Here is a 57,671-nt window from a genome sequence, read left to right on the forward strand (position 1 = left end):
GGAGGCCCTCTTCCTCTTCCCTCACCGTGCCTACGTAAAAAGCACCCGGGTCATGACCTTGGCGTCGCCGATGGTTTTGGCGATGCTCGAGCGTTCGTTGGGCTGGTGGGCGTTATGCTCCAGGGTGGCCCAGACCACGGCCGGGTAGCCGTGGCGGCGCAGGTAGGCGGCGACGGTGCCGCCGCCGATGCCCATGGGCTTGGGCGAGGCGTTGTAGACGGCCCGGATGCCGTCCATGACCCGGCGCACGATGGGGGCCTCGACGTCGGTGGCCGGCGCGGCCTGTTCTTTTTGGACGATTTCGTAGCTGATGGTCACGCCGCAGGCGGCTTCGACCTCATTGCCAAACGAGCGGATGGCGGCCAGCACGTCGTCGAGATCATAGTGGGGCAACACCCGGCAATCGACGTAGAACACGTCGCGGCCGGGGATGGTGTTGACGTTTTCGACGTTGGCTTCCTTCTTGGTCGGCTCGAAAGTGGAATTGGACGGATGGAACAGCGGATTTTTGTCGCTGAACTTGTCGTAGAGCTTGGGAATCTTGATGATAAAAAGGGCGGCGGCAGACAGGGTGTTGATGCCTTCCTCCGGGGTGGAGGCGTGGCACTGGCGGCCTTCGATGATGATCTTGAGCCACAACATGCTTTTTTCGGCCACTTCCACCATTTCGCTGGTAGGCAGGCCGAAATCCGGCACCAGGAACAGATCATCCCTGGTGAAAAGGCCGTCGGCGTGGGAGGCCACGTAATCCAGGCCGTATTTGCTGCCGGTTTCCTCGTCAGCCACGAACAACATGCCGTAATTGATGGGGGGAAGGAGCTTTTTGGCGGCGATGGCCCGGGCCACCAGGATGGAGCTGACCACAGCCTGCTGGTTGTCTTCCACGCCGCGTCCGTAGACGAGATCGTCCTCGACGGCCAGCGTGTAGGGGTCGGTGCGCCACAGGGTCCGGTCGCCCGGGGGCACGACGTCGAGGTGGGAGATGACCCAGAAGGTGCGCGAGGTGTCGGCTCCGGGCATGACCACGACCAGATTGGGCCGGTGGCCGCAGGGGACACGGGGGTCCGGGGCATTTATTTCGCGGGCCTCGGGCAGGCCCATGGCGGCGAGCAGCACTTTCAGGCGGTCGGCTTTTTCGCGTTCGCCGGGGCCGCCATTGTCCGGGCCAAGGGCCGGGATGGCGGTCAGTTCGCGTTGCAGGTCGATGACGGCATCGCGTTCAGTGTCGAGGAAGGCCAGCAGATCGTCAAGCATACAGGCTCCAGACGGTTTTGTTGATAGATCGCCAATCGCCGGAATATAGCTGTTCGTCCGGGGCTTGGCAAACCGTTGGTCGCAACGCAAAAAGCCGGGAGGCAGAAACCTCCCGGCATGGATGCGACGAAAAAAACGACCTGCGATCTAGCGGCCGCGGGCAGCGCGCTTGGAGGCCTTGAGCGGGTTGATGTTGACCTTGCCGCCCTTGTCGACTTCGAGCTTCATGTGGGTGGCAAAGTTGCAAACCTTCTGGGACCATTTGCGCTCGGGCAGGGGATAGCTTTTGCAGTACTTGACCCCATCCTGCTCCATGGTGCGGTCGCAGCCCTCGCATTTTTCCACAATGGGATGGCACTCGACGCCATTGACGGTGATGACCTGGGACATGGGATAACCTCCGGACCGCGCGGGATGGGGCGCGGGAATGTTTTCAGCGGAAAGCCAGCCTTTATTATGGAGAGTGCCCGACTTGTCAAGGGGGTGGTGCGGCTGAAATTTGCCTCACCGCCCACTCAGCCTGACCGCCGCTTTTCGAAATGCCTGGCGCAATACCTCGTAATCCATGGTTAAAAAGACTCCATCGCGGAAATGGACGCGCCCGGCCACCATGGTCAGCACGACTTCGCCGCCGTTTGCCGCATAGACCGCGTCGGACACCGGGTCGATGTTCGGCTGCAGGTGCGGCCGGGTCAGGTCCAGGGCGCACAGATCGGCCGGGCAGCCGGGCTCCAGCCGGCCAAGCTCGGGCCAGCCCAAAGCGCGTGCGCCGTCGCGGGTGGCCATATCCAGGGCCGCACCGGCGTGCAGGGCTGTCGGGTCGCCGGTGGCCACTTTCTGAAGCAGGGCGGCGGTCGTCATCTCGGAAAAGAGGTTTAAGGCATTGTTGCTGGCCGCGCCGTCGGTGCCAAGCCCGACGGCCACCCCGGCATCGCGCAGGGCATGGACCGGGGCAATGCCGCTGGCCAGCTTCATGTTGCTTTTGGGGCAGTGGGCCACCGTGGTGCCGGTTTCGGCCAGAAGCGCCAGATCGGCCGCGTCCAGGGCCACGCCGTGGGCAAGCAGCGTGTGCGGCCCGAGCATGCCAAGCCGGTGCAGGTAGGGGATGACCCGCGCAGCGTTGGCCTTTTGGCAGTCGTCGTTTTCCCGGGCCGTTTCAGCGGCGTGGGTGGAGAGCAGGACGCCGCGTTCCCGGGCAAAGGCAGCGCAACGCTCCAGGGTTTTCTCCCGGCAGGTGTAGACGGCGTGGGGAAAAATGGCCGGCCGCAGGAGCGGCTCTCCAGCCAGCCGGTCGGCCAGGGCCGCAGCCGAAGCCAGGGCGGCGTCGGACGTCTTGAAGCCCGCGTTTTCAATATCAAAAACCCCCTGGCAAAGGATGGCCCGCATCCCGGCCGCCTGGACGGCGTCGGCAACGGCATCAACGAACAGGTAGGCGTCAAGAAAGCAGGTCGTGCCCGAAGCCAGCATTTCGGCGCAGGCGAGTTGCGTGCCCAGACGCACGGCCTCGGGGGTCAGTCTGGCTTCGGCCGGCCAGATATGGTCCGACAGCCACACGGAAAGCGGTGCGTCGTCGCAAAGGCCCCGAAAGAGCGTCATGGCCGCATGGGTGTGGGTGTTGACCAGCCCGGGCAGGACCATGGCGTCCGGCAGGGCGAGGGTCTCGGCCGGAGCGTAGCGGCCGGCCAGCTCCGTTCGCGGCCCGACGGCGACAATATGGCCGTCGGTGATGGCCAGGGCGGCGTCCCTGAGCACGTCGCGGGCGTCATTTTGGCAGATCACCACGGCGGCGGTGACGAGCATGTCACAGGCAATGGGGGCGGCGTCGGCGTTTGTCATGCCCGACCTCTAGCCCAGAGCCGGGAAACCGCCAAGCCCGGCTTGACCGGCTGGCCTAAAATCCCTATCCGACTTCGGTTACCAGACCGATTTTTCAAGGAGATGGCCATGGATCTGCGCACACTCATTCGCGACATCCCGGATTATCCCAAGGAAGGCATCCTCTTTTTCGACATAACACCCCTTCTGGGCGATCCTGCCGGGTTCCGCCGGGCCATTGATCTCCTGGCCGAGCGCTTTGCCAGCGCCGGGGCCACCAAGATCGTGGCGGCCGAGGCCCGGGGCTTTATTTTCGGCGCGGCCCTGGCCTACAAAATGGGCCTGGGATTTGTGCCGGTGCGAAAACCGGGCAAGCTGCCGTATAAGACCGTGTCTGTCTCCTACGATCTGGAATACGGGTCCGACACGCTGTGCATGCACGAGGACGCCCTGCTCAAGGGCGAAAAAGTGCTGGTCATCGACGACCTGCTGGCCACCGGCGGCACGCTGTCCGGCGTCATCGATCTGGTCGAACATTTCGGGGCCGAAATCGTCGGCGTCGGCGTGGTCATTGAACTGGAGTTTTTAAACGGCAAGGAACAACTGCGTTCCTACGGTTGCGAGAGCATCCTGCAGATCGCCTAATCCTTTCGCAAGTACAGGCCGCAGCTGCGGCAGCGGCAGCAACGGTTGGAGACGGACAGCATGAAAATCGGCATCATCGGCGGCAGCGGCCTGGACGATCCCAATATTCTGGAAAACCCCAGCGACCTCGAGGTGGACACGCCCTACGGCGCGCCCAATTCCACCTTGCGCCAGGGGAAGATCGGCGGCAAGGACGTGGTCTTGCTCGCCCGCCATGGCCGGTCGCATACGGCCACGCCCACCCATGTCAACTACCGGGCCAACATCCATGCCCTGCGCACGGTCGGCTGCGCCGCCATCCTGTCCACCACGGCGGTCGGGTCGCTTCGGGCCGAAATCGGCCGCGGCGATCTGGTCATTCTCGACCAGTTCATTGACTTCACGCGGCGTCGGGCGCTGACCTTCCATGACCGCTTCGAGCCGCATAATCCGGCCCACACGCCCATGGCCGACCCGTTTTCCGAGCCGCTACGCGAACTGCTTGTCGCCGCCTGCCGCAAGTTCGGCTACCGCCATCACGACAAGGGCACGGTGGTGACCATCGAAGGCCCGCGTTTTTCCACCCGGGCCGAGTCGAACATGTTCCGGGCCTGGGGAGCGGATGTGATCAACATGAGCGTGGCCACCGAATGCGCCCTGGCTGTCGAGGCCGGCGTTCCGTACGCGGCCGTGGCCATGAGCACGGACTACGACTGCTGGAAGACCGACGAGCCGCCGGTTTCCTGGGATGAGATCGTGACGATTTTCAAGGAAAACGCCGAGAAGGTGACGAGTGTGCTGATCGAGGTGGTGGGGAAGATGTAACTGAGGCGGCCGGCTGACCGGCGAAGTGAAAGATTCTGAAAGGGCGTTGGCTGGCGGACGCCCTTTTTGCGTACCTGTACCGTTCCCAATCCCTCAAACTCATGGCATAACACTCCGACAATCCCCGTCCCCGCGACGCCCGGCGTCGCGCCAGGAGCCTGCCATGAGCCACACCGACCACGCCGATACCCTGCCCGCTGCCCATAAAGCCTTTTACGACCGCATCCGCACATTTCTGCCGGCCGAGCGCGTCATCCTCGGCCCGTTTCGCAATCTGGCGCTCGGCGACGACGCCAGCTTTTATCGGCTGGTGCCCAAGATCGTGCTCAAGGCCGTGACCCAGGACGAGGTGGCAAAGCTTTTGCGCGCTGCCTCGGCCGAGGGCGTGGCCGTCACCTTTCGCACCGCCGGCACAAGCCTGTCCGGGCAGGCGCTGACCGATTCCGTGCTCATCTATCTGGCCGGGCACTGGAAGGGGTTTCGCGTCCATCCCGGGGCCGGGCACATCAGCCTGGAACCCGGGGTCATCGGGGCCGAGGCCAATTTCCAGCTCGCTCCCTACGGCCGCAAGATCGGCCCGGACCCGGCCTCAATTGGCGCCTGCATGATCGGCGGCATCGCCGCCAACAACTCTTCGGGCATGTGCTGCGGCACAGCGGAAAACAGCTACAAGACCGTTGAGTCCATGCGCCTCGTCTTCGCCGACGGCGAGACCCTCGACACGGCCGATCCGGTCTCCAAGGCCCGGTTTGCCGCCGTGCGCCAGCCCCTTTTGGACGAACTGGCCGCCATGCGGGCCGAAATCCTGGCCGATGCCGAGCTGGCCGAACGCATCCGGCGCAAATTCAAGATCAAAAACACCACCGGCTACGGCATAAATGCCTTTGTCGATTTCGAGGACCCCTTCGACATCCTGCTCCATCTGGTCATCGGCTCCGAAGGGACGCTGGCCTTTATAAGCGAAGTCACCTACCGCACGGTGGTCGAGCATCCGTTCAAGGCCTCTTCGCTCATGATCTACCCGGATATCGACGCCGCCTGCCGGGCGACCATTGCGCTCAAAAACGGTCTCGTGGCTGCGGTCGAACTCATGGACCGGGCTTCGCTTCGCTCGGTCGAGGACAAGCCCGGAATGCCGGCGTATCTCAAAGAACTGGGCGAAGCCGCCGCCGCCATCCTGGTCGAGGTGCGGGCTGCCGGTAAACCGGGCTTGCTCGCCGCCATCGACGGGGCGCTTTCCCGGGTGGCCGGCATCGAACCGGTTTTTCCGCTCATCTTCATGGACGCCAAGGAGGACTACGAAAAGCTCTGGAACATCCGGCGCGGGCTTTTCACCTCGGTTGGCGGGGCGCGCAAGCCCGGCAGCGCGGTCATTATCGAAGACGTGGTTTTCCCCATCGAGAATCTGGCCGAAGGCACGGTCGAACTCCAACGCCTGATGCATGTCCACGGGTTCCCGGAAGGCATCATTTTCGGCCATGCCCTGGAAGGCAATCTGCACTTCGTTTTTTGCCCGGACTTTGGCGATCCCACGGCGGTTGCCAATTACCAGAAGCTCATGGACGAGGTGGCGGCCATGGTGGTCGGCCGCTACGAAGGGTCGCTTAAGGGCGAGCACGGCACCGGCCGCAACATGGCCCCGTTTGTGGAAATGGAGTGGGGCAAGACGGCCTACGGGTTCATGCACCGCCTAAAGCGCGCCTTTGACCCGGACGGCATCCTCAACCCCGGCGTCATTTTAAACGACGACCCCAACGTCTACCTCAAGAATTTGAAACCCCTGCCCGAGGTTAATCCGCTCATTGACCGCTGCATCGAGTGTGGCTACTGCGAATCGGTCTGCCCCTCGCGCAACGTCACCACCACCCCGCGCCAGCGCATCACCCTGCAGCGCCACATGGCCCTGGCCAAAAAAGCCGGGGATCTGGGCGAATTCACCGAGTTTCACGACGCCTACGACTATTTCGGCAGCGCCACCTGTGCCGCCGACGGCCTGTGCGCCACAGTCTGCCCGGTGTCGGTCGATACGGGCGTGTTCACCAAGGACTACCGCCGCCAGGAGGCCGGCCCGCGCGGCAAAAAGATCGGCCGCTTTGTGGCCGACCACTACGGATTGGTCACCTGGATCGCCGGCCGGGGGCTTTGGCTGTCAAACGTCGTCCACAGCCTGATCGGCACCCCGGCCATGACGGCCATGACCCACGGGTTGCGCAAGGTCTCCGGCGGCCTGGTCCCGTTCTGGACGCCGTATGCGCCCAAGGCCGGGCCAAAGCCGGATTTGCGCAACACCAGCCAAGGACAGGGCCGCAAGGTGGTCTATTTCCCGAGCTGCACCACCCGGGCCATGGGACCCTCGGCCCTTGACCCGGATCAGCGGGGCTTGTTCGAGGCCACCATGTCGGTCTTGGCCAAGGCCGGCTATGACGTGATTTTCCCTGAGGCCATGAAAGACCTGTGCTGCGGCCTCACACTCGAATCCAAGGGGATGCACGAGGATGCGGCCCGAAAGTCCGGGGAGCTTGAAGCGGTGCTGCGTCGGGTCAGCGACAACGGGGCCATCCCCATCCTGTGCGACGCCAGTCCCTGCCTCTACACCATGCGCTGCAAGATGGAACCGGGGCTCAAGCTCCATGAGCCGGTCGAATTCATTCATGATTACTGCCTGCCCCATCTCGACATTACGCCCGTGCCCGATACCGTGGCCGTCCATGTGTCGTGCTCCTCGGTGAAAATGGGCCTGTCCGCCAAGTTTGCCGCCCTGGCCGAGCGCTGCGCCGGCCGGGTCGTCGTGCCGCGCGGCATCCATTGTTGCGGCTTTGCCGGCGACCGGGGCTTTTTCTATCCCGAACTCAATGCCTCGGCCCTGGCCGATCTGCCCGGCCAACTGCCGGCCACGACGACATCGGGCTATTCCAACAGCCGCACCTGCGAAATCGGACTGTCCTACCACGGCGGCGTGCCCTACCAGTCCATTGTCTATCTGGTGGACCGGGCGGCGCGGCCCAAGACGTAGCCTTCTTCCAGCTCCCCCAGGCCTGTTTCCGGAATCGCCGGGCAGGCCCGGGGAAAGTGAAATGCAACTCATAAACGCCACGGCACGGTCACGGCCGGAGTGTAACAAGCCGCCACGCCATCTTTTTCCCATTTTCCCTTTGCAGGGGTCCGGGGGGATCATCCCCCGGCCGCCGGAGGCATCTCCTTCTCTTTTCTCACGCTTCCCACCCACCTCACAGCTTGTTCATTAAACGTTTAGAAACCCGGGAAGTCTTGCGGGCCGGACCTTGCCGGCCGGACCGGGGCAGCGGGGGGCTTGACGCGACAGTTTCGTGGGGCAAGAATGCGCGCCGCCCGGAAGTGGGCAAGGAGTATGTCCATGCGCGCACGCGTATTCTGTATAACGGTCTTTTTCCTGCTGTTCGCCTCCACCTATGCCGCTGGCGGAACGCCGCCCGGCGAACCGATTTTGCGCATCGAAACCGGCATGCACACGGCCCTTATAAAGCGCATAGCCGTGGATGGCCTGGGCCGTTATCTGGCCACGGCCTCTGACGACAAGACCTGCCGGGTCTGGGACATCAAGACCGGCGAGCAGTTGCGTGTGCTGCGTCCGCCCATTGGCCATGACTACGAGGGCAGGCTTTACAGCGTGGCCATGAGCCCGGACGGCCGTTATGTTTTTTGCGGCGGCTGGTCGGGCTATGCCTGGGACAAGGCGCACAGCGTCTACGTCTTTGAACGCGAATCCGGCCGGCTGGTGAAACGGCTGACCGGCCTGCCGAGCGTGGTCAACCATCTGGCTGTTTCGCGCGACGGCGCGTATCTGGCCGCGGCCCTGGGCGAAGACGGGGTGCGGGTCTGGCGGCTGTCCGATCTGGCCCTGGTCGGCCAGGACCGGGACTACAAGGGCGAGAGCTACGGCGCAGCCTTTGACGGCAAAGGCCATCTGGCCACCACCTGCTACGACGGCCAGATTCGGCTTTACCGTGTGGCCGATACCGGCCTGACGCTTTTGGCCAAAAATGCGGCCCAGGGCGGAAGCCGGCCGTTCTCGTTGGCCTTTTCGCCGGACAGCAGCCAGCTTGCCGTAGGGTTTACCGATACCGCCGCCGTGGCCGTCCTGGACGGCGAAACCCTCGGGCTTTTGGGCGCGCCCAATCTCGCCGGAGTGGACAATGGCAACCTGTCGAGCGTGGCATTTGCCGCCGACGGGTCGCTGTTGGCCTCGGGCCGCTGGGTCACGGACCGGGGCTGTCCCATCCGCAGCTTCAAGCCCTCGGATTTTGTAGCCTACCGCGACCTGGACACCGGCAAATCCGCTGTTGTCACCCTGTGCCCCCTGCCTGACGGCGGACTGGCCTACGGCACCGTGGCCCCGCGCTGGGGCGTGCTGCGCCCGGATGGCAGCTTCGGCATGACGCGCTCCCCGGCCATTTTGGATTTCCGTTCCTCGGTGCGCGCCTTCTACCTCGACCGCACCGGCGAAACCGTGGCCTATGCCGTGGGCGGGCGAAAGGGCGTGTTCCGGTTTGCCTTGCCGGGCCGCGACCTGCGCCAGCTCGATGTGCCGACTCCGGATCTGGCCGCCCCGCGCCTGCAGGCGTCGGGGCTGGCCGTCACCGGTTGGGAGGGAGGCCGGACCCCGGCGCTCAATGGCCAGCCGCTCAAGCTCAAGGATTTTGAAACCTCGTATTCCCTGGCCCTGTCCCCTGACAACCGCCGGCTTGTTCTCGGCACTTCCTGGAACGTGCGCGTCTTCGGGGCGGATGGCGCGCCCCTGTGGCAGACGCCGGCCCCGGATACGGTCTGGGCCGTCAATGTCAGCGGCGACGGCCGGGTGGCGGCGGCGGCCATCGGCGATGGCTCCATCCGCTGGTACCGCATGGAGGACGGCCAGGAAATCCTGTCGTTTTTCCCCCACGCCGACGGCAAACGCTGGGTGCTGTGGACCCAGACCGGCTACTACGACGCCTCTTCCGGCGGCGAAGACATGATCGGCTGGAACGTCAACAACGGCCCGGACCATGCCGCCGACTTCTTCCCGGCCTCGCGTTTCCGGGAGGCCTTCCACCGGCCGGACGTCCTGGATCTGGCCCTGCGCACCCTGGATGAAAACAAGGCCCTGGCTGCGGCCAATGTGGCCCGGGGCGGCGATGTCCGCGCGCCCTCGGTGCTGACCGCCCGCCCGCCGGTGGTGGAAATCCTGACCCCGGCGGCCGGGGCCGGGTTCACTGCGCCGGAGATGACCGTCAAATACGCCGTGCGCAGTCCCGGCGGCGAAGACATTACTGCTGTCCGGGTGCTGGTGGACGGGGCGCGCGTGGTCGAGGAGCGGCCGGCCCTGGCCGGCCGGGGCTTTGAGCCGAGCGTGCTGGCGGCCAAGGTGACGCTGCCTGAGCGCGACGTGGTGCTTTCGGTGGTGGCGGAAAACAAGAATGGCCCCTCGGCCCCGGCCACGGTGCGGCTCAAGTGGGCCGGTAAGGCGGCGGCTCCGGCAGCCCCGGCGGCCAAGCTCTACGTGCTGGCGGTGGGAGCCGGCGCGTACGCCGACAAGGCCCTGTCCCTGGCCTATCCGGCCAAGGATGCCAAGGATTTTGCCCAGGCCATGTCCCTGCAAAAGGGGCGGCTCTACGGCGAGGTGGTGACCCGGGTGCTGACCGACGAGGCCGCCACCAAGGAGGCTGTACTTGAGGGCCTGGACTGGATCGAACGGCAGACCACCCAGCACGACGTGGCCATGATTTTCCTGGCCGGCCACGGGGTGAACGACAAGAACGGCGACTACTACTTCCTGCCGACCACGGTCGATCTGGAAAAGCTGCGGGCCTCGGGGCTGCCGTTTATGGAAGTGCAAAAGACCATCCGCAACATCGCCGGCAAGACGCTCTTTTTCGTCGATACCTGCCACAGCGGCTCCATCATGGGGGCCGGCCGGCGCGGCATGGGTGACTTAAACGGCGTCATTAACGAGCTTTCCAGCGCCGGCAACGGGGCCATTGTCTTTGCCGCCTCCACCGGCCGGCAGTATTCGCTGGAAAAGCCGGAATGGCAAAACGGGGCCTTTACCAAGGCGCTGGTGGAAGGGGTGCTTGGCAAGGCAGACAACCGCCACACCGGCCGGGTGACCTTTAAAATGCTCGACCTCTACATTTCCGAACGGGTCAAGGAACTTACCGGCGGCGAGCAAACGCCGACCACAGGCGTTCCCGGCACGGTGGAGGATTTCCCCATAGCAGCCTACTGATCGATTGTCCGGTGCTTTACAAAGCGCCCCGTCGTCGCCTGAATTTGGCGGCGGCGGGGCGCTTTGGCGTTTTTATTTGGCGTTTTGCAGCCTTTAAAGTCTGTAACGCAAGGGATATGTATGAGTTTGGTTGAGTAGTTGCATGTTTTGCTGTCTCCTGTTTTGTATTAATGATGTTTTATTAAATGTGTCGTCTGTCTCCATGGTGCTCGGTTTGTTCGTCAACATGCCAGGATAAAAGACTTTACGAGAAAGTTAAACCCTGGTATCGGCCATGGCTCTACCGTTTTTTATTTTCAAGGACCCATCAACCAGGCTGACGTGCAGCTTTGTTGCAACAAGGTAAGGATTACAATGAAAAATCTTGTTTTTAGCGCTGTCCTTGCGGCTTGTATTGCAATGGGAACGGCAGTGCTGTCCTGGGCTGAAGGCTTCAACCAGTTTGTTGGTTTTGGCGACAGTACGTTTGATAGTGGATATTTTCGATACAATACGACGGGAACTGCTTCGCAGGATGCTTTAATAGCTGCTGCCATATCCCAAGGTGCAAGCGGCGCTTTTGTCGGTCCCGGAGTGATGAATTCCTTGTTGCTTGCGGCACGCTTTGGCCAGTACGGCGGTGCAGTGGGCAGCGGTGGAACCAACTTTGCCAATGGCGGCGCTTTCTCCGCACCGCTCCTTGTCCCCTCAACCGGGACCTATCTGTCAGGCGTTTCGGCGCTCACCAATGTGGCCACCAACCAGCAGATTCAGAACTACCTCACCTCAGTCGGCGGCGTGGCCAATCCCAATGCCCTTTATGTGGTCAAAACCGGCGACAACGACCTGCAGTTTGTCCGGGCCATGAGCGCCTCCTGGATGGCCGCCAACCCCACCTTTCTGGCCGAACTGGCCTACAGCCAGGCGGCCAATGTGGCCCTGTTGCAGGCGGCCGGCGCCCGCACCATCATGGTGCCCAATTCGTACAACTACGCAGTCTTCGCCGAAACCGGCGGCTACATTCCCTCGGAGAACACCGATTTGTACGTGCGTTCCCTGTCCTATGGCATGATGCGCTGGTCGAGCCTTTCCGGGGTGGGCGTGCGCTACATCCCCGCCGATATCGACAGCGTCTACCGGTATGTGGTGCAAAACCCTGCGCTCTTCGGCTTTACCCCGTCCTCCGTGCTCTCGGCCAATGCCGTGTCCTCGTCGCTGAGCCCACTCTATGTCAGCTGGGCCGACGTCACTCCGGCCGAGCTGCAAACCTCGCTTTTTATCGGGGCCAACGGCGTCCATTTCACCACGGCCGGCCAAACCATCGAGGCCGATTACGAAGCCAGCCTGCTCTCCGGGCCAAGCCAGATGTCACTTCTGGCCGAAGGAGCGGTGCAGGGCGGTCTGGCCCGGGCAGCCACCATCCAGGGACAGATCGACCTGTCCGGGAAACAGCGCGGTCCAAACCGCTTAAACGTCTGGGCCAGCGGCGGGGTCAGTTCGCTTGCCATCAACAACGCTTCGGGCTTTCCCAATGACTCCGGGACGCCGTTTGTCGGGTCGCTGGGGGCGGACTATCAGACGCCCATCGGCCTCATTCTCGGCGCAGCCTTTACCCTGGGCCGCCAGAACCAGCAGTTTTCCATGGGGGTCGGGCATTTTGACCAGACCGACGAGGCGCTCAGCCTCTATGCCGCCTACGCGGCCGGTCCGGTCTGGGGCAATGCAGTGGCCAGCTACGGCCTGTACCAGGATTCCATCGAGCGCCCGGTGAAACTCGGTCTTTTGACCGACAGCAACAGTGCCGACACCACTGGCCGGTCCCTGGCCCTGGCCCTTCGGGCCGGCGGCGACATCAGCCTGGGACCGGTCACCACCGGTCCGGTGGCGGGTTTGGTCCTGCAGCAGGTCCGCATCAAGGGGTTTACCGAAACCGGCACGACCGTCGGGCAGAGCAGCCCCAATGGCATCACGGCCCTGTCCTACGGGGAGCAGGTGCGCGATTCGGCCATAAGCCAGCTCGGCTGGCGCGTCCTGGTCAATGTGGGCAACTGGCAGCCTTTTGCCGAGGCCAAGTGGAACCATGAGCTTGTCGACCAGAACCGCATGGTCAAGGCGGCGCTGACCACGGCCACGGCCGGCAACTACAAGGTCGATGCCGCGCCGGTGGCCACGGATTGGACCACGGGAACCGTCGGGGCCTCCTATAAACTGAGCGAGCGCGTCATGCTTCGCGGCACGGGTTCGGCCATGCTGGGCAATACCCAGGTGGTCACCTACGGCGGCGAGCTCGGCATCAACGTCAATTTCTGATCCATTTTTCCGCGCCGGATGCGTGGGCTCAAGACAGTTGAAAGCGCCATGCCGACCCGGATCGGCATGGCGCTTTTTTTTAGCCGGTGCGAGCGGCGTCAGGATCGTCAGCGTGGTGCTCAGGCCCGAAGGACGATGCGCCGGGCATGCAGCGCCCACGCCCCCAGGAGCAGGGGGAGCAGGATCAACACGCCCCAGGCCAGCGAGGCCGCCGGTCTGTCGCCCCACCCGGAAAAGAGCCAGCGAAAGAGAAACGCCTGCAGGTTGCTTGTCCCGCCAACAGCGTCTGACAGCTTGATGTGGCGCAGGGTCGAGGCCAGAAACGAGGCAGCCACATAGAGGGCCAGGGGATTTTGCCCCAGGAGCAAAAGCGGCTTGCCAAGGGGCGTTTGCCGGCCGCCATCGAAGAGCCAGTGGCTGCCGGCCAGCAGCATGATTCCGGCTGCGCCGGTCACAAGCACAAACGAACTGGTGCAAAGGGATTTGTTAATGGGGAACCAGACGCTCCAGCCAAGGCCCAGCAGCAACAGGGCCAGTCCCCAGGCGAGAACCCGGCTCGTGCCCCGGGCGCCTGTGCGCAGCCACAGCCCGGCCAGCAGGCCGAGCAACCCCAGGCCAATGGCCGGGAGGGTGGAGAGGAGGCCCTCGGGGTCCCAGGTGGTTTTAAATCTCCAGATATGCCGGCCAAGCACCAGCTGGTCCAGCCAGCCCTGCAGGTTGGCGTCCATGCCAAGGCTCGGATGGCCGAGGCCGGGCACCGGGACCAAGGCCAGGACCAGCCAGTAGCCGACCAGTATGACGGCGAGAAGGGCGGTGATGCCCCGGCGCCCCAGGCGCACATGGAGCCAGACCACCGCCAGATAGACGAGGGCGATGCGCTGCAACACGCCGGGGATGCGCAGGGTCTCCAGGCTCAGGCGCAGGTAGGCATTTTCGAGCAGGCCAAGCAGGAACAGGATGGCGGTCCGTCTGAGGACCTTTGGCCAGAAGCCGGGTGCCTGGCCAGCCGCAACAGCCTCACGGTCGACCGCCAAGGCAACACAGACGCCAACGAGAAAGAGGAAGAGGGGAAACACGAAATCCGCCACGGTGCAGCCGTTCCAGGCGGCATGGCGCAGCTGCGGATAGACATGCAAGGCATCGCCGGGATTGTTGACGACAATCATGCCGGCAATGGCCAGTCCGCGCAGGATGTCCACGGATTGCACTCTGGTTGTGCGCGGTGTTGCCACGTTGTCCCTCGGGTGTTTGGTCGAAGTAGCGGGGATTGGTCGGCGGGAATTGGTTTCGGGCGGGTATGTTCCATTTCCGGTCTCGGAGCAGCGCCGCAACTGTGGACAGAGCCGTTACTCCCAGGGGCACCCGACCGCCAGCGTAAACGTGCGGGCAACGGGCCGGCGCCGCTGCAGTACCGTGGCCGAAGCTTCTTGCGGCAACTCCGTTGGCTACGACGGGGTGTTGCCCCCTTCGATGGTTCCGATTGTACGCCCATCACGCCTAACGCCACGAATATCTTTCACGAAAACGGAGGAATCACGGCTGTCTGGTGCTTTTTGACCCAAAAAGCGCGGAGCCTGTTTCCTTTCGCCTCTGCCTCTCCAAGCAGCTATGATATTTAATATAACATAACGTTGGAGCCTGTAGTCCCAGCCCATTTCACCCCGCCAACGGTCACGCCGGGTCTGATTGTTCCCCCATCCGTTTCCAATAAAAAGTAATAACTCATTGATTTTCCAGATAATGACTCGGCTGGAGCAATACTTGCTTATTTTAACCTAACACGAGACTTCTTTCCGGCGCATCTGCCGTCCCCTGCCACGCCTCCGGCTTTGACCCGGTGGGTGCCCTGAACCGGGGGGAGCGCTCCAGGCAGGGGAACGCGGGGGTGTGCGGGACGAGGCTCACATGAAGGGACAGCTCTCGGTGGATTGTAAGGTCGCTGTGGCCAGTTTGTTCAAATAATAACAGGGGATGATATGTCTAAATTTATCCGAATCGACATGGGAACCAAGGCTGTGAAAATCGAAGAGTGCCCGGAGCAGTATGCCGGTCTGGCCGGGCGGGGACTCACTTCGATCTTCGTTGCAGATGAAGTAAAACCAACGTGCCATCCGCTGGGCAAATACAACAAGCTTATTTTTGCGCCCGGCTACCTGACCGGCACCAGCGCGGCCAACTCGGGCCGACTGTCCTGCGGGGCCAAAAGCCCGCTGACCGGCGGCATCAAGGAAAGCAACACCGGCGGTACCTTTGCCCAGAAGATGTCCAAAATGGACATCAAGGCCCTGGTGTTTGAAGGCCTTCCGGAAGAAGACAAATTTTATGTCGTGAAAGTGACCATGGATGGCGTGACCATTGACGAAGCACCTGCTCATATCGTGGGCATGGGCAACTACGAAGCCATCAAGGTTCTGCAGGCCCAGTACGGCCCCAAAGTCGGCGTGGCCATCGTCGGACCGGCCGGTGAAATGCGGCTGACCGCAGCGAACATCTCCTTTGCCGACCCCCAGAGCAACATCCGCAGCGCCGGGCGCGGCGGCCTGGGAGCCGTCATGGGATCGAAGAAGATCAAGGCGGTCGTCATCGACGACACCGGCGCGACCGCAGTGCCCATCGCCAATCCCGAGGCTTTCAAGAACGCTTCCAAGCGTTTCACCACCGCGCTGACCACGCATCCGGTCACCGGCCAGGGCCTGCCCAAGTACGGCACCAACATCCTGGTCAACATCCTCAACGAAGCCGGCGGCCTGCCGACGAAGAACTTCCGCAGCGGCCGCAATGAATGGGCCAACAACGTCGGCGGCGAGACCATGGCCGCCACCATCGAGGCCCGGGGCGGCAAGACGACCCACGGCTGCCATGCCGGCTGCATCATCCGCTGCTCCCAGCATTACAACGACAAGGAAGGCAAATACCTCACCAGCGGCTTTGAGTACGAGACCATTTGGGCGCTCGGAGCCAATGCCTGCATTGATGATCTGGACGCCATTGCCTACGCCGACCGGGAATTTGACGATGTCGGCGTGGATTCCATCGAGGTTTCCGTCACCGTGGGCGTGGCCATGGAAGCCGGCATCATCCCCTGGGGCGACGCGAAGGCGATGCTGGACCTCATCTTGGAGATCCGCAAAGGAACCCCGCTTGGCCGGATCGTTGGCAGCGGCGCCGGAGCCCTGGGCCAGATGTACGGCCTGACCCGGGTGCCTGTGGTCAAGAACCAGGCGATCCCGGCTTATGACCCCCGTGCGGTCAAGGGTGTCGGCCTGACCTACGCCACGACCCCGATGGGCGCAGACCATACCGCCGGGTATGCGGTCGCCACCAACATCCTCAAGGTCGGCGGCTTTGTTGATCCGCTGGGCAAGGCCGGGCAGGTTGAACTGTCCCGCAACCTGCAAATCGCCACCGCCGCAGTGGACAGCACCGGCATGTGCCTCTTTATCGCTTTCGCCATTCTGGACATCGCCGATGGTTTCAACGCCCTGGTTGAAATGATCAACGCCCGCTACAACCTCGCCCTGACCGGCGACGACGTCGTGGCCCTTGGCAAGACCATCCTCAAGGCCGAACGGGGATTCAACCAGCGGGCGGGCTTTACCAACGCTGCCGACCGGTTGCCGGAATTCTTCGAGGAAAAGTGCGCGCCGCACGATGTGACCTGGGACTTCACGGATGCGGAAATTGACGAGGTGTTCAACTTCTAGCCAGCTCTCCGGGAGGCTTGCGGCTCTTGTGGCCGTAGCGTTCGAGCCGGTTTCCATCGCCAACCCGGCGTTTCGGCCCAGTCGAAGCGCCGGGTTCGGTTGCCGGCCGGCTGTTGCGAAATGCTCCCGGATGATTGACAATGCAGGTGGACGGCCAAGCGTCGTTCACCTGCATCCATACATAACATATGGGCCGGATCATCCCTTACGGGGAAGAACAGACCCTGTCCGCCGTCACGGTGTGCAGGGAGGAGGTCTCGCACGTGTCCTCAACGATTGAATTGCGCGCGTTTATGGGACTCTCCGACACGTTTCGGGAAAGGAATTGGAGCAACCCCAAAGAGGTCGTGGTCCCGGGCGAACTGTCCGGAACGGAACTCCTGGCATTGCTCGACCTGACAGAAAACATGGTCGAAGTCGTTTTTGTCAACGGCAAGGCCTATACCCCGCCCCTGGCGGTCGTGACCGGCGGGGACAGGGTGGCCCTGGCGCCGCCCGGAGTGCCCGGTCCGTATCGCGTCCTGCTCGGCTTCAAAGAGATGGGGTGAGCGGGCACCACGACAGCGACGAGACCAATTTGAGCCATCGCTGCCCGGTTCCGACTGCCCGATAGGACGGCCCGTGTCCATGGCAGAGGGAAGGGCCCATGGTTCTTTTGCGGCGCGCGCCCTTTCACGAATCCAGCAGCAAAGACATTCCGCAGTCAGGCATCCACAGCGCCGGCGAACGCCTTGTCGCTTGTTTTCATAGTCCCCACCAGAGTTGCCGCATACGCCACTTTACATCAGATGCCTGGGCATGTATCAAACATGCGGCATTGGCTGAAGCATGGCTTGGCCGTATCTGCAAGTGATGCAAGCCGAACTCAAGATGGACTCGCCGGAGTTTGGCAGCCAAGCCTGCGTCCCAGACACATTGTTGTGGATTAGTACGCACGCAGTTGTCGCCAGGCCGGACAACAGGTCTTTTTTGTCTGCGTCTGTGAACGATCCTGCGTCAGCGTCTAAACGCACAACAAGCGATTTCAAGAACTCTCCACTCTGAAGGAAGGATCCATGGGGCGACGTGTCTTGTTCGGTCTGATTGCCCTGTGCAGTCTGGCCATGACGGGCCTGGCCGCTGCAGCCACTGAAGTGCGCATGACCGGTGACGCTCTGGTCTACGGCAATTATTTTGCCCATCAAAACTTCACCGGCTGGAGTGGAGCCTCCTGGAACAACAACATCCCGACCTGGACCGGGGCCGGCACCCAGACCGAGGACCGCTTCCAGCTTTGGGAACGGTTCCGCCTACGCGCGGATTTCGTGGCGGATGAGGCTGTCAAGTTCCGTCTGGGGCTTAAAGTCGTGAACGACACCTGGGGGCATGGGACCTTGACCGCGGCCAATCCGACCCCGTCTATCAAGGTGTATCAGGCCTACCTGCAGTACAAGTGGCCCGGTTCTGATGTCGAAATCACCGCCGGTTTGCAGGAAGTGTCCCTGCCGGCCAACGAATTCTTCTGCGACTCGGTGGTCTATGGCGGTGACCGCGCCGCCGGCCTGGTCGTGCGAGCCCCGCTGCTTGGCGACACGCTGTCCGTGTATTCCGGCTTTGCCCGGCTTATAGACACCAACCGGACGTACGACACCACCACGACGCAGGTCGCCGACGAGCTGGACCTGTACTTCCTGACCTTGCCCATTGTCGCTCCCGGCTTCAAGACCACGCCCTGGGCCGCATTGACCGTGGCCGGCCGCGACGCGGCGTATTACACCAACTACTCCTACGCCAACACAACCTTTGCCGAGAACATGCTCTCGGCCGGGACGCTGCTGACCCCCGCCAAGTGGAAGAATAATCAGAACACCTACTTCTGGGCCGGCGACACCTTCGAAATCACGGCCCTCGATCCGGTCAAAATCTATGGCGACGTGGCCTACGGGATCGGAGCCGCAGGCGACCGCAAGAAAAGCAAGCGCGCCGGCTGGTTTGCCGACCTCGGGGCCGAATATACCGGTTTGGATCTGCTTACCCCTCAGGCCTTTGGCTGGTGGTCAACCGGCGAGGACGGCTCCATCCAAAATGGCAGTGAGCGCCTGCCGATTCTTGAATCGAGCTGGGGTCCGGGCAACAGTTTTCTTTTCGACACCACCCAGGACCTCTACATGAACAGCAACATGGGCATGAGCGCCGTTGGAAACTGGGGCCTTGGCGCTTCTTTGGACAAGATCTCGTTCGTTGGGAAGCTGACCCACCGTCTGACTTTCATGTATGTCCATGGCAACAACGCCTCCAAGGCCATCCGATCCCTCAACGTCGCCCTGGGCAGTAATCCCTACTATCAGATGGGCCATGATCTGACGGTGGATGAGCAGGTGATGTCGGTCAATTTCGACAACAAGTATATGGTTTACGACAATCTGGCCCTGCTGCTTGAGACGGGCTGGGCCCACGGCGACTTCCAGAAGAGTGTCTGGGGCCGCCGCCTGGTCAACGCCTCCCGGGACGGCGATTCCTGGAAGGTGGCATTCGGCCTGAAGTACCGGTATTAGTCGCGCCAATATGGCCCGGCTGCCAGGAAGCTGCCCGGACGGATTTTTGCTTGCGTCTCTGCTGCGCCGGCAATGACTTCAAAGGGGGGGCGTCGCCAGACGCCCCCCCTTTGTTTTTGGCAGCAAGCCGCTTTGGACCGGCCCTGGTTCCACAAGACGGATGAAACTCACGGCCGCGGTATTGCAGGTCAGTGCCGCCAGCCTCCTGGTCCATGGGGCGTGGGCCGCTGCAACACGCGGAAACCCCAAAAAGACAAGCCCCACAAGGCTTTTGGGGCCATGTGGGGCTTGATGAAAGTTCTTATTGGCGGAGAGGGTGGGATTCGAACCCACGTGCAGGCTATTAACCCGCAACCCGATTTCGAGTCGGGCCCGTTACGACCACTTCGGTACCTCTCCGCTCTGAGAACCAGAAGGAATTTGGGAAGCTATCCAGCAATCGACGGCTTGGCAAGCTTTTTTGCGCTTGTGACCGGGCAGGCGGATCAGCTCCTGGTCCGGCCGCCGCGGCGGCTGCGGAAAAACTCCCGCAAGAGCGTCCCGCATTCCTCGGCCATGACCCCGGTCACCACGTCGAAGCGATGGTTGAGAAAGGGCAGGTCCGGGCCGGGCAGCTGGGAATCCACCGCGCCGGTGCGCGGGTCCGGCGCACCGTAGACGAGCCGGCCCACCCGGGCGTGGACAATGGCCCCCAGGCACATGATGCAGGGTTCCAGGGTCACCACCATGGTCGTGTCGAGGAGCCGGTAGTTTTTCATTTTGGCCGCCGCCTGCCGGATGGCCAGCATCTCGGCGTGGGCCGTGGGGTCGATGCTGGAGATGGGGGCGTTGCCGGCCCGGGCCAGCACCTCGCCGTGGACCGACAGGATGATCGCGCCGACCGGCGCTTCGCCGATCGCCGCCGCCTGCCGCGCGTCTTCCAGGGCGAGTTCCATGATCGCTTCATAGCTCGCCCAGCCCGGCGGCGGGGCAGGGAGGTCGTCAGAGCGGGCGTCAAAACGCTTGGCCGGCTTCAAAGCCATGGGACATCCTTGGGAGGCAAAATGGGATGGGCACGCTTTTGCGATGTTCTACCGGACCGCGTCGCCAAAGCGCAACACAGGCGATAGCGCCTGTGTTGTACCCGGCAGGGTGCCTCCGGGCTGCTGGGCCCAGTCTTGCCTGTCTGGCCTGCCGGGCGACACGCGGGCCGGGGCGGGAGATAAACGGTTGCGGTCGGCAAGGCAAGGCAGCAGCGTCAGCCCTGCCTTGCCGGGACGTCGGATGGGCCGTCAGGCCCGGGCGCGCAGATAGGCCACGGCGTTTTCAAAAAGCACCGTGCCCAAGGTGGGACGTTCGCCCCGGGTGTAGCCGGGGTGGTTGGTCGGATGGTTAAATGCCTCGGGATGCGGCATGAGCCCGAGAATGCGGCCGGTCGGGTCGGTCAGGCCGGCGATGGCGTGGGGCGACCCGTTGGGGTTGGCCGGATAGTCCATGGTGACCTGGCCGGTGGCAGGGTCGGCATATTGCAGGGCAACGGCCCCGCTGGCGAGCAGTTCGTCAAGGACGCTTGGCTCCATGGGCACGAGCTTGCCCTCGCCGTGGCGCACCGGAAGGTCCAGGCGGCCGATACCCTTGGTGAAGACACAGGGGCTTTCCGGGTTGGCGGTAAGGGTCACCCAGCGGTCTTCGAAGCGGGCCGAGTCGTTGTTGGCCAGGCTCACCTGCCGGGAGAAATAGCTGCCGCCAAGGGCCGGCAGGAGGCCGAGCTTGACCAGCAGCTGAAAGCCGTTGCAGATGCCAAGCACCAGCCCGCCGGCATCAAAAAAGGTCCGCAGCTGGGTTAAAAGCGGCTCGCCGGCCGCGGTTTGGGCATGTTTCCAGCGAACGGCTGCGGCCTGGGCCGCGCCAAGATCGTCGCCGTCGAGAAAGCCGCCGGGAAAGACAAGAAAATTGTAGGCGTCAATTCTTGTCCGCCCGGCCACAATGTCGGAAAAAAACACAATATCCGTGACGTCGGAGCCGGCCATGCGGGCGGCATGGGCCGATTCCACCTCGCAGTTGGTGCCAAAGCCGGTGATCACGAGGGTGCGCACCTGGGGCATATGGGGAAATCCTCCCAAAGGGTTCCTTGAAAAATTGCGACCGAAAGCGTACCTTGCGCAGCGGAACATACGGGGCCGCCCCGGCCGCGTCAACCGGAGCTGTGCCAAGGGTGCGGTTTCCGGCCGCAAACCGCCGGGGTCGCCGGCGCGGCCCCCAGTACAACAAGGACGGCATCAGCAATGAAGACCAAGTTTATTTTCGTGACGGGAGGGGTGCTGTCCTCTCTGGGCAAAGGACTCGCCGCCGCCTCCATCGGCGCGCTGCTCCAGGCCCGGGGACTCAAGGTCACCATCCAGAAACTCGATCCCTACATCAACGTCGATCCCGGCACCATGAATCCGTTTCAGCACGGCGAGGTGTACGTGACCGACGACGGGGCCGAAACCGACCTCGACCTCGGCCACTACGAACGCTACCTCGGCGTTCCCATGAGCCAGAACAACAATTTCACCTCCGGGCGCATCTATTTCAGCGTCATCCAGAAAGAGCGCCGGGGCGACTACCTGGGCGGCACGGTCCAGGTGATCCCGCATATCACCGACGAGATCAAACGCTCCATCCTGGGCGTGGCCCGGGACGAAGACGTGGCCATCATCGAGATCGGCGGCACGGTCGGCGACATCGAGGGCCAGCCGTTTCTGGAGGCCATCCGCCAGTTGCGCATGGAGCTTGGCAAGGAAAACGCCCTCTACATTCACCTGACGTTGGTTCCCTATCTGCGCATGGCCGGCGAGGTCAAAACCAAGCCCACCCAGCACAGCGTCAAGGAACTGCGCTCCATCGGCATCCAGCCCGACATCATCATCTGCCGCAGCGAAGTGGATCTGGCCAAGGACATCAAGCAGAAGATCGCGCTTTTTTGCGACGTGGACGCCGATGCCGTGTTCACGGCTGTGGATGTGAAAAACATCTATGAATTGCCGCTTCGCCTCTATGGCGAGGGCGTGGACCAGAAAATCGCCATTTTACTGCGCCTGCCGGCCAAAAATGCCGAACTTGAGCCCTGGCACGACCTCATGGACCGGCTGGACCATCCTTCCGGATCGGTGTCCATCGCCATTGTCGGCAAGTATGTCGACCTCAAGGAAGCGTACAAGAGCCTGCACGAATCCCTGGTCCACGGCGGCATCCACGCCGGGGTGTCGGTCCGCTTTGTCTATGTCAATTCCGAAGAGCTGACCCGGGAAAACGTGGCCGCCACCCTGGGCGGCATCGACGGCATCCTGGTTCCGGGCGGCTTCGGCTCGCGCGGCGTCGAGGGCAAGATCGCGGCCATTGAATACGCCCGCACCAAGGGCGTTCCGTTCTTCGGCATCTGCCTTGGGATGCAGTGCGCGGTCATCGAATACGCCAGGAACGTGCTCGGGCTGGCCGGGGCCAACTCCGAGGAGTTCGACCTGACCACGCCGCACCCGGTCATCTACCTCATGCGCGAATGGTATGACTTCCGCACCCAAACCATCGAGCACCGCGATCCCTCCAGCGACAAGGGCGGCACCATGCGTCTGGGGGCCTATCCCTGCGTGGTCGCTCCGGACACCCGGGCTGCGGCTGCCTACGGTCTCAGCGAAATCTCCGAACGCCACCGCCACCGCTACGAATTCAACAAGGCCTACGCCGCTGCCTTCGAAGAGGGCGGACTGGTCTTAAGCGGACTGTCGCCGGACGGAGAACTGGTGGAAATGGTCGAGTTGCCGGGACATCCGTGGTTTTTGGGCTGCCAGTTCCACCCGGAATTCAAAAGCAGTCCCATGCGCCCCCATCCGCTGTTTCGGGAATTTGTCACTGCGGCCAAACGCTGCAAAAAAGCCTAGCCGGCTTTCGCAAGGCTGGTCCGAAGCCGTCCGGGGGAAGAGACCTTTCCCCGGGCGGCTTCGTTTTGACGGGGTCGCGTCTGGTCGGTTGGCCCGCGAGGGTGCGGACACCATGCCGGGGCGGGAAAGACACCCCGGCGAACACGGCCCTGGGCCTGATCCCTGACACGCTGCCGCAGGAGCGGGAAAAACACCTCTATCCGCTGGTCATCGCGGTATTTTTATGCTAAGGTCGCCCTGTCGGGCGGGAGACGTCGGCCGGGCCTGGATGTCCGTGGCTGTCTTGTCGAAGCGGCTCCCGGATCGGGGCGCGTGTGTTTTCCGGCCGCTGGAGGTCTTGTATGGCTGAGGATGCGAATCTGGCCGCCAGCCGGGCCAGGGAAGTTTCATTGCTGGTCCTTGATGTCGACGGCGTCATGACCGATGGCGGCATTTATGTCGACGCCCGGGGCGAGGTGACCAAGCGGTTCCATGTCCACGACAGCCTGGGCATCATGGCCGCCCAGGCGGCCGGGTTGGCCATTGCGGCCATAAGCGGCCTGGACAGTCCGGCCGTGGCCGCCCGCATGGCCGAACTGGGCATCACCGAGTACCACCCGGGCCATCACCGCAAAGTGGGCGTGCTGCAGGGCATCCTGGAACGCCAGGGAGTGCCCCCCGAGCAGACCGCCTATCTGGGTGATGACTGGGTGGACGCCGGCCCCATGGGGCTGGTCGGGCTGCCCATGGCCGTGGCCGATGCCCAGCCCGAGATTCTTGAACTGGCCCTGTGGGTGTCGCGCCGGGGCGGGGGCCAGGGGGCGGTGCGCGAGGCGGTGCGGTTTATCCTGGCGGCCAAGGGTCGGCTGGGTGCCGCCTACGAGTGGTTCCTGGACTAGGGCCGCTTGTGCCGATTGCCACGAGGTCGCAATTGTGGCATGGTTTTTGTTGGGCGGGGTGGCCATGGGCCGCCGCTCGAACCGGTTAGAACCCTTGGACGCAAACGACCCACGCGCACGGCGGTAAGCATGGCCCTGGAACTGCGGCAGCAGCTCAAGCTTTCCCAACAGCTGGTGATGACCCCCCAGCTGCAACAAGCCATCAAGCTTCTCCAACTCTCCCGGTTGGAGCTGCTTGAGAGCGTGCAGCAGGAGCTGTTGGAAAATCCGATGCTGGAGGAGACCGTCGAGGACGATCGGCCAACCGAGCGCGTCATGGCCGAAGACAACCTCGGGCCCACCGGCAACTCCACTGACGCGGCCATGGAAAAGGAGCTGCTCAAAAACGCCGAGTGGGACGACTACCTCGGTGATTTTGCCAGCACCGGCCGCCAATCCCAGTCCCGTGATTCCGAAATTCCCGAAGAGGGCATGGCCTATGACGCCCGCCTGGCCTCCAAGCCGTCCCTGGACGGGCACCTGGGCTGGCAGATGCATCTGTCCAATTTCACCCCCAAGGAAGTGGAAATCGGGGAAACCATCATCGGCAGCCTGGATTCCTCGGGCTACCTGCAGGCCACGGTTGAGGAGCTGGCCGGGATGGCCGATGCCGAGCCGGCCATGGTGGAAGCGGTGCTCCACCGGTTGCAGCGCCTTGATCCCGTGGGCGTGGCCGCCCGCACGCCCAGCGAATGCCTGCTGATCCAGATCGAGATCTGCGGCTACGTTGATCCCATCCTCATCGGACTGGTGCGCGAGCACCTGGAGGATCTGGAAAAAAAGCGCTATAAGCCGCTTTGCAAAAAATTTCATCTGACCATGGAAAAACTCAAGGAATACCTGGAGTTGATCCAGACCCTTGATCCCATGCCCGGGGCCAGCTACGGTTCCGGTGACCCGATCTACGTCAGTCCCGACGCCTTTGTGTATAAATACGGGGATGATTTCGTTATTGTGCTCAACGAGGAAGGGATGCCGCGCCTGGGCCTCAACACGACCTACCTCGACGGCACAAACCCGAATAAAGACAAGGATAAGGACTACCTGCAAGACAAGATGCGCTCGGCCATGTGGCTGATGAAAAGCCTGTATCAGCGCCAGCGAACGCTGTATAAGGTGCTTGAGAGCATCGTCAAATTTCAGCGCGGGTTTTTCGAGGACGGCGTGACCAGACTGCGCCCGCTGATCCTCAAGGACGTGGCCGACGACATCAGCATGCACGAATCGACCGTCAGCCGTATTACCTCCAACAAGTACGTGGCCACGCCCCACGGCATTTTCGAGCTCAAGTTCTTCTTTAACAGTTCGCTGGAACTCGATGACGGCACCACGGTCGGTTCGGAGTCGGTCAAGGCCATGATCAAGCGCATCATTTCCGGCGAAAACGCCAAGAAGCCCATCAGCGACGAGGCCATCGCCGATATGCTCAAAGACGAACTGCAAATCAACATCGCCCGGCGTACTGTGGCCAAATACCGCACGGCCATGGGCATCGAGTCATCGTCGAAACGCAAGGCGGTTTTCTGATGCTTCGGACCGGGTTTCCCCGGCCCCTCACCACGCCATCCCGGAGGATAACATGAACATCACCTTTAATTTCAAAAATTTTGAACCTTCCGACCACTTGCGCGACTATGCCCGCAAGCGTTTTGAAAAGCTTGCCAAATACACCTCGACCGTGGACGCTTCGGAATTGCAGGTCAATTTGGCCGTGGAAAAGACCCGGCAAATGGCTGACGTCATTTTCCAGGCCGACAACATGCACATCTCGGCCCACGAAGTTTCCGAGGATATGTACTCGACCATCGACCTGATCCTCGACAAGATCGAGTCCCAGGCCAAGAAGTTCCGGGAAAAGCAGAAGGACCGCCGCCGCCAGACCATCGAGCAGGTCCGCATGGACGTCATCAGCATCAGTGAGGACAGCGAGGGCGGCCGCATCCCCACCATCATCGAGACCGACAAGTACGAGCCCAAGCCCATGGCCGTGGAAGAGGCCGCCTTGCAGCTTGAGGCCCTCAAGTACGAGTTCCTGGTGTTCATCAATTCCGAGAGCGAACGGCCCAATGTCATCTACCGACTGCGCAACGGCGACTTCGGCCTTATCGATCCTGGAACGGGCGTCTAAATGCGGTTAGAGGACTATCTCCAGCCCGATTTCGTGATCGGGGAGCTTGCGTCGGAGTCCAAGTCCGAGGTGCTGGCGGAACTGGTGGCCCCGATCAAGGCACACTGGCCCGAGTTTGACGCCAAACGCGCCCATCAGGTCCTGCTTGACCGCGAAAATCTGGGCACCACGGGCATCGGCGACGGGGTGGCCATCCCCCACGGCAAGATGGAGAGCCTCGAACGCATCGTCATCGTCGTCGGAAGAAGCCTTGCCGGCGTCAGCTTCGATGCGCTGGACTTCAAGCCCTGCCGCATCTTTTTCCTGGTGCTGGCGCCTGAGCATGTTGCGGGCCTGCATTTGCGCATCCTGGCCCACATCTCCCGGCTGCTTTCCGACGAGACCTTCCGGCGCGCCTTCCTGGACGCCGAAAACGACGCCGCCTTGTGGCAGGTGCTCACCGCCGCCTAGGACTGCCTGAAACCATTTCCCCGCGCGTCTGTTGTCACACATTCGCGCGGGGAATCTGCTACTGCTTCAGGCCGGGGAGTCAATGCCATGGAAAATGCGGCCAGAGATCTCATCATCGTCATTTTGACCGGCTTGTCCGGTTCCGGCAAGTCTACGGCCCTGCGGGTCTTTGAGGACCTGGGATTTTTCTGCGTGGACGGCCTGCCGGTCAGCCTCGTGCCCAAGCTCATGAACCTGTTCGACGAGAAGGGCGGGCAGCGCTACAAGGGGCTGGCCCTTGGCATGGACGTGCGCCAGGCCGACCTCGATACGGACTGGGGCGCAACCCTGGCCCAGATCAAGGTCAAGGACGTCGCCCCCCAGATCATTTTCTTTGAAGCCGACACCGGCGAGATCATCCGCCGTTACGCCACCACCCGTCGGCCCCATCCCTTGGAAAGCCCCGAACGGGGTCTTGAACAGGCGGTGCTCGAGGAACGCGAGCGGATGCGCCCCTTGCGCGACGCAGCCGACATGGTGCTCGACACCACCCACTTCACCATCCACGATCTGCGCCGCAAATTGCAGGAAAAATGGGCCTCCATCCGGCCGACGGCCGGTACGCTCAAGGTCCACGTCATGAGCTTCGGCTTCAAGTACGGCCCGCCTTCCGAGGCGGATATGGTCTTTGATTTGCGCTTTCTGCCCAATCCCTATTTCGACAAGGACCTGCGGGAGCATACCGGCAAGGAGGCGGCCGTTCGCGACTATGTGCTGGCCGAGGATCCGGGCCGGGAGTTTTTGCGCCGTCTCACCGAATTTCTGCTCTATCTGCTGCCCCTGTACGGCAAGGAAGGGCGCTACCGCCTGACCCTGGCCTTTGGCTGCACCGGCGGGAGGCATCGCTCGGTGGCCGTGGCCGAGTCCGTCTTTGACACCTTGTCCAAGGCTGGCTACAATATTTCTTTGGAACACCGACACATCGAGCGCGGGTAACAGGGCGGCTCGGGCCGCTTTTCTCATCGCGTTCCCGGTGTCCGTCAGCCGGGTCGGGGGCGGGTTCTCGCCCCAAACGGCGTGGTTTGTTGCGGGGTACTGACCAGGAAGGCTGGTCGTGGTCCGGAGAATGGCCCGGGGGCGCAGACAGCGCCGCCGCCGTTGCCGGATGACCGGGTCCTCTAGTGGGGGCGTTATGCTCAGGGATGTTTGCTTATGAATGCCCAGTCCCGAACGGACGCGCCGGTGGGCGTGGTGGTCGTCACCCACACCGATTACGGCTCGCGGCTCATTGCCGCAGCGGAATTTATCCTGGGCCCCCAGGAGTTCTGCCAGGCCGTCAGCGTCGATCTCACCAAGGCCGTGGATGAGACGCTTACGGCGCTCAAGGCCGCCATCAAGGAAACCGACCAGGGCGGCGGGGTGCTCATCCTCACCGACATGTTCGGCGGCACGCCCACCAATATGAGCCTGTCCCTTCTGGGAACGTGCCGGCTGGAAGTGCTCACCGGCGTCAATCTGCCCATGCTGATCAAGATCCTCGGCTCCCGGACCAAGCCCCTGGAGGCCCTGGCGGTCGAGGCCAAGCAGGCCGGTTGCCAGGGTATCGTCGTGGCCGGCGAAGTGCTGCGCAAAAAGGTGGCAGAGGGTTAGCCATGGCGTTCGTGCGCGTCGACAACCGCCTCGTGCACGGCCAGATCATCGAAACCTGGCTGCCGTTCACCCATGCCCGCATGATTGTGGTGGTCAACGACGAGCTGGCCGCCGATCACCTGCGCCAGGAAATCATGTCCCTGGCCATTCCCGCCGGCGTGGAGATCGTGTTTTTGGCCGTTGCCGATCTGGCCGCCTATTTCTCCCGCACCCCGCTTGACATCAGCGACGCGCTGATCCTTTTTTCCAACTGCCGCGACGCCCAGGCCGCCTATGAGCAGGGTTTCGATTATTTGAGCCTCAACCTCGGCAATCTCCATTACGCCCCGGGCAAACGCCAGGTCTGCCCCCACGTGGCCCTGTCCAAGGAAGACGAATCCTGCCTGGATTTCTTGCGGGACAGAGGCGTGCGCCTGGATTACCGCTGCCTGCCGGGTGACCCGGCCCAGCTGCGTACGGCCTGATGGTGCAGGCTGCATGATCAGGAATTGCAGGAACGGCGGAATGGGGCTAGAGTTGCTGCTTGCGTTTCCTGGCCATAACGTTTCCTTGCAGGCGAGACACATGCCATGACCCATCAGGCCGATATCCTGCTCCACGTCCTTGGCGTCGCTTTTTTTTTGTCCTTTTCTCGTCGTTTCGCTTTGCCGTAAACGCGGCCCTGCTGGAACGGCCGCTGCTTATCGGCTGCTTCTGGGCCGCCTGCCAGGGTGATCTCCAGGCGACGCTCAACCTGTGCATCTTCTACGAGCTGTTCTGGCTCGACGGCATCCCGGCCGGCACCATCATTCCGCCAAACGCCGCCGCCGCCACGCTGGCCGGCCTGTCGCTCATGCATGTCTTTTCCCTTTCCACCCCGGCCGAGGCCTTGTGCGTGGCTGCCGCCACCTCGGTCCTGGCCCGGCTGTTCTCGGCCCTGGAAGGGGCGCAGCGGGTGGTGGAGAACATTGTTTTTTCCCGGTACACGGCGGCCCGCCAGCGCCAGCGCGCCCCCATCGAGCCCGGACGCCTCATCCGGCGGGCCCTGGTCAACATGGCCGTCATGCAGGGCGTGACGTTTAGTGCGGCCCTGGCCGGGCTGATCGCCATTTTTTCCGTGGCCCTGCCGGTGGTGTGGCCCTATCTGGCCTCGTCCAAGGCCACCTGGGGCCAGCTCTGGATTCTCGGCAGCCTCGGGGCGGTCCTTTCCCTGCGCTACCGCCCGGCCTACGTGACCCTGGCCGGGGGCATGGGCGCGGCCGTTCTCTGGCGTTTTTTCTAGCCCTTTTTCACAAGTTCCGGCCGTGGCCGGATGGGCGCGGACGCAAAAAAGACACCGCCGGCCGGGGATTTGACTTGGCAAGACACTGGTTTTGGGATATTATTCACAAGTTTTAAATGCGGAGCCGACCCGCCAGGGTCTTCGAAAAACCACCAGGAGGAAAAGAGTATGTCCGTTTACGTGGTTGGTCACAAAAACCCGGATACCGATTCCGTTGCCGCCGCCATTGCCGTGGCTGATCTCATGAACAAGTCCCAGGGCATGGGCGCCATCGCCGCCGCCCAGGGTCCCCTGAACCCGGAAAGCGCCTTCGTTCTTGAGAAGTTCGGCGTGGCCGCTCCGGAAATCATCACCGATGCCACCGATAAAAAGATCATCCTGGTCGACCACTCCGATCTGGCTCAGAGCCTGGACAACCTGTCCAAGGGCGAGCTGATCGGCATCTACGACCACCACAAGCTCGGCGACGTGTCCACCCCCAATCCCCTGGACATCCTGGTCAAGCCCGTCGGCTGCTCCTGCACCGTGGTCAAGATGATGTACGACTGCGCCAAGGTGGAGATCTCCAAGCCCATGGCCGGCATCATGCTGTGCGCCATCCTGTCCGACACCGTCATGTTCAAGTCGCCCACCTGCACCCCGGCTGACAAAGCCGCTGTCGAAGCCCTGGCCAAGATCGCCGGCGTTTCCGACACCATGGGCCTTGGCGTCGAGATGTTCAAGGTGAAGTCCGCCGTCGGCGGCACCCCCGCCCGCGACTTGGTCTTCCGCGACTACAAGGACTTCGACATGGGCGGCAAAAAGATCGGCATCGGCCAGCTCGAAGTGGTCGATCTGTCCATCCTTGAGCCGGTCAAGGCCGACCTATTGGCCGAGTGCAAGAAGGTCAAGGCTGATGGCCGCCACAGCGTCTTCCTGCTTCTGACGGACATCATGAAGGAAGGTTCCGAGATGCTGATCGTCTCCGACGATCCGAGCTACGTGACCAAGGCCTTCGGCGTCGAAGTGAAGGGCGACTCTGTGTGGCTTGACGGCGTGCTGTCCCGCAAAAAGCAGGTCGTGCCGCCGTTCGAAAAGGCTTTCGCCTAAGTCCTTTGGCGTAAACGCGCAAAAGGGAGCGGTTTTCGGACCGCTCCCTTTTTTTATGGCGCGTGTCTCCTGCCGCGCCCATGATCGTATCTGCGCGTTTATGGAGAAATAGGAGTGTTCCCGGCGGCTGCCGCGATACTGCGCAGACGCGATGGCTGCGGGCAGGACATCACTCGCCCAGGCCGGCCAGCAGGGCGGCGCAGGCGGCATCGGCCGTGGCCACCTCGGGCAGGGACAGGACGCTGCCGTCTCGGGCCTGGCGCTTGGCCAGTCCGGCCAGGGACGGCACCGCCACCAGGACCGACGGCAACCCGGGCAGGGCCGGCAACTCGCCAAGGGCTGCCGCGTCGCAGCCGGTCACCGCCAGGATCTGGCGGGTGAGCCCCAGTTCCCGGGCCATGGCCGATACCCGGGCGGCCACGGCCAGGGAGCGCAGCGAGGCCTGGCTGACCACCACCAGGCTGTCCACATCGCGCACCGTCCCCCGGCCCAGATGCTCCACGCCGGCTTCGCAATCAACCAGGGTGTCCATGTCGCCGGCCGTCAGGACATGGGCGATGACCGCCTGGAGCAGGTGCCCGGCTGCGCAGGCGCAGCCGCTCCCGCCCCCGGACACCCCGCCCATGACCAGCAGCCGTTTTTTCCCCAGCCGCCCGCCAAAACACGGCCCGTCGCCAACCGGTACGGCCACGCTCACCTCCCCGGGCAGATCGTCCACCCGTGGCGTGAGATTGAGATAGACCCCGTCGCCGATACGCTGGCGCACGAGCGATTCGCGTTGGGCCAGGGCTTTGGGCAGGGCGTCCTCCGGCAGACCGCAGGCCGAGCCCAGGGACAGGGCCGTGTCGGCATCGATCAAAACCACATCCCGGCCCAAGCGGGCCAGATAGTCGCCCAGAAGCGCCGCCAGCGTGGTTTTGCCGACGCCGCCTTTACCGGCAAAAGCGATCTTCATACCTGTCCCGCCTAGGAATAAACCGTGCCGTCATACCGGTCATTGAGGCCAAGGGCCAGCCGTTTGGCGGTGATGCGCCGGCTGATGACGGCTGCCGCCTTGACCGGGTCCGGCTCGACCACGAAGTGTGCGCCAAAGACGTCTTCCAGACCGCCAAGGGCCAGCTTGGTCACCAGTTCGCTGCCAAGGATGTTGGGGGGCAGGCCCAGGTGGGTCATGACGCCGCTGGCCACGGCATACAGGCCGATGGCGGCGGCTTTTTCCGAATACCATTCCGGCGCGCTGGCCGCCACGGGCAGATCGGATATATCGACGCCCAGGGCATCGGCCAACAGGGCGCACAGAGCCAGAATCCGGGAGTTGTCCACACAGCTGCCCACATGGAGCACCGGCGGCAAATCGAAGCGGCCGCAAAACTCGGCCAGACCGACCCCGGCCTGCTCCAGTCCGTCCATGGTCATAAGCCCGGCCTTGCCCATGGCCACTGTGGCGCAGCCCGTGACCACCACCAGCACATCCTGTTTGATAAGCTCCCGGGCCAGACCGACCAGCAGGCCGTCGTGGGGCAGCTTGGGATTGTTGCAGCCGACAATGCCGACCACCCCGCGCACCAGGCCGATCTTGACCGCGGCCAGCAGCGGTTCGGCCGAACCGCCCAGGGCTTCGAGAATGGCCTCGTTGGAATAGCCGGTGCGAAGGCTCACCGGGGCAACCGGGATTTCCACCCGGGCTGCGTCGCGGCGGGGGAAGGCCTCGATGGCCAGGGTGACGGCCTGGAAAGCCATTTCCCGGGCGTTGCCGAGGGTGAATTCCAGGTGGGTGGCTCCGGGGAACTGGGCCTTCTCCGAGGTCGTGACAAACCGGGTATGGTAGCAGGCGGCGATCTGCACCAGGCTTGGCATGATGCATTGGTAGTCGGCCACGACCATTTCCACGGCCCCGGTGACCAGCGCCAGTTCGGTCATGAGGTGGTTGCCGGCCAGGGGCACGCCCTGGCGCATGAGCACCTCGTTGCCGGTGCAGCAAAGGCCGGCCACATTGATGCCTGCCGCGCCCACGGCCCGGGCCTTGGCCAGCATGGCCGGATCGCGGGCCGCGGCCAGGATCATTTCCGAGACCACCGGACTGTGGCCGTGGACCAGGATGTTGACCTTGTCATCGGCCAGGACGCCGAGATTGGCTGCAACGGTTGCCGGGCGCGGTGTGCCGAAAAGGACGTCGGAGAGCTCGGTGCCGATCATGGAGCCGCCCCAGCCGTCGGCCAGGGCCGTGCGGGCGGCGTGGAGACAGATGGAGGTCGGGTCGCAGTCAACGCCCATATGGGTGCGGTGGAGCATTTCCACGCATTCCCGGTCGATGCCGCGCGGCGTGGTGCGGGTGGCCTGCCAGATGTCCCGGCGTTTTTGCGGTGCGCGGGAAAGCAGGGACAAAGCGTGGTTTCGAGTACCAAAATCCTTGAAAAAAACCTCGGCCAGGGCCTTGGCCTGGGCCGTGGTATCCAGGCCGGCCAGGTCAAGGCCGACCTCGGCGCAGAGTTTGGCGAGCTTTTGCGGGTCGCGCACGGCATACTCGGTGTTTTCACCCTGGCCCACGGCTTCCAGGACTTCCAGCAGATCGCGGCCATGGTCGGAGTGGGATGCCGCCCCGGCGGCAATGAACCGGCCGAAATTGCGGGCGACCGTCAGGTCGGCGTCGGCTCCGCAGACGCCAAGCGTGCGTTTGGGGCCTTTGGGGTTGATGCGGCAGGGGCCCATGACGCACTTGCTGCAGGTCAATCCCTGGTCGCAGAAGGTGCAGTGGGGCGTTTGCTCGGCCAGCCGGTCCCAGACCGTGGCAATGCCTTCTTCCCTGGCTTTATACAGCATCCGGCGGGCGTCTTCCCACTGGGACAGATCCTCGATGGTTCTCGTATCCTTGGCCATGCCATCCTCCTGGTTTGCCCGGCCGGGCGGGAAGCACCGGCGGAACATGCGGACGTTTGGCCTGGGTTACGATTTCGAGGCAGGGGGTGTCTGTCAGATTGCCGACAAAGGCGCTATGAATCAGCCAGGGCGGCCAGGGCGGCGAAGTCGGGGATGCAGATAACACCCCGGGCGCGCATCTCGATGATCCCTTCGCGCTCCAGGGTATTGAGCAGCGAGGAGACGGTCTGGCGGGAGGAGCCGACAATGGTGGCCAGTTGTTCGACATTGAGGCCATGGGCAAAGCACAGGATGTGCTCATCCCCGGCATTGGCCCGCTCGGCTTCGTAGAGCAGGAGCTGGATTAAGCGTTTTCGCACGTCGAAAAAGGCCAGCCCGTCGATGACCGAGAAGGCGTGGGAGAGCAGGTCGCCAAGAACCTTGACCATGGAGGTGGTGAGCGCCGGCATGGCGGTGAGAAAACGGCGTACGGTTTTCATGTCGGCCACAAGCAGGGTGAGGTCGTCCAGGGCCTCGACAAAGGCCCGGGTGTGGGTGGTGTAGACGTCGCCGGCATCCAGGATGGCCATGGTGAATTCCTTGTCCCGGTAGGCCAGGTAGACCCTGGCCCGGCCCCTGGCCACAATAAACAGGCTGTTTTGTTTTTCGCGGGGAGCGAAAACCTGAGCTGTCTTGGGGTATTTGCGGGAGACAAAGGCGGCGCGCACCAAAGCGAACTCGGGCTGGTCCAGTTCGCGCAGCAGGTCGGAATCGGTCAGGCGCATGGCGTCAGTAGCGCACGGTACCCGTGGCGATGGCGTCATGGGCGGCATCGACGGCGTCCGGGTCAAAGGCCGTGCCCTTGTGCCGGGCCAGCTCGGCCAGGGCAGCCTCCACGCCAAGGGCCGGGCGGTAGGGGCGGTTGGAGGCCATGGCATCCAGGACGTCGGCCACGGCCAGGATGCGGGCCTCGATGCCAAGGGCCGAGGCGTCCAGGCCCCGGGGGTAGCCCGAGCCGTCCAGGCGTTCGTGATGGCACAGCACGATTTCGGCCACAGGCCAGGGGAAGTCGATGTCCTTTAAAATTTCGTAGCCGGTGGTGGCGTGCTGCTTCATGAATTCCCATTCCAGCCCGACAAGGCGCCCGGGCTTGCACAGGTAACGCACGGGCACGCTGATTTTGCCGATGTCGTGGAGCTGGCCGGCCACCCGGATTCCCTCCACGGTGTCCTCGGGCAGTTTGAGGCTGCGGGCCATGGCGGCGGCCAGCCGGGCCACGGAATCCTGGTGGCCGGCCGTGTAGGGGTCGCGGAAACGCACGGTGGTGGACAGGGATTTGACGGTCTGGTGGAAGAGCGCCCGGGTCCGCTTGAGGGTTTGGCGCAGGGCTTCCTGGGACTGGCGGCGCTGGGTGACGTCCTCCATGGAGCCTTCATAGAGGATCACCGAGCCGTCGCCGCCGCGAACGGCCCTGGCCTGGATGGACACCCAGATACGCTGGCCGTCGGCCCGGGACAATTCGGATTCCATGGCCCGCACCACGCCTGTTTCCGCCAGGGCGGCGTGGAGAAACTGCCGGTCCTCGGGACGCACGAAGACACTGGCGGCCTCATCTCCCCGGGTGGTGAGCCCCTGGGGGGAGTCGTAGCCGAGCATCCGGGCCAGGGCTCCGTTGACCGTGACAAAGCGGCCGGCCGGGGTCATCTGGAACAGGCCTTCCACCGCGTGTTCGAAAATGATGCGGTATTTTTCCTCGGCTTCGCTCAAGGCCCAGCTGGTGCTTTTTTCTTCGGTGACGTCGCGCAAAAAACCGATATAAAAAAGGTCGCCCCCCGGGGAAACGGTGCGGTGGGCCGATTCTTCGATCCAAAGGACAAAGCCGTCGCGGCAGATGGCCTGATAGCGCCGGCCTGTGACCGAGCCGGAGGCGGCCAGATCGTGCAACACGGCGTCCCGGGTGGTCGGGTCGAGATAGAATTGTTCCGGGATGGCAGCCATGGCGGCCAGAAAGGCGGCTGGATCGGGATAACCGAAAAGGACGGCCATGGCGGTGTTGACTTCCAGAAAGGAACCGTCCACAGCCCGCAGATATACGGCCAGGGGGACGTCGTGAAAGAGCAGCGAGCTGGCGTCGGCCATGGCGTCATCGACCCGGGCGGAGGAACTGGCTGGCGCGGCGGCCTCGTCGGATGCTGCCATGGTCAGCCGATAAAGCGGCGCACCACAGCCACGAGACTGGCCGGCTCAAACGGTTTGACAACCCAGCCCGAGGCTCCGGCGGCCACGGCTTTATCCCGAAGCGGCCGCTGGGATTCGGTGGTCAGCACCAGGACCGGGGTGAAGCGCGTATCCGTGCGGGCGCGCAGATGGGCGAGCAGTTCAATCCCGCCGATATTGGGCATATTGATGTCGGTGATGACCATGTCGAATTCCCCGGAAACCTTGTCCAGGGCGTCCGCCCCGTCCACGGCTTCGACCACGTCGAAACCGGCCTGGCGCAGGGCTTGGGAGACCAGGGTTCGCACACTTTCGGAGTCGTCAACGGTTAAAATACGCTTCTCGGCCATTACTGCTCCTTGCCGGCCCTGCCTTCGAGGCTTATCATAGCAGACAATATGAAGCATCGAAACCCTTGGCAAGCCTCCACGGTCGATTGGGACAGTCGCCGACGGACGGGCCGGTGGTAGCGGCATCGTCGCGTGGACAGGTCGGGTATGGCTGTGTTATCGCTGACGCCTTATACAACCCACGGGCCGCCTCGGCCCCATCCGTCCTCCGGAGGACTCTAGTTTGAACAGCTTCGCGAAAAATCTCATGCTCTGGGCGGCCATCTCCCTGGTCATGGTCGTCCTGTTCAATTTGTTCAACCAGCCCCAAAGCCAGAGCACCAAGTTCTCCTATTCTGAATTCATGCAGAAGGTGAATGCAGGAGACGTGGTTTCCGTCAAAATTCAGGGCAAAAAAATCACTGGCGTGGCCGCGGGCGGCGGCAAATTCATCACCTACGCCCCGGAAGACCCCAATCTCGTGGGGTCGCTTATGGCCAAAAAAATCGAGGTGATGGCCGAACCGGACGAGGAATCGCCCTGGTACATGACGCTGCTTGTGTCCTGGTTCCCCATGCTGCTGCTGGTCGGCGTCTGGATCTTTTTCATGCGCCAGATGCAGGGCGGCGGCGGCCGGGCCATGAACTTCGGCCGTTCCCGGGCGCGCATGATCACCCAGGAGCAGACCCGGATCACCTTTGACGATGTGGCCGGCGTGGATGAAGCCAAGGAAGAGCTGTACGAAGTGGTGCAGTTTCTCTCTGATCCCAAGAAGTTCACCCGGTTGGGCGGGCGCATCCCCAAGGGCGTGCTGCTGGTCGGTTCGCCCGGAACGGGCAAGACCCTGCTGGCCCGGGCAGTGGCCGGCGAAGCCGGGGTGCCGTTTTTCTCCATATCCGGCTCCGACTTTGTGGAAATGTTCGTGGGCGTGGGCGCGGCCCGGGTTCGCGACCTGTTTTTGCAGGGCAAGAAAAACGCCCCGTGCCTGATCTTTATCGACGAAATTGACGCTGTGGGCCGTCAGCGCGGCGCCGGTCTTGGCGGCGGGCATGACGAGCGCGAACAGACGTTAAACCAGCTTCTGGTCGAAATGGACGGGTTTGAGTCCAACGAGGGCGTCATCCTTATTGCCGCCACCAACCGGCCCGACGTTTTGGACCCGGCTTTGCTGCGTCCCGGCCGTTTTGACCGGCAGGTGGTGGTGCCCACCCCGGATGTGCGCGGCCGCCGGCGCATCCTCGAAGTCCACACCCGCCGTTCGCCCCTGTCGCCGGACGTCAACCTGGACATCCTGGCCCGGGGAACGCCCGGCTTTTCCGGAGCGGACCTGGAAAACCTGGTCAACGAGGCCGCCCTGCAGGCGGCCAAGATCAATAAAGACCGGGTGGACATGGCCGACTTCGAGCATGCCAAAGACAAGGTGCTCATGGGCAAGGAGCGCAGAAGCCTCATTCTCACCGATGAGGAAAAACGCACCACCGCCTACCATGAGGCCGGTCATGCCCTGGTGGCCAAGAAGTTGGTCGGCACCGACCCCATCCACAAGGTGTCCATCATCCCGCGCGGCATGGCCCTTGGCATCACCATGCAGTTGCCGACCGACGACCGGCACAACTATTCCCGCGACTTCCTGCAAAAAAATCTGGCCGTGCTCATGGGCGGCCGGGTGGCTGAAGAGCTCGTCCTCAACCAGCTCACCACCGGAGCCGGCAACGACATCGAGCGCGCCACCACCATGGCCCGCAAGATGGTCTGCTCCTGGGGCATGAGCGAGGTGCTCGGGCCGCTGTCCTACGGCGAGCGCGAAGATGAGATCTTTCTGGGCAAGGATCTCGTGCACCATCGCAACTTCAGCGAGGAGACCTCGCGCCAGATCGACGCCGAGGTGCGCAAGATCGTCGAGTCGGCCTACCGCCGGGCGCGCAGCATTCTTGAAAGCGAGGGCGAGGCCCTGGAGTCCATTGCCAAGGCCCTGCTTGAACGCGAAACCATCACCGGCGACGAAATCGACCGTCTCCTGCGGGGAGAAACCCTGCCCCCTCCGGAACCTCCGGTCGGGACGTCGGCTGGGACGACCGGGGGCGCTGCCGCCAGCGCGCCGGGAACCGGGCCAGAAGCCGCTTCTGGAACCGCCGCCGCCGCACCGACGGCCCCGCAGGCCGCTGCGCCGTCTGGTGACGAGTTCACGCTTGAACCCGACGATGCCAAACCGGCGGACGCCTCCGGCCCTGGGGACGGCTCCTCCGGCCAGGGCCATGGCCGGTAAAACACCTGCCCTGTGGCGTCTGGCTGCGGGACGGGAAATCGACTGCGCCGCTGATCGCATCGCCGGCATCGTCAACGTCACCCCGGACTCCTTTTACGACGGCGGCCGCCACGACACCGTGGCGGCCGCCGTCGCCCATGGCCTGGCCCTGGCCCGGGAAGGGGCGGACATCCTGGACGTGGGGGGCGAATCCACCCGGCCGGGAGCCGCCCCGGTGTCGGGGGCTCAGGAGATCGAGCGCGTCGTGCCGGTCATTGCCGCCCTGGCCGCTGCGCTGCCGACCGTGCCGCTGTCGGTCGACACCTACCGGGCCGGCTGTGCCGCCGCTGCCCTGGCGGCCGGGGCGGTCATCGTCAACGACGTCTCGGCCTGCTCCTTTGATCCCGGCCTGCTTGAAGTGGTGGCCGGGGAAAAAATCCCGGCTACGTGCTCATGCACAGCCTGGGACGGCCGGACGTCATGCAGGCCGATCCCCGCTACGACGACGTGGTGGCCGAGATCCTGGCCTTTTTCGAAGTGAAGCTGGCCATGCTCGTGGCCGCCGGCCTGCCCGAGGACCATGTGGTCCTTGATCCGGGCATCGGGTTTGGCAAACGGCCCGAGCACAATCTGGCCATCCTGCGCCATCTCGACCGGTTCGCCAATCTCGGGCGTCCCATCTATCTGGGGCTGTCCAACAAATCATTTTTCGCTTCCCTGTGCGGCCTGCCTGTCGGCGAGCGCAATCAGGCCACGGCCGTTGCCTCGGCCTTGTGTTCCGCCCGGGGAGCGCGCATCCACCGGGTCCACGACGTCGCCTCGGTCAAAACGGCCCTGTGTCTGGCCGCAAGCCTCGCGGCCTGATCCTGCCGATCGTGCCGCACACCTTTGCGTTTACCATGGGAAGCTTCATCGACAATCTGCATATCACCTGGCGTGAGCTCCTCGATATCGCCGTGGTCACCTTCATTTTCTACCGGGGGCTGCTGCTCATTCGCGGCACCCGGGCCGCCTCGGTGCTCCACGGTTTTCTGCTCATCCTCATCATCTATTATGTATCCGGCGAATTCGGGCTCAATACCCTGCACTGGCTGCTCACCAACTTTCTCGGTTCGATCTTCCTGGTCATCATCATCCTGTTTCAGGCCGACATCCGAAAGGCCCTGTCCTCGGTCGGGGCGGGCGGGTTCTTCCGCCGGCGGCGCGAAACAGTCTCCGAAGCGGCCCTGGACGAATACATCCTGGCCGTGTTCCAAATGGCCCGGACCCATACCGGGGCGCTGATCGTTTTTGAGCGCCGCGTTCCGCTGGGCGATTATGTCCAGCGCGGGGTCGAGCTTGGTGCGCGGCCCAGCCGTGAACTGCTCGGGACCATTTTTTTTCCGGACACGCCGCTCCACGACGGGGCGGTCATTATCCAGGGAGAAAGCGTGGCTGCGGCCGGCTGCATTCTGCCGCTCATTGCCGGCGTCCCCCTGGATGCGAGTCTGGGCACCCGCCACCGTGCAGCCCTGGGCATTACCGAGGAGACCGACGCCTTGGCCGTGGTGGTGTCCGAGGAGCGGGGGGTGGTGTCGGTGGCTGACGGGGGCAAGCTTATTTCCCCGGTGGATGAGATGACCCTAAAAAACATGCTCTGGAATCTCGTGGCCAAACGCCCATGAAACCGAACTGGCAATACCTTCTCCTGGCCCTGGCTATGGCTCTTTTCTGCTGGTATCTTGTGACCGGCCGGGAAAAGGTCGATACCTGGATGCCCATGCGGGTGGAGATGACGGGGCTGCCTGAAGACCTCTACATCAAATCCGGCATCATCGGCGCGGTGGATGTGCTGCTGCGGGGACCGCGCGGCGTGGCCCGCAAGATCGACGAAAGCCAGCTCGTCTACAGTCTCAATTTGTCCAAGATCGTGCCTGGCAAGAACATTGTTCTGTTTGAGCCCAAAAACATTCCCCTGCCCAAGGTCTATGAGGTGGTGGAAATCCGGCCCACCCGGCTGGAACTGGAAGTGGAACGCCGGGCCGTTAAAACCGTGCCGGTCAAGGTGATGCTGCGCTCCTCGCCCCCGGATGGCTTTTCCATGTCAGCGGTGCGGGCGGTGCCGGATACAGTGCGTTTGACCGGACCGGCCGGCAAGCTTGAGAAGATTACAGAAATCCGGACCCAGGCCATCACCTTGCCCCAGCCGCCTCCGGCCCGGTTCGACGAGCGGGTGCCGCTTGACGTGCCTGAGGATGTGGACGTGTCGCCGCCGGCCGTCCAGGTGGTCATGGGCTTTGCCGCCAAGGAATCTGAAATCACGCTGCGCGCGCCGTTGGCCATCAAAAAGCCCAAGGGCCGGGAGGCGGATGTCGCGCCCCAGGCCGTGACCCTTCGCATCAAGGGGCCGGCGGCCATTATCTCGGACAAGGATTTCCCCGGTCTGGTGGAAGCAACTCTGGAGTTGAAGCCTGATCTTGATCCGGGTAAGTATGAAGCGTCGTATCGGGTGAAGATGCCGCAGGGCTGCGAACTGATCGAAGCCAAACCCGACAAGGTGTCGCTGACTGTGAAATGAGGCCGGCGTGAACCGGCCGCACCAAGGAATGGAAAAAAAACTTTTCGGAACCGACGGACTGCGCGGCAAGGTCAACACCTATCCTATGACCCCGGACGTGGTCATGCGCCTGGGGTTGTCGGCCGGTCTGCATTTCCACAACGGCGGCCGCCGCCATAAGGTCCTCATCGGCAAGGACACGCGCCTGTCCGGCTATATCTATGAATACGCCCTGGCTGCCGGGTTTTGCGCCGCCGGCATGGACGTTTTCCTGGTCGGCCCGCTGCCAACGCCGGCCATCTCCTTTCTCACCCGGGATATGCGCGCCGACGTCGGCGTGGTGATCTCGGCTTCCCACAATCCTTCCTGCGACAACGGCATCAAGTTTTTCGACCATATGGGATTCAAGCTTCCCGATGCCGTGGAAGCCGAAATCGCCGCCTCGGTCGAGGGCTGTTCCCATGACTGGGCTTTGCCCGAGCCCGACGCAGTGGGCCGGGCCTTCAAACTCCAAGACAGCACCGGCCGCTACAACGTGTTTCTCAAAAACACCATTCCGCTCGACATCAATTTCGACGGCATGAAAATCGTGCTCGACTGCGCCAACGGTGCGGCCTTTAGGGTGGCTCCCCAGGTGTTTGAAGAGCTTGGGGCCAAGGTGGTCAAGATCGGCGTGGACCCTGACGGCACCAACATCAACCTGGGCGTCGGCTCGCTTTTCCCCGAGCAGGTCGGGCGCACCGTGGTCGAAACCGGGGCCGACATCGGCATTGCCCTGGACGGCGACGCCGACCGGGTCATTGTTTCCGACGAAAAGGGCCGTATTCTCGACGGCGACCAGATCATGGCCATCTGTGCCCTGGATTTCCTCGAACGCGGGGCGCTGCCGGGCAACCTGCTGGTGGCCACGGTCATGAGCAATATGGCCCTGGAAGTGTTCATGAACGAACACGGCGGCACGCTCATGCGCACGCCGGTCGGCGACCGCTACGTGGTCGAGGCCATGCGGGCCAAGGGCGCGGTCCTTGGCGGGGAACAGTCCGGGCATCTGATCTTTTTAAACCACAGCACCACCGGCGACGGCACCCTGGCCGCCTTGCAGCTCATGAAGATCATGGTGCGAAAGGGCAAACGGCTGTCCGAACTGGCCACCTTGCTGGCCCCCTTTCCGCAAAAACTCGTCAATGTGCCGGTGAAACAAAAAATTCCCTTCAGCCAGGCTCCGGCCATCGAGCAGGCGGTTTGCGAGGCCGAAACTCTCCTGGCCGGGCGGGGCAGGGTGCTCCTTCGCTACTCCGGCACCGAATCCCTTGCCCGGGTCATGGTCGAGGCCGAGGATGCGGTCCTGGTCGAGACATTGTGCGCCCGGCTGGCCGATACCGTGGCCCTGGCCCTGCGCTGAGTCGGTTGCTTGGAACCACCTTTTGGGGCTGGACTTGTTAATGCAAAGCATTTAACGTCGGTTGTTGATGCCGGGAGCCATCATCAGGGTGGGGCTCGGCACAATCGGGCAGGTCAATATCCGGACGGCCGGCGCGCTGGCGCGGTTCGCCGCCTCCGAAAAATACCGGGCAGTGCGCGCATTCAAGGAGAAGAGCATGGAAATCAAGAAGGTGGTCATTCCCGTCGCCGGATGGGGTACGCGGTCGTTGCCGGCCACGAAGAACATCCCCAAGGAAATGCTGCCCGTCTACAACAAGCCCGTGGTGCAGTATGTGGTCGAAGAAGCCCAGGCTTCGGGGCTGCAGGATGTGGTGTTCGTCACCAACCGCAACAAGACCATTATTGAAGACCATTTCGACTACAACCTCACCCTCGAGGATTTGCTGACCCGTACCGGCAAGACCGAAATGCTCAAGAAGGTCCGGGAAGTGGCGGAGATGGTCAACATTATTTCCGTGCGCCAGAAAAAGCAGCTGGGCCTGGGCCACGCCGTGCTTTGCGCCCGGGAAGTCTGCAAAAACGATCCTTTTGCCGTCATGGTCGGCGACGATCTCATGTTCAGCATGGAGCCGGGCATCAAGCAGCTCCTCACCGTGGCCCAGTCCGAGCACATGCCGGTCATTGGCGTCATGGAAGTGCCGCCCCACATGGTTTCGCGCTACGGCATCATTGACGGCGAAGAATTCGCCCCGGGCATGTACCGGGTGCGGGATCTGGTGGAAAAGCCCAAGGTCAACGAGGCTCCCTCCCGGCTGGCCATCGTCGGCCGGTATGTCCTTTTCCCGGACATCTTCTACCATCTGGAGAAGGTGGCCCCGGGCCATGGCGGCGAAATCCAGCTGACCGACGCGCTCAAGGGGCTGGCCGGCAACAACCGTCTGCTTGCCGTCAAGATTCAGGGCCAGCGTTTCGACGCCGGTGACTGGGTGGATTACCTTACCGCCAACATCTATTTCGCTCTGCATGACGAGGTTCTGCGCGAGTCCCTGGTGCCGCGTCTGCGTGAGCTGCTGCCGTTTGGGAGCTAGGCGTTACGACCTGCCCCGGCTTCGGTCAGAGATTTGTCGCGCCCGGGGGGATCGCCCCCCGGGCGTTTCCTTTTGGCTGTCCGGTGGTTCCGGCCGCCTGCCGCTGGTTGCGGGTGACCCCGGATATGGCGCACCGTTGCCTGCTTAACCCATGAGCCTGTTTGCCAAGGACGCCGGACTATGACCGCCGCCATTGCCGTCGCCCTGACCGCGCCTCCCTACAGCGTCCTCACCTACGCCCTGCCGTCCTATTTTACGCCGGCCGATTTTCCGGTCGGCCTGCGCCTGCTTGTGCCGGTGGCCAACTGGCTGCGTGCCGGGGTGGTGGTCGAGACCGGGGCCACCCCGCCTCCCGGGGTGACCCTGCGCGCTGCCGTATGGCCCCTGGAGCGCCGGCCCCTTTGCGACAGCGACTATATGGAACTGGTGGCCAGCCTGGCCAACCGCCATATGGCCACGCCCGGCCGCATCCTCGGGTCGCTGTTGCCGCGCGGCCTGCGCTCTTCCAAAGTGGTCTTTGCCTGCAGCGAGGCCGGCATCCCCCGATCGTTGACTGCCCTGGCCCTGTCGCGAAAGCCGCCGGCCGAACTGGCCCGGCTTGCTGATGCCTGGCGGACCGGGACCATGCTGTGCCGGCTCGATGCGGCCGAGCGCGACCCCCTGTGCTCCCTGGCCGCGGATCCGCCCTGGCCTGTGCGCCCGGGCGCTGCCCGGCAGATGGCTGTGCTTGATCTGCTTTGCGACCAGGGCCCCATGCCGCTTTCCGATCTCAAAAAGCGCCTTGGGCCGGGGACGTTGCCGCTGTTGCGGCGATTGTCCGATCTGGGGCTCGTGCGCTTGAGCGAAGGGGATCCGACGGCCGTTTGCCAGGAGGAAGGGGAGGCGCTCCCGGCGGATCTGCCGCCGCTGACCGATGAGCAGGCTGCCGCCCTGGCCGATTTGTCCGTGGCCCTTGACCACCCGGACGGCGCGGCCAGGCTGGTCTACGGCGTCACTGGCAGCGGCAAGACCCGCCTGTATATGGAACTGGCCCGGCTGACCCTTCAAAAGGGGCGGCAAGTCCTGCTTTTGGCCCCGGAAGTGGCCCTGGCCGCCAAGCTCCATCGGGCTGCAGTGCGGACCTTTCCCCAGGTCCGGCCGCTGTTCTACCACGGCTACCAGCCGCCTTCGGTGCGCGAGGAGTCATTTTGGCGGGCTGCCGGCGACGATGCCCCGGTGGTGGTGGCCGGCACCCGCTCGGCCCTGCTGTTGCCGCTGCGCAATGTCGGCCTCATTGTCCTTGACGAAGAGCACGACGGGGCCTTCAAACAGGAGGATCGTCTGCCCTATCAGGCCAAGGAAGTAGGCTTTTTCCGGGCCAAACAGTCCGGGGCGCTTTTTGTCCTGGGGTCGGCCACCCCGGACGTCAAGACCTTCCACGCCGCCAAGGCCGGCCATGTCCCCATGGTGCGCCTGGCCAGCCGGGTGGGCGGCGGCACAATGCCGGCCATCGAACTGGTGGATATGCGGGGGGCCGGCAAACTGACGGCGGTGGCCGGCAAACGCGAAACCGGCGACCGCACCGGCGTATTGACCGATCTGGCCGCTGCTGCCCTGGCCGAGACGGTTGCGGCCGGCGATCAGGCCATGATCCTGCTCAATCGCCGGGGCTATGCGCCGCTTCTTTTTTGCCTGGACTGCGAGACGCCGGTGCGCTGTCCCCGCTGCGAACTGTCCCTGACCTTTCATAAGGACCGGGAACGGCTGGTGTGCCACTACTGCGGCTTCGCCCGGCCCCATCCTTCGCCCTGTCCGGGGTGCGGCGGGGCCAGTTTCCTGCCCATGGGCGTTGGGTCCGAGATGCTGGAGGAACAGTTGTCCGGGGTATTGCCGACCGGCACGGTCGTGGCCCGCCTGGACCGCGATGTGGCTCGGCGGCCTGAACGGGCCGAGGCCATTCTCTCGGAATTTGCCTCGGGCCAGGCCCAGGTGCTGGTCGGCACCCAGATGCTGTCCAAAGGCCACCATTTCCCGGCTGTGACCCTGGTCATTGCCGCCGACGCCGACCTGGGCCGCAATTTGCCGGATTACCGGGCCTCGGAGCGGACCTTTCAGTTGCTCACCCAGGTGGCCGGCCGGGCCGGCCGGGGCGAGCGGCCGGGCCGGGTGCTGATCCAGACCAGGATGCCGGATGATCCGTTTTTTGCCCATGTCATTCGGGGTGATTTTGAAGGCTTCTATGAGCTGGAGCTTTCCCGGCGACGCCGGTTGTGTTATCCGCCATTCATTCGCCTGGGTCTGGCCCGGTTGAGTTTTCCCAGGGAGTTGGAAAACGGCTATGCCCTGGCTGCGGCCGTGGGCGAGGCCATGCGGCTGGCGGCCGGGCCGCTTGGCGTGCGGGTGATGGGGCCGGCTCCGGCTCCGCTGGCCCTGATGGCCGGGCGCAGGCGGCTCCATTGCCTGCTCAAATCGCCGGATTGGCCAAGTGTGCGCCAGGTTTTCGCAGCCGGCCGGGAGGCTCTGTCCGGCTCGACCAAGGTCCGCTTCACCCTGGATCTCGATCCGGTGGACATGCTCTAAACTCAAACGGGCGGGGGAACGGTTGCACAACGCGTTTGTAAATGATGACGCCAAGCTGTTGCGGGACGTCGAATCCGCTCTGGCGAGTCGGCGGCAGGCCGGGCTCGACGGCCTGGTGGGCAATCTGGCGGCTGTTGTTATCAATGTTGCACCCAAGGATCTTGTGCCGGCTGCCGAAGAGTTGCTGGCAACGACAGGACTGGTTTTTGAGGCGGCCCTGGACGACCCGCTGACCGGCGACGGCAGTCCGGCACTGGTATTGCGCGATCCCGAGGGGGCGGATTTTATCGTGAGAAGCCGCACCCCCGGTCTTGCCAACCCGTTTGTACCCTACAACTGCGGCACCAAAACGGCTGCGCTCGTCCCGGCCCGCCTGGAAACCTTTATTTTCGAGTGCCACGATCTCGACCGCTATGCCGCCATCCAGCGGGAGCGGGGCGTGGCCTTTGCCACGGCAGCGCCCTGGGTGACCGATGCCTTTTCGTTTCTGCAGACCATGCCCTCGGCCCATACCGGAAATTCCCTGGGTTTTATCCAGTGGCATGGCCGTCCCGGAATGTATCTGCACGGCCAAAGCCGGCTGCTGCCCCTGACTGCGGCCAAGGCGGACCATCTCTGGCTGGCCCGGATCGGCAGCCTGGACCATGTGGCCACCCGGGTGCGGGCCAGGCATCGCGATGCTGCCATTGTGGAGTTTCTGGCCCTGACCAACTACCGCTTCGATTTTGCCGTGTACGTGGAGTCGCTTAATTCCATCACCAACGTGGCCCGGCTTGGGGTCGGCGACTATGCCCAGGTGTTCACCTCGGGCATCGGTTCCCCGGATGCGGAGCCTGGGGCTGGTCCCACCGAGGGATTTATCGCCAACTACGGCCTGCGTCCCCATCACATGGCCTTTGGCACTGACGGCATTGAAGAAGTGGTTTCCGGGCTGCAATCGGAAGGGATGCAGTTCCTGTCGGAACTGGTCGGTTCGCGGGAAGAGGGCCTCAAACAGATTTTTTCGGCCATGTCGCCGCAAACCATGCTGGTCAACGAGTATATAGAGCGCTATGATGGATTTGATGGGTTTTTCACCAAGAGCAACGTGACGCGGCTGACAAAAGCGACGGAAAAGCAATAGCGGACTTTATTTTTTCATTGGCTGCAAGAGGTGTTGCATATCGAGGCAAGGCAGGGGATTCCTGAGCATTTTTTTCCGAAAACGGACGGCGTATTATGTTGATGCAGGAGTCTTACAGGACAGGGAATGGATTGGTTGGCCGTTTGCCAATCACAATTACGATGCTGTACGCCGTATTTGGGCTGTTGTGGATCTTTTTTTCTGATCGTCTCGTTGATATTTTTTTTCGCAGTGATACAGATCTTCTCTTGCAGGCATCATCTGTCAAAGGATTTTTCTTTATAGGCATCACATCGCTGTTGCTCTATATGATTCTTAAGCGATATGCCGCCGTGATAGGCTTTAAGGAAATGGAATTGCGGCAGAGCGAGGAACGCTACAGGTTGGTGGTGGAATTCGCTCCGGATGCAATTTTTATACACGACGGAATCCGTTTCGTTTACGCCAATACCGAAGCGGTTAAATTGTTCGGGGCACAGTCCCCGGACGCCCTCGTCGGGCGTGATGTCCTCGATTTTGTTCCTGAGGATTGCCGACCTTCCGTGGCCGAGCGCATCCGGCAAAATATCGTTCACAATCTCCCGGTCCAACTGCGGGAACAGGTGTATTTGCGGTTGGATGGAGGGAAAATCGAGGTGGAAGTCTCGGCAGTCCCGTTTCTGCTCAACGGTTCTCCCGGTGCGTTGGCCTTTTTGCGCGACGTCGGCCCGCGCAAGGCCGCCGAGCGCAAGTTGCGGGAAAGCGAGACCAAATACCGCCTGCTTGCCGACAACGCCTCTGATCTCATCTCCCTTTTCGACGTCGAACAACGCCTGACGTACATGAGCCCTTCGGTTACGCGGTTGCTTGGGTTTTCCGTTGCCCAGGCTCTGTCCCGCTCCATTGATGAGACCTTGACTCCGGAGTCTGCCTCCCGGCTATTGCAGGCTTTGCAAGACATTAACGAATCCGGCCCGATTGACCGTAATTTCCTGCACACCATAGAACTGGAGATGTATTGCAAGGACGGCTCCACCGTGTGGGTTGAGTCCATGATGCGCGGCCTGTTCGATTCTACCGGTCAATTCCGGGGCTATATAAGCGTTTCTCGCGATATCAGCGAACGGCGGCGGGCCGAGGAAGAGCTGCGGCTCTCCCGTCAGTTCAATATGTTGATCCTTGAGGCCATTCCCGACCCGGTGTTCGTCAAGGACAGCTCCCATCGCTTTGTCCTTGTCAACGATGCACTGTGCGCCATGCTCGGCCAACCAGCCGACGCCATCATCGGCAAGCGCGACGAGGACTTCGTGCCCCGCGAGGAGGCGGCCGTTTTCGTTGAACGCGACAGCCTGGTCCTTGAAACCGGACAGGCCGATTTGTTTGAGGAATGTCTGACGGACGCCCAGGGGCAGGTGCGTACCCTGGTGACCCGCAAAGGGCTTTTTATCGATCCCAGAGGCAGCCGCTATATTGTCGGCGTCATCCGGGATGTGTCTGAGGACAAAGCCAAGGAACGACAGTTGCGCGACTCGCTCCTGGAAAAGGAAGTATTGCTCAAGGAAGTCCATCACCGGGTCAAAAACAATCTGCAGATTATCTCCAGTCTGCTTTTCCTGCAAAAAGATGCCATCAGCGATCCCGGCGTCCAGGACATTTTCGAGGAAAGCCGCAACCGGATCGCCTCCATGGCACTCATTCACGAGGAACTCTATCGCTCGGGCGATCTGGCCCGAGTGGACCTCAAGGAATATGTGGAGCGACTGGCCCCGAAAGTGGTGCAATCGCTTCGCGGCTACAAGAGCATCGGATTCAGCCTCAATCTGGCCCAGTGCCGGGTGAGCGTAGACAAGGCCATTCCCTTTGGCCTGATCATAAACGAGCTTTTGACCAACGCCGTCAAGCATGGTCTGGCCGACCGCGATGCCGGCAACATCCGGGTGACCATGGTCTGGGAAGAGGCCACGATCCGGGTTGTGGTGGAGGATGACGGGGCCGGATTGCCTGAGGGGTTTCATCCCGACGCGGTCAAGACGCTTGGGATGCAACTGGTGGTGCAGCTGACCCGGCAGTTACGGGGTTCGCTGACCTTTGGCAGCGGTGCGCAGGGGTCTGTCTTCCGCCTGAGTTTCCCCAAGGATGATCCGGCCGACTGACGGCTTATTTCCCCACGATTCCGACCTCGGCCAGTTCCAGGGCTTTGCAGCGCAGATCATGGGCCAGGGCGTCGCGCTGGAGCTTGGCCATGGCATCATAGTGTCCGTCGTGTCTGGCCACGAGCTTGTGCCAGTTGGCCTGCCCCCCGGCCAGTTGCTCCGGCCGCACAGGGGCCAGGGCTGGTGCTGGCCGGCGGTGGGCGACAGTGAGATGGCCCTGGTAGACGGGCGGGGTCCCGGCCAGAAACAGGCGCAGGTCGTGGTCCACGTCGTCGTACTGGGACGGGCTGTAGCGGATGTCGAAGCCGCCGGCCCCAAGCAGCCGGCCGCGGCGAAAAAGATGACAGCAGCCCATGACCGTCAGGCACGGCCGCAGATGGGCAAATCCCCCGTAATCAAAGCCCTGGGCGTGCAGGTCGGACAGAAACGGTCCGTCGTGGCCCCTTGGGGGGCCGGGCAGCAACAGGCCGTCAATGCCCTGGGCAATGGCCGGATTGCGGGCATCGGCCACATGGCAGCCCCAGACCCCGGCTCCGGGGTAGGCTTCAGCTGCCGCGGCCAGCCGGCCAAGCCAGTCCCCTGGCAGATCCACATCATCATCCAGATAGGCCACATACTCGGCCCGGCTGACGCGGGCATCGGCTGCCAGCCAGTTGCGGGCGGCTGGCGCGCCGATATTGACCGGCAGCCGGATGCCGGTCAGCCGGTCCTGGCCGACGCGACCGGTCCAGGTCGCAACCACCTCCGGGGTGGCATCCGTGGAGGCGTTGTCCAGGAGGTAGACGCGGCCTGGACCGGCGCTGGTGGTCAGATCGGAGGCAAAAAGGCTTTCCAGGGTGCGGTCGAGGTCGTCGGCCTTGTTATAGGTGTAAAGGGCCACACTGAGGCTTCCGGGCAGGAGCGAGCGGGCCTGGCCCCGGCCGGAAACCAGATCGGCCAGGGCCAGCATGGCCGAGACATGTTCAGGCGTGGCCAGCACCAGGGCGGCGAGATGGTCCCTGGCGGCCGGAGCATCCCCGGCAGCCAGGGCGGCCAGTCCCTGGCGGAAGAGACCGCCGGGCCAGGGAGCTTTCGCCTGGAGTGCGGCATAGTGCCCCATGGCCTGGGCCGGCCGGGCGTCAAGCAGGGCCAGATCACCGGCGATTTTATGGCCCAAGGGGACCAGATCGCCGGTCAGAACCCGGTCGGCCAGGATTGCGGCCTGGTCGAAATCCCGCTGCAGCACTGCCCGGCGAAGGGCTATATGGAGCCAGAAAAGGGCATGGCGGTCGTTTCGGATTTCGTTTTCCAGGTAGCTGTCAAGGCGGTCGGCAGTGTCGCCCAGAAGCAGGCGCTGGTAGTAGGCCGTATTGTCCGGCACGGTGAAACGGCTGGCCAGGGCAGTGACGAGGGCGGCAAAGGCCGGCGCAATAGACCCCGTCGGAAGGGTTGGCAACACCACGGCCAGGGCCTTGGCCGTTGGGCCATAGAGCGGGTCTTCCTCCAGGGCGGCTACCAGGAGACGGGCCTGACGACGCTGCCACAGGGCGGATACGGACGGGATGGCGGCTTTGTCCCCGGCCAGGGCGGCGGCGCGCAGCAAATGATCGCGGCCGACCGTGCCGGCCAGCAAGAGATCCATCAAAGGCAACGGGAACTCCGGGTCGTCAAGCCAGGATGCAGTCACGGCGTCTCTCCTTGGGCGGCAAAGTGCCAGGCATCGAGATAGGCGGCCGCCTGATTGCTCAGGCGATGGGAACTGTTGAGGGCCTCCCGGGCGTTTTGGGCCACACGACGGCGCAACCCGGCGTCCCGGGTCAGGCGCAGGACCGCCTCGGCCCAGGCTTCGGGGTGAGGGCCAACGAGCAGGCCGGTCAAGCCGTCCTCCACTACCGTCTGATAGGGTGGCAGGTCGGCGTAGATGCCGGCTGCGCCGATGGCTGCATATTCCTGCCATTTGACCGCACTCTTGGCCCGGTTAAAAACCGTATCAGCCAGGGGGGCCAACCCGATGGACAGGCCCAGGCGCGGCAATTTCGCAGCATAGGCGGCATAGTCCGGGGCAAAGGGCAGGCGCGTTGCTCCGGGAAAGCTGCCTGGGCTTGGCAGGCAGCCGTAAAACACGAAGCGGCCGGCGAAATCGGGTCTGTGGCAAAGTTGGGCAAGCGCCGGTTCCAGGGGGGCCAGATCCGGAGCATGGGACGGTGTGGCAGCAAGTCCGATGGCGGCCACAGCCCGGTTTGGCGGCACAGTCGGCCGCCACAGGCTATCCGGGAGGAAATTGGGCACCACGCGCACCCGGTCGGCAAAACGGCTGAAAACATCGGCCAGGACCGGCGTGCTGACGGTTACGAGGCTGGCCCGTCCGGCCGTATCGATGATGCTGGGCGTTATGGCGGCCATGCTGGCGAAAAACGGATGGTCCGACGGGATAGCGGTAAAATCGTCGTCCGTATCGTAAACCACGGGCTTGCCGCTGGCAAAGATGGCCTCAAGGATGGGGGCGGTCTGCGGCCCGGGGAAAAAACGCTGGATCAGGATGAGGTCGGCCGGTTCCAGGACGTCCGTGGTGACGCTATGGCCAGGGCCGTTGGGTATGGCTCCGGGCAGGAGACGCACGGCCCGGCCCAGGACGCGGGCCGGTTCGAACACCCGAAGCCGGGGGCAGGCAGCGGCCGGATCGTCGAAGCCGTAATAGGCGATGGTCAGCGGCGTGACGGGCATGGGCGGCTGGGGGCGCGCGCCTTCCGGCAGAAGGCGCGCGCCGCATGGGCCGGTTAGGCCCCGAGGGCCTTGGGCCGACGGGTTGAGCCACGGAAGACGATTTCGGCCCGGGCCGTGGTCGGGTCGCTGTAGGACACGGTAATCTCGACGGGCTCCTTGAAGAATTCGGCTGCTCCCCGCAAAATGCCTTCGTAGTATTCAGGATAGGCCCGTTTGGAATGGTAGGTCATGATCAGGCGGTCGCCCTTGTCTTCATAGGTGAAACGCGGGGGCAACAGGCCAGGCATGTCCTTGGTCAGCCGGGCGTGGGTATCGTTCATGGTCAGGAAGAAATCCTTGAGAGTGTCGCCTTTGAAATAGCGCGGATAGTGGTGGTGGAAGCCCTTGATGGTCGAGCGGCCCAGGGCCAGGAACACATCCTTGACGCTTTTGCCGGTCTTGGCCGACACGAAGTCCGCCATCTGGCGCAAAACCTGATCGGGATAGTTCTGGGTGGGCAGGAAGGTGGGGTGCCCCATGTCTTCCTGCAGGGCGTCGTAGACCGCGTTGCCGTACTGGGTCTTGATGAAATCCTGCATGAGTTTGGGCAGGATGCCTTTCATATTGCTGGTGGATTCACGCAGCCTGAGATCGTTGGCCTGGCGTTGGGCAAAGGTTCCGGCCAGGGTGAGCAGGGAATTGGCCAACTCGGCCAGTTCGCGGGTCGCCTGGGCGGTCTGCCCCGCGCCCTCGTCTGCTTCCGCTGCCACGCGGGCGATCACTTCGACATTGTGGTTGATCTCTTCAGCCGCAGCGGATTGCTGTTCCGCGGCAGTGGCAATCTGGCTCACCTGGCTGTTGACCTCGCGGATGCGGGCCATGATGCGCTCCAGGGATTCCCCGGCCTTGTGCGTGGCATCGGTGCTGGTGGCCACCCGGGTTTCGGTTTCCTGCATGGAGGCCACGGCGTGGCGGGAACCGTCCTGGATCTCGTGAATGGATTTTTCCACTTCCTTGGTGGCGGTCATGGTCTTTTCGGCCAGTTTTCGCACCTCGTCGGCCACCACGGCAAATCCGCGCCCGGCATCGCCGGCCCGGGCAGCCTCGATGGCGGCATTCAAGGCGAGGAGATTGGTCTGGTCGGCGATGTCGTTGATGACGCTGATGATGCGGCCGATCTCGGCCGCCTGGCTGTCGAGGGACGTCAGCACCTGCCCGAGTTTGCCGGCGGACTCGGCCACGGCCTTGATGCCGGCGATGGCCTCTCGGACCTCCACAGCGCCTGTTTCAGCCGCCGTGTTGGCCCCGGCTGCGGCATCGGAGGTCCGGGCGGCATTTTTGGCCACTTCCATGACTGTCGCCGTCATTTCTTCCATGGCTGTCGCCACGGCGTCGGCCTGCCCTTTTTGCTGCTGGGCGCCGCGAGCCTGCTCGTCGGAGGAGGCCGAGAGCTCTTCCGATGCCGAGGCCACGCGTTGGGACAGTTCATTGATGTCGCCACCGAGGTTTTGCAGTTCGCTTTGCGTCTTTTCCAGCTCTTGCTGCTGGGCGCGCAATTGGGATTGGTCGGTGATGGTGCATACCGCGCCGAGCAGGTCTTTGCGGAAACCATGAAAGCAACTGGCTGTGAAGTGACAGGAAACTATTCGACCATCCCACAGGGTGAGATCGCGTTCGGCCTGAATGGTACTGCCGTCCCGGAGAGCTTGTTCGGTGATGGAGACACCGTTTTTGTTATAGGCCGCCTGGCTTATGGTCTTACCGATAAGTTCAGGCTGGGGCTTGCGAAGCAAATCAGCCATAGATTGGCTGCAATGGGTGATGATCCCGTCTTTGTTGGTAATAATAAACGGGGTTCCCACCGCAAGGACGGCGGCACGGTAATACTCACGCCGCAACATATTGAATTCAAAAGCTTGTGAAGCCTCTTGTCCCAAAGGACCGAGATCTTTCCAGGAGGAGACTTCATCCAAGTAAAAGGTTCTTTGATCGCTGTTGATTTTCTGAAATCCATGGAAAAGCTTTTCGATTGGCGCATTGATGCGATTGGCGACAATCCAGGCGGCAATGCATCCAAGAATTGTGATGGCTACAGCTATATACAGATTTGAAAAAAAAGTCGAAGCAGCAACAGAAAGACTGAGAATGATTCCCAGCCAGAGCACAAGAGTGCCGGGCAAGGGGGGGGTGGTGCGGTCGTTCATGACTACTCCTGAACGAAAGTTTTGCTAATCCAAAACTATTCCAAGTGAAACGTCAATCACGCTGCGGAGTATTATGCGAAAAAGTGCTTGTCCCCGGAGCCTTGCCATCAGGGGCGAGCTGTCGGCCCCGGGAGGACGGCCGGAACACGGCCGGTAAAGCGGAAAGGCGTAAACAGGCTGCTCCCCAGGGCCTCCAGGCTGGCCGGCGCTTCGCCATAGGTGGCGATGCGCAGTGCCGTCTGGGGCACAAGCGCCAGATCATAGGGCGATTGGGCGGCAACCAGCACGACAGGGGGGCCGGACAGATCGCCCAGGGCCTTGGCCAGCCGGACCTGGCCGCTCTGGCGGCGGGCGTCCGTGACGAGCAGCACCACGGCCTTGGCCTGGCGCGCCGCGTCAAGTGTGTCATCGATGGTTTGCGCGTCCGGATCGGACGGCAAAAAGCGTGTCTGGGGGCCAGACCAGAGCGCAATGGCGGCTTCAGCTTCGGCGTCGATGACCTCGCGGCCAAGGCGGGGGCGTATGACCAGGGTCGAGGCATCGGCCGGCAGCGGCAGGGTGGGATGGGGCGCACCAAAAGCGGTCAGGCTTCGGGCGGCAATGCGCCGGGCCAGGGAGGCGTCTGCTTCCCGGCCAACCCGGTTCGCGGCATCGGCAGCGGGCGTTGCCAGGGAAGCGGCCTCAAGCAGGCCGTAGCGTTCCTTCAGCCGCAGCACCCGCGTCACGGCGGCATTGAGTCGGGCGGCCGGGACACGGCCGGAATGGACGGCGGCAACCACCGCGTCCATGGCCTCCTGGCGCTGTTCGGCCGGGCGGCCGGCATCCGCACCGATAAGCAGCACGTCGGCCCCGGCGCAAAGGGCCATGACGGCAGCCTCGGCCGTGCCATAGGTATCGGCCACAGCCCCCATCCCCAGGGAGTCGGTGAAAATGACCCCGTCAAAGCCCATGCGTCCCCGCAAGACGCCTTCCAGTGCCCGGCGCGACAAGGTGGCCGGCAGCGGCGGTTCGCTGCGGTCCAGGGCCGGGGCCACGACATGGGCGGTCATGACGGCCGGGGCATTGGCGGCAAATGCGGCGCGAAAGGGCGGGAAATCCACCCGGTCAAGGGTTGCGGCGTCATGGTCCACCCGGGGCAGCCCCACGTGGGAATCCACCGACGTGTCGCCGTGGCCGGGGAAATGCTTGGGGGTGCAGATGACGCCGGCGCTGACGTAGCCGGCCGTGGCCGCTGCCGAATACCGGGCCACGTCGGATGGGGACGAACCAAAGGATCGGATACCGATGACCGGGTTTTCGGGGTTGACGTTGACGTCGGCCACCGGGGCGAAATCGGTATTGATGCCGACAACGCGCAGTTCCCGGGCTGTGGCGGCAGCGGCCTGGCGCACCAAGTCGGACCGATCGGTGGCTGCCTGGGCCATCTGGCTCGGGAAGAGGGTGAACCCCCGGCGCAAACGGGCAACCGGTGCGCCTTCCTGGTCCACGCCAATCAGCAGGCCGATCCCCTGGCTTGAGGCTGCGGCCCGGGCCTGCAGTCCGGCCGTCAGTTCGGCCACCTGGTCTGGCGACTCGATATTGCCCGGAGCGCTATAGAGAATGATCCCGCCGAGATGGCGGTCGCGGATCAGACCGGCGATGTCTTCGGAAACAGTCGGACCTTGAAACCACAGCATGAACACCTGGCCGACTTTTTCCTCAACGCTCATGGCCGCCAGAAGTTTTGTGACCCTGGAGGCCGCCTGGGCCGGGTTGGAACCCAGGCTGCCAAGGAGCAGGGCGGCAGCCACAACGGCAATGCGGCAAACGGGGCGGATCATGGCGGCTCCTGTATGCGGTCGCTTCAAAGATGCTGTTTTGGCCCGTCGCCCGTCTTCGGGGCAGGCCGGTGCTGGCCTGTTTACGGGGAGGGAATGTCGTTTCGTTTGTCCACATACATGGCCGCGTCGGCCGCGCGCACCAGATCGTCAATATCCTGTCCGGGCGTGAAAAGGGCCAGACCGACGGAAACGGAGAGTCCGGGGACGCCGGACAGGTTGCGGTCGCCGGCCACTTCGGCCACGCAATGCCGGATGCGTTCGGCCATGACCGCCCCTTCGGCATCCCCGGCATCGGGCATGAGCACCACGAATTCATCGCCGCCAAGCCGGGCCAGCAGATCGTAGGTGCGCACCCGTCCGGCCATGGCCCGGGCCACGTCGCGCAACACCGCATCGCCGGTCTCGTGGCCAAAGGTGTCGTTGACGGCCTTGAAGCGGTCAAGGTCGCAAAAAAGCATCGCCACGGGAGAGCCCCGGCGTTCGGCCAGATGCAACAGCGGCGGCCCGTGGCGGCGGAGATAGGCCCGGTTGGGAATGCCGGTCAGTTCGTCGGATTCACGCTGCCGGGTCAGCTCTTCGTGAATCTTGACGTGGAGCAGATCCCCGGCCAAGACCTCACAGAAATGCTCCAGGAAATCCGTGCCTTTCTCGGCACAGTACCGGCCTGCATCGGTGTCGGCCATGGCCAGGACGCCGATGCGCCGCTTGGGCTGGTATTTATCGGCCAGGGGGGCGATAAAGCATGAGCCCTCGCGCAGTTGCGGCTGTGCGGCCAGGACGGCCGGATTGGAAAAAAAAGTCGGGCCGGGGCAGGGCGGCAATGGGGCCGACATAGACCCGACGGGCCGGGTCGGCCCGGGGCAGGGCGTTGATGGCTGCTGTGAGCGACTTGGCGGCGGGACAGGGAAAGCCCTCTGGCACGAATGCGGCAAAGAGTTCCCGGGAGAGCAGGCAGGTGAGGGTGGTAACGCCCATGGCCCGGGACAGTTCGGCCAGCATGTCCGGCAACTCATCCATGCGGCGAAGGCGTCGGGACAGGGTCAGGGCCGAACGGAACGTGGCAAAGGCCTGGTCGTTGCCACGGAAGATGTCCTGCAGGCGCTTGAGTTGTCCGCCCAGACGACGGGCGTGTTCACGCAGCCTGACCGTCTCGTCGGCCTGGGCGCTGTTGCGGGCGGCCTCGTCAGCCATGGCAGCCACCAGCATCCGAAATTCCGCCTGGCGGCCTTCCGGGAGGAACCGCTCCAATTCCAGTGCCTTGGCGGTGAGTTCGGTATCTTCGAAAGAGTTGCTCATGTGGGTGTCGAGGCGGCCGGGCCGGCTGCGATGTTCCGCTTCCCTGGTAGCACCTTAACGTCAGGGCAACAAGCCGGCTTGGGATATCCTGAAATATTGCCAAGGACCTATGGGCCTGTCATGGAGCTTGTATGAATATCGTGTTGCAAAACCTCACGCGCTTTGGCGATTTGCTCCAGTCCCAGCCGGCCCTGGCCGAACTGTCCGGGCAGGGACATGGCGTGGCCGTGGCCTGTCTGGAAAATTTTGCCGGTGCTGCCGCCTTGCTGCCCGAGGCCACGGCCCTTTTCCCGCTGCCCGGGGCGCGTTTTCTGGCCGGGCTGGCCGGGGACTGGCGCCAAGCCCTGGTTGCGGTCACGGAATTTGCCGACACGGTGGCCCAAAAGGCCGCTCCTGAGGCGGTGGTCAATCTGACGGCAGCCCTATCCTCACGCCTGTTGGCCCGGCGGCTTTGCGGCGACGCCGTGCGCGGCTTTTCCCTGGACTCCTTTGGATTTCGCCATGAATCGACGCCCTGGGCCGCCTTTCTGGAAGCCTCTTCG

The 57,671-nt window shown here is 63.3% G+C and carries 44 protein-coding genes, 1 tRNA gene and 2 pseudogenes (1 of these 47 running past the window's edge); 28 read left to right on the plus strand and 19 right to left on the minus strand.

Translation table 11 applies throughout. The features are described 5' to 3' along the window. Positions 1–30: 30 nt before the first annotated feature. From DVDV_RS05225 to DVDV_RS05235, 3 genes are all read right to left on the minus strand, one after another. Positions 31–1,254: a M20 family metallo-hydrolase gene (locus DVDV_RS05225; protein ID WP_075353660.1), complete on the minus strand. Its 1,224-nt coding sequence runs from the start codon at positions 1,252–1,254 to the stop codon at positions 31–33. 147 nt (positions 1,255–1,401) lie between these two features. Continuing rightward, positions 1,402–1,644 carry a PxxKW family cysteine-rich protein gene (locus tag DVDV_RS05230; RefSeq protein WP_075353661.1) on the minus strand — a complete coding sequence of 81 codons (243 nt, stop codon included), beginning with the start codon at positions 1,642–1,644 and terminating at the stop codon, positions 1,402–1,404. A 114-nt stretch (positions 1,645–1,758) separates the two neighbouring features. After that, the gene (locus DVDV_RS05235) at positions 1,759–3,090 is read right to left on the minus strand and encodes an amidohydrolase (protein WP_075353662.1); all 1,332 of its coding nucleotides are present in this window, start codon (positions 3,088–3,090) and stop codon (positions 1,759–1,761) included. 108 nt (positions 3,091–3,198) lie between these two features. On the opposite strand from DVDV_RS05235, the gene DVDV_RS05240 reads away from it, so the two are divergent. The 5 genes from DVDV_RS05240 (at position 3,199) to DVDV_RS05260 (ending at position 13,048) form a co-directional block, all read left to right on the plus strand. After that, positions 3,199–3,714: an adenine phosphoribosyltransferase gene (locus DVDV_RS05240; protein ID WP_075353663.1), complete on the plus strand. Its 516-nt coding sequence runs from the start codon at positions 3,199–3,201 to the stop codon at positions 3,712–3,714. Between the two features lie 60 nt (positions 3,715–3,774). Next, complete coding sequence (mtnP, locus tag DVDV_RS05245) at positions 3,775–4,518, plus strand: S-methyl-5'-thioadenosine phosphorylase (RefSeq protein ID WP_075353664.1); 744 nt, start codon at positions 3,775–3,777, stop codon at positions 4,516–4,518. Positions 4,519–4,681: 163 nt separating this feature from the next. Then, positions 4,682–7,531, plus strand: a complete 2,850-nt coding sequence (locus DVDV_RS05250; RefSeq protein ID WP_075353665.1) for an FAD-binding and (Fe-S)-binding domain-containing protein — start codon at positions 4,682–4,684, stop codon at positions 7,529–7,531. Positions 7,532–7,891: 360 nt separating this feature from the next. Beyond that, on the plus strand, positions 7,892–10,759 hold the full coding sequence (locus tag DVDV_RS05255) for a caspase family protein (protein WP_075353666.1): 2,868 nt from the start codon (positions 7,892–7,894) through the stop codon (positions 10,757–10,759). Positions 10,760–11,113: 354 nt separating this feature from the next. Continuing rightward, on the plus strand, positions 11,114–13,048 hold the full coding sequence (locus DVDV_RS05260; protein WP_075353667.1) for an autotransporter outer membrane beta-barrel domain-containing protein: 1,935 nt from the start codon (positions 11,114–11,116) through the stop codon (positions 13,046–13,048). Between the two features lie 119 nt (positions 13,049–13,167). Here DVDV_RS05260 and DVDV_RS05265 read toward each other — a convergent pair whose 3' ends face one another. Next, positions 13,168–14,247 carry an acyltransferase family protein gene (locus DVDV_RS05265; protein WP_254845260.1) on the minus strand — a complete coding sequence of 360 codons (1,080 nt, stop codon included), beginning with the start codon at positions 14,245–14,247 and terminating at the stop codon, positions 13,168–13,170. Positions 14,248–15,024: 777 nt separating this feature from the next. Here DVDV_RS05265 and DVDV_RS05270 point away from each other — a divergent pair. From DVDV_RS05270 to DVDV_RS05280, 3 genes are all read left to right on the plus strand, one after another. Beyond that, entirely contained in the window at positions 15,025–16,752 is a 1,728-nt protein-coding gene (locus DVDV_RS05270) for an aldehyde ferredoxin oxidoreductase family protein (protein ID WP_075353669.1), read from the plus strand. 263 nt (positions 16,753–17,015) lie between these two features. Next, positions 17,016–17,300, plus strand: coding sequence for a thiamine S protein (locus DVDV_RS05275; protein ID WP_075353705.1), 285 nt, complete (start codon positions 17,016–17,018; stop codon positions 17,298–17,300). 507 nt (positions 17,301–17,807) lie between these two features. Beyond that, the gene (locus DVDV_RS05280; protein WP_075353670.1) at positions 17,808–19,286 is read left to right on the plus strand and encodes an outer membrane homotrimeric porin; all 1,479 of its coding nucleotides are present in this window, start codon (positions 17,808–17,810) and stop codon (positions 19,284–19,286) included. Positions 19,287–19,591: 305 nt separating this feature from the next. Here the strand turns inward: DVDV_RS05280 and DVDV_RS05285 are convergent. The 3 genes from DVDV_RS05285 to DVDV_RS05295 all read right to left on the minus strand — a co-directional run bounded on the left by DVDV_RS05285 (position 19,592) and on the right by DVDV_RS05295 (position 21,370). Then, positions 19,592–19,685: transfer RNA gene (locus DVDV_RS05285), tRNA-Ser, on the minus strand. Positions 19,686–19,771: 86 nt separating this feature from the next. Continuing rightward, positions 19,772–20,308, minus strand: coding sequence for a tRNA adenosine(34) deaminase TadA (tadA, locus tag DVDV_RS05290; protein WP_075353671.1), 537 nt, complete (start codon positions 20,306–20,308; stop codon positions 19,772–19,774). A 249-nt stretch (positions 20,309–20,557) separates the two neighbouring features. After that, on the minus strand, positions 20,558–21,370 hold the full coding sequence (locus tag DVDV_RS05295; protein ID WP_075353672.1) for a phosphoribosylformylglycinamidine synthase subunit PurQ: 813 nt from the start codon (positions 21,368–21,370) through the stop codon (positions 20,558–20,560). Between the two features lie 180 nt (positions 21,371–21,550). On the opposite strand from DVDV_RS05295, the gene DVDV_RS05300 reads away from it, so the two are divergent. From DVDV_RS05300 to DVDV_RS05345, 10 genes are all read left to right on the plus strand, one after another. After that, on the plus strand, positions 21,551–23,185 hold the full coding sequence (locus DVDV_RS05300) for a CTP synthase (RefSeq protein WP_075353673.1): 1,635 nt from the start codon (positions 21,551–21,553) through the stop codon (positions 23,183–23,185). A gap of 341 nt (positions 23,186–23,526) precedes the next feature. Then, positions 23,527–24,063: an HAD family hydrolase gene (locus DVDV_RS05305; protein ID WP_075353674.1), complete on the plus strand. Its 537-nt coding sequence runs from the start codon at positions 23,527–23,529 to the stop codon at positions 24,061–24,063. A gap of 129 nt (positions 24,064–24,192) precedes the next feature. Beyond that, complete coding sequence (gene rpoN / locus DVDV_RS05310) at positions 24,193–25,629, plus strand: RNA polymerase factor sigma-54 (protein WP_075353675.1); 1,437 nt, start codon at positions 24,193–24,195, stop codon at positions 25,627–25,629. A gap of 52 nt (positions 25,630–25,681) precedes the next feature. Then, a complete protein-coding gene (raiA, locus tag DVDV_RS05315; RefSeq protein WP_075353676.1) occupies positions 25,682–26,230 on the plus strand; it encodes a ribosome-associated translation inhibitor RaiA in 549 nt (182 codons plus the stop codon). Further along, entirely contained in the window at positions 26,231–26,680 is a 450-nt protein-coding gene (locus DVDV_RS05320) for a PTS sugar transporter subunit IIA (RefSeq protein WP_043630708.1), read from the plus strand. Between the two features lie 87 nt (positions 26,681–26,767). Continuing rightward, positions 26,768–27,655 carry an RNase adapter RapZ gene (gene rapZ / locus DVDV_RS05325; RefSeq protein ID WP_075353677.1) on the plus strand — a complete coding sequence of 296 codons (888 nt, stop codon included), beginning with the start codon at positions 26,768–26,770 and terminating at the stop codon, positions 27,653–27,655. Positions 27,656–27,871: 216 nt separating this feature from the next. Then, a complete protein-coding gene (locus DVDV_RS05330) occupies positions 27,872–28,309 on the plus strand; it encodes a PTS sugar transporter subunit IIA (protein ID WP_075353678.1) in 438 nt (145 codons plus the stop codon). A 2-nt stretch (positions 28,310–28,311) separates the two neighbouring features. Continuing rightward, the gene (locus DVDV_RS05335; RefSeq protein WP_075353679.1) at positions 28,312–28,773 is read left to right on the plus strand and encodes a PTS sugar transporter subunit IIB; all 462 of its coding nucleotides are present in this window, start codon (positions 28,312–28,314) and stop codon (positions 28,771–28,773) included. Positions 28,774–28,832: 59 nt separating this feature from the next. Then, positions 28,833–29,570 carry a PTS sugar transporter subunit IIC gene (locus DVDV_RS22145; protein WP_254845261.1) on the plus strand — a complete coding sequence of 246 codons (738 nt, stop codon included), beginning with the start codon at positions 28,833–28,835 and terminating at the stop codon, positions 29,568–29,570. Between the two features lie 168 nt (positions 29,571–29,738). Next, a complete protein-coding gene (locus DVDV_RS05345; protein WP_075353680.1) occupies positions 29,739–30,659 on the plus strand; it encodes a manganese-dependent inorganic pyrophosphatase in 921 nt (306 codons plus the stop codon). Positions 30,660–30,828: 169 nt separating this feature from the next. On the opposite strand, the gene DVDV_RS05350 is transcribed toward DVDV_RS05345, so the two are convergent. The 5 genes from DVDV_RS05350 to DVDV_RS05370 all read right to left on the minus strand — a co-directional run bounded on the left by DVDV_RS05350 (position 30,829) and on the right by DVDV_RS05370 (position 36,082). Beyond that, positions 30,829–31,614 (minus strand): ArsA-related P-loop ATPase, encoded by a 786-nt coding sequence (locus DVDV_RS05350; RefSeq protein ID WP_075353681.1) that lies wholly within the window; start codon positions 31,612–31,614, stop codon positions 30,829–30,831. Positions 31,615–31,625: 11 nt separating this feature from the next. Then, positions 31,626–33,536: an anaerobic carbon-monoxide dehydrogenase catalytic subunit gene (gene cooS / locus DVDV_RS05355; protein ID WP_075353682.1), complete on the minus strand. Its 1,911-nt coding sequence runs from the start codon at positions 33,534–33,536 to the stop codon at positions 31,626–31,628. Between the two features lie 113 nt (positions 33,537–33,649). Further along, the gene (locus DVDV_RS05360) at positions 33,650–34,339 is read right to left on the minus strand and encodes a Crp/Fnr family transcriptional regulator (protein ID WP_254845262.1); all 690 of its coding nucleotides are present in this window, start codon (positions 34,337–34,339) and stop codon (positions 33,650–33,652) included. After that, on the minus strand, positions 34,305–35,714 hold the full coding sequence (locus DVDV_RS05365; RefSeq protein ID WP_075353684.1) for an HD domain-containing phosphohydrolase: 1,410 nt from the start codon (positions 35,712–35,714) through the stop codon (positions 34,305–34,307). Before DVDV_RS05365 ends, DVDV_RS05360 begins: the two co-directional genes overlap by 35 nt. A gap of 2 nt (positions 35,715–35,716) precedes the next feature. Beyond that, on the minus strand, positions 35,717–36,082 hold the full coding sequence (locus DVDV_RS05370) for a response regulator (protein ID WP_075353685.1): 366 nt from the start codon (positions 36,080–36,082) through the stop codon (positions 35,717–35,719). Positions 36,083–36,305: 223 nt separating this feature from the next. Here DVDV_RS05370 and ftsH point away from each other — a divergent pair, with 223 nt between their 5' ends. The 9 genes and pseudogenes from ftsH (at position 36,306) to DVDV_RS05415 (ending at position 49,127) form a co-directional block, all read left to right on the plus strand. Further along, a complete protein-coding gene (gene ftsH, locus DVDV_RS05375) occupies positions 36,306–38,327 on the plus strand; it encodes an ATP-dependent zinc metalloprotease FtsH (protein WP_075353686.1) in 2,022 nt (673 codons plus the stop codon). Then, positions 38,317–39,170: pseudogene (gene folP, locus DVDV_RS05380) on the plus strand (dihydropteroate synthase). The gene ftsH and the pseudogene folP overlap by 11 nt, the downstream one beginning before the upstream one ends. 35 nt (positions 39,171–39,205) lie before the next feature. Continuing rightward, positions 39,206–39,970 carry a diadenylate cyclase CdaA gene (gene cdaA, locus DVDV_RS05385; protein ID WP_075353707.1) on the plus strand — a complete coding sequence of 255 codons (765 nt, stop codon included), beginning with the start codon at positions 39,206–39,208 and terminating at the stop codon, positions 39,968–39,970. Further along, a complete protein-coding gene (locus DVDV_RS05390; RefSeq protein ID WP_075353687.1) occupies positions 39,967–40,863 on the plus strand; it encodes a CdaR family protein in 897 nt (298 codons plus the stop codon). Before cdaA ends, DVDV_RS05390 begins: the two co-directional genes overlap by 4 nt. 28 nt (positions 40,864–40,891) lie before the next feature. Beyond that, positions 40,892–42,244, plus strand: a complete 1,353-nt coding sequence (gene glmM, locus DVDV_RS05395) for a phosphoglucosamine mutase (protein WP_075353688.1) — start codon at positions 40,892–40,894, stop codon at positions 42,242–42,244. Positions 42,245–42,440: 196 nt separating this feature from the next. Next, positions 42,441–43,313: a UTP--glucose-1-phosphate uridylyltransferase GalU gene (gene galU, locus DVDV_RS05400; RefSeq protein WP_075353708.1), complete on the plus strand. Its 873-nt coding sequence runs from the start codon at positions 42,441–42,443 to the stop codon at positions 43,311–43,313. A gap of 180 nt (positions 43,314–43,493) precedes the next feature. Beyond that, positions 43,494–45,872 (plus strand): primosomal protein N', encoded by a 2,379-nt coding sequence (priA, locus tag DVDV_RS05405; RefSeq protein WP_075353689.1) that lies wholly within the window; start codon positions 43,494–43,496, stop codon positions 45,870–45,872. A gap of 22 nt (positions 45,873–45,894) precedes the next feature. Continuing rightward, positions 45,895–46,995: a hypothetical protein gene (locus DVDV_RS05410; RefSeq protein WP_075353690.1), complete on the plus strand. Its 1,101-nt coding sequence runs from the start codon at positions 45,895–45,897 to the stop codon at positions 46,993–46,995. A gap of 350 nt (positions 46,996–47,345) precedes the next feature. Continuing rightward, positions 47,346–49,127, plus strand: a complete 1,782-nt coding sequence (locus DVDV_RS05415) for a PAS domain S-box protein (RefSeq protein WP_254845263.1) — start codon at positions 47,346–47,348, stop codon at positions 49,125–49,127. A 4-nt stretch (positions 49,128–49,131) separates the two neighbouring features. On the opposite strand, the gene DVDV_RS05420 is transcribed toward DVDV_RS05415, so the two are convergent. The 7 genes and pseudogenes from DVDV_RS05420 to DVDV_RS23225 form a co-directional block, all read right to left on the minus strand. Next, positions 49,132–50,793 (minus strand): glycosyltransferase family 2 protein, encoded by a 1,662-nt coding sequence (locus DVDV_RS05420; RefSeq protein ID WP_254845264.1) that lies wholly within the window; start codon positions 50,791–50,793, stop codon positions 49,132–49,134. Further along, positions 50,790–51,830, minus strand: a complete 1,041-nt coding sequence (locus DVDV_RS05425) for a glycosyltransferase (RefSeq protein WP_075353691.1) — start codon at positions 51,828–51,830, stop codon at positions 50,790–50,792. The genes DVDV_RS05420 and DVDV_RS05425 overlap by 4 nt, the downstream gene beginning before the upstream one ends. Before the next feature lie 53 nt (positions 51,831–51,883). Continuing rightward, positions 51,884–53,281 (minus strand): methyl-accepting chemotaxis protein, encoded by a 1,398-nt coding sequence (locus DVDV_RS05430; protein WP_254845269.1) that lies wholly within the window; start codon positions 53,279–53,281, stop codon positions 51,884–51,886. Positions 53,282–53,425: 144 nt separating this feature from the next. Beyond that, positions 53,426–54,013: pseudogene (locus DVDV_RS23880) on the minus strand (PAS domain-containing protein); the annotation flags it as partial. 107 nt (positions 54,014–54,120) lie between these two features. Beyond that, positions 54,121–55,833: a glycoside hydrolase family 3 protein gene (locus tag DVDV_RS05435; RefSeq protein ID WP_075353693.1), complete on the minus strand. Its 1,713-nt coding sequence runs from the start codon at positions 55,831–55,833 to the stop codon at positions 54,121–54,123. An 80-nt stretch (positions 55,834–55,913) separates the two neighbouring features. Beyond that, positions 55,914–56,666 carry a GGDEF domain-containing protein gene (locus DVDV_RS23220; RefSeq protein WP_254845265.1) on the minus strand — a complete coding sequence of 251 codons (753 nt, stop codon included), beginning with the start codon at positions 56,664–56,666 and terminating at the stop codon, positions 55,914–55,916. Next, positions 56,551–57,129: a hypothetical protein gene (locus DVDV_RS23225; protein ID WP_254845266.1), complete on the minus strand. Its 579-nt coding sequence runs from the start codon at positions 57,127–57,129 to the stop codon at positions 56,551–56,553. Before DVDV_RS23225 ends, DVDV_RS23220 begins: the two co-directional genes overlap by 116 nt. 131 nt (positions 57,130–57,260) lie before the next feature. Here DVDV_RS23225 and DVDV_RS05445 point away from each other — a divergent pair, with 131 nt between their 5' ends. Further along, positions 57,261–57,671: the 5' end (the start) of a glycosyltransferase family 9 protein gene (locus tag DVDV_RS05445; protein ID WP_075353694.1), read on the plus strand. The gene runs 1,134 nt beyond the window's last position; 411 of the gene's 1,545 nt are visible here — the first part of the coding sequence; its start codon is at positions 57,261–57,263; its stop codon lies off the right edge, out of view.

This window comes from Desulfovibrio sp. DV, assembly GCF_001936595.1.
Taxonomy (GTDB): Bacteria; Desulfobacterota; Desulfovibrionia; order Desulfovibrionales; family Desulfovibrionaceae; genus Solidesulfovibrio.

Excerpts from the sequence above, each read along its gene's own strand:
- DVDV_RS05350 (WP_075353681.1), bottom strand. The coding sequence starts at position 31,614 with ATGAAGATCGCTTTTGCCGGTAAAGGCGGCGTCGGCAAAACCACGCTG.
- DVDV_RS05235 (WP_075353662.1), bottom strand. The coding sequence starts at position 3,090 with ATGACAAACGCCGACGCCGCCCCCATTGCCTGTGACATGCTCGTCACC.
- DVDV_RS23225 (WP_254845266.1), bottom strand. The coding sequence starts at position 57,129 with ATGAGCAACTCTTTCGAAGATACCGAACTCACCGCCAAGGCACTGGAA.
- DVDV_RS05230 (WP_075353661.1), bottom strand. The coding sequence starts at position 1,644 with ATGTCCCAGGTCATCACCGTCAATGGCGTCGAGTGCCATCCCATTGTG.
- DVDV_RS05435 (WP_075353693.1), bottom strand. The coding sequence starts at position 55,833 with ATGATCCGCCCCGTTTGCCGCATTGCCGTTGTGGCTGCCGCCCTGCTC.
- priA (WP_075353689.1), top strand. The coding sequence starts at position 43,494 with ATGACCGCCGCCATTGCCGTCGCCCTGACCGCGCCTCCCTACAGCGTC.
- DVDV_RS05305 (WP_075353674.1), top strand. The coding sequence starts at position 23,527 with ATGGCTGAGGATGCGAATCTGGCCGCCAGCCGGGCCAGGGAAGTTTCA.
- tadA (WP_075353671.1), bottom strand. The coding sequence starts at position 20,308 with ATGGCTTTGAAGCCGGCCAAGCGTTTTGACGCCCGCTCTGACGACCTC.
- DVDV_RS05370 (WP_075353685.1), bottom strand. The coding sequence starts at position 36,082 with ATGGCCGAGAAGCGTATTTTAACCGTTGACGACTCCGAAAGTGTGCGA.
- DVDV_RS05360 (WP_254845262.1), bottom strand. The coding sequence starts at position 34,339 with ATGACGCCATCGCCACGGGTACCGTGCGCTACTGACGCCATGCGCCTG.
- DVDV_RS05250 (WP_075353665.1), top strand. The coding sequence starts at position 4,682 with ATGAGCCACACCGACCACGCCGATACCCTGCCCGCTGCCCATAAAGCC.
- DVDV_RS05260 (WP_075353667.1), top strand. The coding sequence starts at position 11,114 with ATGAAAAATCTTGTTTTTAGCGCTGTCCTTGCGGCTTGTATTGCAATG.
- cdaA (WP_075353707.1), top strand. The coding sequence starts at position 39,206 with ATGGGAAGCTTCATCGACAATCTGCATATCACCTGGCGTGAGCTCCTC.
- DVDV_RS05415 (WP_254845263.1), top strand. The coding sequence starts at position 47,346 with ATGGAATTGCGGCAGAGCGAGGAACGCTACAGGTTGGTGGTGGAATTC.
- mtnP (WP_075353664.1), top strand. The coding sequence starts at position 3,775 with ATGAAAATCGGCATCATCGGCGGCAGCGGCCTGGACGATCCCAATATT.
- galU (WP_075353708.1), top strand. The coding sequence starts at position 42,441 with ATGGAAATCAAGAAGGTGGTCATTCCCGTCGCCGGATGGGGTACGCGG.
- DVDV_RS05225 (WP_075353660.1), bottom strand. The coding sequence starts at position 1,254 with ATGCTTGACGATCTGCTGGCCTTCCTCGACACTGAACGCGATGCCGTC.
- DVDV_RS05390 (WP_075353687.1), top strand. The coding sequence starts at position 39,967 with ATGAAACCGAACTGGCAATACCTTCTCCTGGCCCTGGCTATGGCTCTT.
- DVDV_RS05300 (WP_075353673.1), top strand. The coding sequence starts at position 21,551 with ATGAAGACCAAGTTTATTTTCGTGACGGGAGGGGTGCTGTCCTCTCTG.
- DVDV_RS05345 (WP_075353680.1), top strand. The coding sequence starts at position 29,739 with ATGTCCGTTTACGTGGTTGGTCACAAAAACCCGGATACCGATTCCGTT.
- DVDV_RS05320 (WP_043630708.1), top strand. The coding sequence starts at position 26,231 with ATGCGGTTAGAGGACTATCTCCAGCCCGATTTCGTGATCGGGGAGCTT.
- DVDV_RS05255 (WP_075353666.1), top strand. The coding sequence starts at position 7,892 with ATGCGCGCACGCGTATTCTGTATAACGGTCTTTTTCCTGCTGTTCGCC.
- DVDV_RS23220 (WP_254845265.1), bottom strand. The coding sequence starts at position 56,666 with ATGTCGGCCCCATTGCCGCCCTGCCCCGGCCCGACTTTTTTTTCCAAT.
- DVDV_RS05280 (WP_075353670.1), top strand. The coding sequence starts at position 17,808 with ATGGGGCGACGTGTCTTGTTCGGTCTGATTGCCCTGTGCAGTCTGGCC.
- rapZ (WP_075353677.1), top strand. The coding sequence starts at position 26,768 with ATGGAAAATGCGGCCAGAGATCTCATCATCGTCATTTTGACCGGCTTG.
- DVDV_RS05365 (WP_075353684.1), bottom strand. The coding sequence starts at position 35,714 with ATGGCAGCATCCGACGAGGCCGCCGCGCCAGCCAGTTCCTCCGCCCGG.
- rpoN (WP_075353675.1), top strand. The coding sequence starts at position 24,193 with ATGGCCCTGGAACTGCGGCAGCAGCTCAAGCTTTCCCAACAGCTGGTG.
- DVDV_RS05240 (WP_075353663.1), top strand. The coding sequence starts at position 3,199 with ATGGATCTGCGCACACTCATTCGCGACATCCCGGATTATCCCAAGGAA.
- raiA (WP_075353676.1), top strand. The coding sequence starts at position 25,682 with ATGAACATCACCTTTAATTTCAAAAATTTTGAACCTTCCGACCACTTG.
- DVDV_RS05295 (WP_075353672.1), bottom strand. The coding sequence starts at position 21,370 with ATGCCCCAGGTGCGCACCCTCGTGATCACCGGCTTTGGCACCAACTGC.
- cooS (WP_075353682.1), bottom strand. The coding sequence starts at position 33,536 with ATGGCCAAGGATACGAGAACCATCGAGGATCTGTCCCAGTGGGAAGAC.
- DVDV_RS05330 (WP_075353678.1), top strand. The coding sequence starts at position 27,872 with ATGAATGCCCAGTCCCGAACGGACGCGCCGGTGGGCGTGGTGGTCGTC.
- DVDV_RS05335 (WP_075353679.1), top strand. The coding sequence starts at position 28,312 with ATGGCGTTCGTGCGCGTCGACAACCGCCTCGTGCACGGCCAGATCATC.
- glmM (WP_075353688.1), top strand. The coding sequence starts at position 40,892 with ATGGAAAAAAAACTTTTCGGAACCGACGGACTGCGCGGCAAGGTCAAC.
- DVDV_RS05425 (WP_075353691.1), bottom strand. The coding sequence starts at position 51,830 with ATGCCCGTCACGCCGCTGACCATCGCCTATTACGGCTTCGACGATCCG.
- DVDV_RS05270 (WP_075353669.1), top strand. The coding sequence starts at position 15,025 with ATGTCTAAATTTATCCGAATCGACATGGGAACCAAGGCTGTGAAAATC.